The following is a 57,671-nucleotide window of genomic DNA, read 5'->3' as shown; positions in this document are numbered from 1 at the left end:
GGTCCTCTGTGCCGAAGGCCTGCTGCCACTGCAGCCCCATCCGCGGGTGGTAGGTACGCACGTACCGCACGCCGGTCTGCCGAAGCTTGTCGACCAACTCGCCGGGGAGCGCGGCCGCTAGAGCGCGGGTGTCGACCAGCGGCGTGGCCCCGCCCGACTCGGCCGCCCGCGTGCACCCGAAGTACAGGTAGCGCGGAAAGTCCGCGCCGTAGCAGGCCTCGTTGTGCTGCTCGATCACCTCCCCCGGCGGATAGTCGGTGGACGTGTAGACCCGGCCGCCGATCTCGGTGCGCGGGGTAGCGGCGTCGTGATATTCGAGGGGCTCACCGCCCATCGCCCGCACCACGGCGTCCAGACGCTCGGCGCTGCCGGGAGGAAACCCACGGAACCGCACCGCGCCGACGTCGTTCAGCTGGGCCACGACGGTGCCGCGTGCGGCACGGACCGCCTCCGGCAGGTCCGTCGTCCCGGGCGTCGGTCGCTGATCGAGGGGATATCGGAGCTGCGTGGACAGGGTCATCGGTCACCTTTCGAGGGCAACGGGGGCATGCGGGATGGCACCGACGGCGGCGGGGCCGGCGGTCTCTGCAGGACGTGCGGGGGTTAGCCGGCGTGAACGACCACTGGATCGCCGGAGTGCAGCGCGACGACCGCCTCCGCGAGGTCTCCCAAGGGGCGGAACCCCAGGAAGTCGGTGTACGTGAGCCCAACCAGGCCTTCCGCCGTGAGTTCGGCGAGCACCCGCCACAGGTCGGCGGTCCGGCCGCCCTGCGGCAGATAGGGTGAGGACGCCGTCCACGACGAGCCGGGGCGGGCCCGGCGCAGCGCCGACTCGAAGACCGCCCAGCGCAGCGTCTCGGGCGTGCGGTCGTCGGGTTCCCGGCCGTCGGTCGGCGGTGCCGGGCGCAGCACGAACGCGTCCGGCACGACCGTGCCGGGCAACTCGGTCAGCAACTCGGTCAGGTGGCAGCGCAGACCATGGGCGGTCAGCCCGGCTGCCGCCGTGACGTGCAGGGTCAGCGCCCCGCTCGGCTCCACCAGGACGGCGGCGTCGGAGACCGCGGGGTGACGCCGGGCCGCCGCGACGATCCCGTCCCGGTGCACCCAGGAACCGTCCCGCTCGATCCAGCCCGCGTCCCGCTCCGACACGGGCACGTCCGCGAGGTCGAGGAGTTCGTCGACCGACGAGTCCGGGTGCTCGGCGGCGATGGTGAGGAAACGGTGCATGGCAGAGACCAGCGCGGTCGCCGTGCCGGACTCGATCAGCGCGGCGTCGAATCGGACGGCGTACCGGACGTCGGCGCCGACGACCTGCACCACGAGTTCGAACGGGTCACCCAGGTCGTGCTCGATGGCGCGCACCGACCAGTCCGTTGGCACGATGGCGCCGGAGGTGTCACCCGCCGCACCCACCGGCGAAAAGTTGAACGACGGCATCACCGACACATTGCGGCCCCAGCTAAACTGTTGGCGCACCCGCGTGTCGGTGAATGTGTCGTAATCGTGGTGGCCGAATCGATAACTGTCCAGAAGGCCGCCCTGCGCTCGTTGCAGGAAGTCTCGGAGTCGCTCACCGCCTTTCTGCTCCACCACTAGCGGAAGGGTCTGATAAAGACAGCCGACCACATTCACTTTTTCCGGCGAGAACCGGTTCGACGAGTATACGTTCACCGGCACCCTGGCCATTCCGAGGAAACGCCCGACGATGGCGGCGTAGGCACCGAGGAACACCGCCGAAACCGGCACCCCGGACCTTTTGGCGACGCGTTCGCAGGCGGCCGCGCCGGGCGTCGCGAGCAGGGCCTCCGTCGGCAGCGGTCCGGCCACCGACGCCGGCTCGACGGGCAGTGTGGTGGCTGGCATCGCCGCTGCCACCGTGGTCCACCGCCGCAGCGACGCCGCGCTCTGCCGCAGGCCGGCCGCCGACTGCTGCAGGGCCGCGTCGCTCAGCGGGCCGCCCAGCCGCGGCAGGGGCGCCGGGACGCCTCGACGGACCGCGGCGAGGTGTCGCCCGAATGATGCGGCGAGGACCTGCCGGGACGCCCCGTCGGTGCTGATGTGGTGGACGACCAGTGCCAGCCAGCGGACTTGCTCGCCGTCGGTGACGAGCACAGCGCTGACCGGCGGGGCGGCGGCGAGGTCGAACTCCTGGCGCAGGACCTGCCCGACGAACGCCTCCACCGCCGACCGCTCGTCGGCCGCGCCGGACACGTCACAGAGGGCGACCGGGGGCCGGAAGTCGGGCTCGACCACCTGCACCGGGCCGGTCACGACGTCCGCCGGGTACCGCGCACGGAGGGCCTGGTGTTCCTGGACCAGGCGGTGCAGCGCCTCGACACAATCGCTGACGCCGACGCCCGCCGGAACGGCCCAATAGGTCAATACGTTATTGCGCCACCGCCCACCCGGCAACGTCGAATGGTAGAGATACCAATGCATCTTCTGCGCCCAGGTGAGCGGAGCCTTGTCCATGACATATTCCCCCCGTGAACGACTGCCGCGCAAACACTAACAGCCAACGATGCGTCGCACAGCCCGCCAAACTCATCTGGCGACTAAGCGCCAGTCGAAGATCGAAGGATTAAGCTTTTCCCGCACCGGTCACCAGGCGAGGCGGAAATCTGGATCCGCCGCCACTCGACCGGTGTCGATCTGCGCTCGTTGCAGGCCACCGGAATAGTCCCAATTGACCGCCTGCCATCGGCTGAACTGGTCGAGCACCCAGATGCCGGACTGTCGGCTGCCGTTGCCGGACCGCCCGTTGCCGCCGAACGGCAGGTGCGCCTCGGCGCCCGAGGTGGAGTTGTTGACCGACAGCATCCCGGCCCGCACACCACGGCGGACGCCGAAGACCGTCGCCGGGTCATGGGTGTAGACCGAGCTGGACAGCCCGTAGCCGGGTCGGTTCGCCAGCTCGATCGCCTCGTCCAGCCCGCGGTACGTCGTCACGCCGATGATCGGGCCGAAGGTCTCCCGCAGGAACAGCTCGTCGTCCGGCCGCAGACCGGTGACGACGACCGGGTGATAGTAGTGACCCTTCTCCGGATCGCCGACGAAGCCACGTCGCGGGTTCTCCGCGCAGATACGACCCGTCGCGGTCGAGCCGGACGTCCGGTGGTGCGGCTGGATCCAGGATAGATAGTCCTCGAAACGGCTGGCGAATACCTCGGAGATCAACGGGCCGAAGAGGACGTCCGCCCGCGGGTCGCCGATGATCGCGGCGTCGACCGCCCGCCCCAGCCGCGCCACGAACGCGTCGTGGACCGACTCGTGGACGATGGCCGTGCCCAGCGAGGTGCACCGCTGTCCCGCTGTGCCAAATCCGGAGAACAGCGCGCCCTGCACGGCCAGATCGAGGTCCGCATCGGCCGCCACGATCATCGGGTTCTTGCCGCCCAGTTCGAGGCACGGCGTCTGCAGGTGCCGCCCGCAAAGCTCGCCGATCCGGACGCCGACCTCCGACGAGCCGGTGAAGCCGACCTTGTCCACCAGCGCCGACTCGAGCCCGCGCGACAGCGCCTCGAAGGTGGTCGCCCCGTCGGCGTGCACGATCTCCAGCACACCGGCCGGCACGCCCGCCGCACGCGCCAGGCTGAGCAACGCGTCGGCGCAGGCGGCGGAGTACTCGGCCGGCTTCCACACCACCGTGTTGCCGCAGAGCAACGCCGGCACGAGATACCAGGACGGCACCGCCACCGGGAAGTTGCCGGCGGTCACCGTCACGACGACGCCGACCGGCTCCCGAAAGGTGAACAACTGCTTGTTCGGCATCTCGCTGGGCACCGTCTGCCCGTACAAACGTCGCCCCTCCCCCGCGAAGAAGGTGCAGGTGTCGATGACTTCTTGCACCTCGCCCCGGGACTCAGCCAGCGGCTTGCCGACCTCACGCGTGACGAGCGCGGCGAGGCGCTCGGCGTTCGACTCGACCAGGCGGCCGAATGCGGCGATGACCTGCCCGCGCACCGGAGCTGGTGTGGCGGCCCAGGCGCCCTGCGCGAGTTTGGCTGCCCGGAAGGCGCCGAGCAGTCCGTCCACGTCGGTCAGGACCACCTCGGCGACGGTGTCGGAAAGGTCAGCGGGGTTGACCGACCGGAACACCCGGCCGTCGGCCGGGACGGTGCCGGCCGAGATGTCAGGCGTGCTGGAGTGGATCGTTGGCATGGCAGTGCCTTCCTCGGCTCTCGACTGCTCGGTCGGTCGGATCCTGACTTCCGCCGGACCCGTCGTTGCCCCGCCGCGACCCAGTTGTCCGGCCCCGCCGGTGGCAGCCGCGACGGTCGCGCCGATCTGGTCCGTGGCGGTTGCTGGCCAGCGCCGCAAGCATCGACCCTGGCCGGGGCCGATCACGCCGCCAGGGCCGTAAGACGGCTCATCACTGGCAGGAAACAAGCAACCCGTCGGGTCGGGCGCGGCGAGGATCTCCGCGCAGCGCAGCCACGGGAGATCCTCGCTCTCGTCCGGATGTCATCACGCCACGGATGTCCGTCGGCCGCGGCCCCGGATGCCAGGGCCCCGGCCGGTCCGGCTAATTGTCGTCGCCGAACGCGGTCACCGCGGCCCAGTACACCGCGGCCACGCTGATGCAGCTGTTGCGCATGGCGCTCGAGCTAGGATACGCGAAGGTGCAATTGTTGCCTAGGTGCTGGTACAGCGTGTTGTCACAGTTGAGCTTGTTGTTGCCGGGCGCCTCATAGCACATGTCGTGCCGCGCGCACGGGCCCCGGAAGTCAGCGGCGAGGTAGGAATCCGGCGAACTCGTGCAGTAGTCGTGCAGGCTGCCGAGCGACGGGTTGTAGACGTAGTTCGCCGGGACGGTCACCTTGGTGACCGCGGCGGACGGCCCGGTCCGGGTCGAGGCCGCGGGCACGCGAACCGGGTTGTAGCCGGACGCGAGGACGGTCAGTGGATAGGCGGCGGCGTCGGCGACCGGCACCGACCGCACCAGGCTCCCGCCCTCGATCCGATAGGTAGCGGCCAGCAGCTCGCCGTTCGCCCCGAGAGCGTAGGGGGCGTCGTACGCACCGACGACCTCGCCCTCGGCGTTCCTGACCACCACCTCGCCTGCGGACGACCGATCCGGTCCGGCCGAACGGGCCAGATGGAGGCTTGCGCCCGCCGGGAGGGCGACCGTGGTCGGGAAGGAGTGCGGCGACTTGGGCCCCTTCACCACGGCCGGCGCCAAGTCAGCGGCAGGCGACGCCGACACCGTGACGACCGCCGGCCGCTCGATGGCCGCCTCCGCGCCGGACGGACTCAGGGCCAGCGCACTCAAACCCGTACAGACCGCAAGCAGCCCCGCTTTAATTCTCATCCGATTCCCCGTTTCTTGCACTGTGGAGTGTGGTCACCAATTCGATTTGCGTGCATCAATCGAGTTGATTCACGGGGACGCTAGCACGGCCCAGCCGCGAGGGCCATGTCGATATATTCATGATCGGAACAGTGCGGCAAGCACCGATCAGCGCAGCTCACGCCAGGAGTACGGCACCGCAGGCCGCCACTGTCGAGCGATGGCCACTTCTGGTCACTGCGTCTCACGGACTACGATTTCCCACCCGGAGAGCGCATCGAATGGCGCGTACTCGCCACAGACCTTGCGACCAGAATCGCCGCTCGGTACCTTGGCGCGAGTCCACACCGAGTCGAGCGCGTTCCGCAGCGCGCCCGCGGACCGGCCGGTGGACAGCGAAAGTGAATCGATACGGGAGTCCCGCGAACATGAGTACGGGCTTGGTCGCACCGGCCGGTGCGCCGTCGGACACCGCGCCGGCGGCGTCCGGAGCCGCGCAGCCCCGCCGCTGCTGTGCACCTCCGGAGGGGGAGGCACCGCAGCACCGCACGTCACGGCGTAGGCACACGGGCACGTCTTTCTTTCCGGCACGCGCTCTGATGGCCCGGCCGTCTGCCGCCACCACGCGTCGCAACGCCGATCATCTGTCGCGAACCCACCGTCCACTCGGACACCCCATCCACTGGGATGACTCCGCACCGATTCCACGTCATGAGGGCCCACGCGATCGGCACGATCGCCGGGGCGGGTAACCGGGACGGCTGTCGTTCGGCGGCCGGAATTCGTTCGGAAGAGGAGCGAACATCAGCACCCAACTCGCCAACGAGCGTCCATCCCTGGCCCGGGCGGCGCATTCTCGGCAATCACCGCCGTCACCCATTCGGTTGCCGCAATAAAATCGTCTATGCCCGACCGGCAATGGTCCCTTTCCGTAACCGTCCGCCAACACGACGACGAGGTGGTGACCGACAGCGCCGAGGGTCGCAACACGGCCCGGCTACCACCACCTGTACCCGTACGGCAGGATTCGGCTAGTGAAGTTCAACTTCGACGTCGGCGTCCAGGAGCGGCACGAGGTGTCGTTCTCGTTCAGCAAGTTCTGGGGTGGCCTGTCGATCCTGGTAGACGGCCATCCTGTCCGCCAGGAACTGCGAGTTCTGTCGGTCGAGCTTGTCAAGCGGTACGAGTCTCGATGACTGTCGCCCTGGCCTGTCGGCGTAGGTTGCGCCAGACCGCCCAGAACGACGACGGGCCGGTGCTCAGCTCCCGTCCGCTGGCCATTAGCCGGTGCAGCAACAGGTAGAGCCCACCGGGATGGTGCAGCTCCCGACCGGGAGGACCGATCTCCCATGTCACGGTTTGCACCCACCGTCCGGCGCCGCGACGTCGCTTGGTCAGCTGGACCTCCACGGCGCGTCCGTCTAGCAGCCGGTGGTGCGCCGGCAGTTCCTTGACCGTCTCGATGTTGCGGCCCGTCACCGCGACCAGGAGGACCAGCATCGCCGGCACGTCCCGGCGGGTCACGAACAGCGGCTCGGCAAGCTCCTGCCGTGAACGGTGGGCATTGAAGCCCTGCCCCCTTTCTGGCGCAGCAACTCCCTCGGCGGCGATTTTGGCCAGCCGCAGGGCGTCGGCCCGCTCCATATCGTCAGCCGCGCCGGCTCGAGCGACATCCGGCCCAGCAACGTCTCGGTGGCCTGGAGCCGGTCACGCAGCTGCATGACGTCACGGCGGGCGGTGTCGACGATCAGTGCCAGCTCACGGTCGCTGTATCCGGCCGTGCCCCCGCCGGGCGTGCCCACGCCGCGCAGCCGTAACGCGCCGATCGCCGCCGCATCGATCACGCCGGCTGCCGGCTCCAGCCGCAGCAGCCGCCACACGTGATCCGCTCTGCGAGCGCCATAGACCGGCCCCACCCGGCCGATCTCCGCAGCGGTGTAGGCGTTGACGTGCGCAACCGTCAACGCCGACGGGTCACCCGGGCAGTCAGAGAGCGCCTCCAAGAACCGCAGGAACGCACGAAGGTTGTTCCACGCCGCCAGCGACGACGTCGATGTGCGCAACCCGCCGGCCGGTCCCACCCGCTGCACCAGCACTTCCGCCAACACCGGATGCCAGCCCGGCAGCGGGCACTGCGCGAAGTCGAACGTCCGCCGCCGACCGTCTTCACCCTCGAACTCGACGACCGGGTTGCCGGCGCTGCTCACCTGGCGCACCGAGCTCGGCGCGTATGCGCCGGAGGGCAGCGGTGCGCGCACGCCCGGCCGGGTGCTGCCCCGGCCGGTCCGGGTCACGCCCGCACCGCCAACACACCAGATGCCGCAGGCGCCGGATCCTCCCAGCCGTCAGGCACCAGCGCCATCCTCGTTTGCATCTCAAGCTCGGCCAGCGCGTGCAGGTAGATCTGCGTCGTCAGCACCGACCGGTGCCCGAGCCGGCGACGCACCCAGTCCAGCGGGTCACCGAAAATGCGGGTGTAGTGCTCCCGCTGCGGCGCCACCATCTCAGTTGGTGCAGCGATGTGCCCGCGCTGCAGCTGCTCCAACGTCACCACCGCGAACGTGTGTCGCAGCATATGCGCGTGACACCGCACCGACAGCCCCATCGCCGCGCACCGCCGGTTCGCCTCGGCGAACATCGCCTTCCACGCCGACACCGATAGCGGCAGACCGCTCTCACCCAGCCAAAACCACGCTGGAGTCAACCCGCCCGGGCCATCGACGAGCAACCGCTGCCGCTCAGCGAACCCCAACTGCGCCACTTTCACCCTCTCCGCCGAGCCGGCGCGCCGCGCCACCTCACGATCCGGATCCTCGACCACCCACGGAGCCGCCGCCACGCCGCGTACCGGCCCGCCGCCCGCGCCTGCTCCACCACCTCGGCGCGGTCCCACTCGACATACGCGGCCAGGTCGAGTGCGATCGACGCCGGCACGTAGACCCACCGCGCGGACCGGCCCTTCGCGACCGCCTCGCTCAGCCAGAACCGCTGATAGCCGCCCTCACCCCGACCGAGCGGAACGTCGAACACCGTCAACGCCGCCTGCTCGGACAACCGCAGCCCCGTACGGACCATCAAGTCGCAGAACCCGCTATTGCGGCCAGCCCACCGACCACGGAACCCCGCCCTGGGCAGCCCATCGGCGGTGAAGCCTCGCACCCCGACATCGCGCCACCGCCGATACGACTCCGGCGGCAGCCACTGCACCCGCTCCCGCACCACGTCATGCGAGTACGTCGCCGGCCGCTGCTCATCCAACGTCCGAGCACCAGCCCGCCCAGCGCCGAAACCAGCCGGCCGGCGCGACACCTGCGGCACCGGATTACTCACCACGTGACCGCGGCGCACCGCCCAGCGATAGAAGCGGTTCACCGCAGCGACCTCCCGGTCCCACGTCGCACCGGCCACCCGAGGCCCATCTGGATCCCGACGCCGCCACACGAGGTAGGCGACATGATCAGATTCGGTGGCGTCCCGCCACGACCGCTTCCCTCGCGCCGACCACAGAAACGACAGGAACGCCGCAAGATCCCGCGCATACCCTGCCTGCGTCGTCACCGCCGCCGCCCGCATCGCAGGATCGAGGAAGAACCCGTTCAACGCCACGTCGTACTCCAGCGACGGCGACACCAGAAACGGCGTTCTCAACGAACGAGACCGGCTCCGCCGACCCACTCGCAGTCTGGCATCTGCTGCAACGGATCGAGGCCTGAGCGCGGGTACGCCTGGCACAGTCGGCCGGGCGCACCCACCCGCTCACTTCAGGCCAGAGGATGAGGCTCGCCCGTGAGAGCCGCCAAGGCGACGGCAACCTCGTGGAGGCTCGCGCGAACGTACGTGGTGGTGGTGCCGGCGTCACTGCCACCATCGGAATGCCCCGCGTACTCGCGGGCCACAGCGTAGCCGAAATTCCGCTCAACCCACGTCAGCGTCGTGTGTCGCAGCCAGTGCGTACTGACCGCTGCACGTACACCCACTGAAGATGCTCGCCGATCCGCACCCACAGGTGGTCGTAGCGGCGGTATGTGATGGGCTGCCCGTTGCGGTATCGCAGCAACTGACCTTCCCCCGTCGCGTGCCGGTCCTCGGCATGCGACTGCAAGTGCCTCATGAGGGTCGGCGACACCGGCTGCCACCGAACCGTGTCACCCTTTTCCCGCAGGAGGATCAGGCACTGTTCCGGGTCCAGGTCGATCGGACGAAGCGCCAGCGCGCCACCCCGACGACATGCCGTCTCGGTGTGCAGCCGGAGCAGCAGGCTGTCCAATGCAGGATCATCACCCGTACTCGCGGCAACGGCATTGATCTCTGCCAACCGTGTGTCGGCCACTGCTCGCCTCGTGCTGGGCAGGCGCCGCGGCTTAGCTACCTTGAGAGCGGGGTTATCCGCCGCAGCGATGTGTCCGTCAGCGACCGCTCGCCGGTAGAGGCACCGCAACGAGGCGATCAGGTGCTCTGCCGCGCTTCGACCGCCTCGTGCATTTCGCCGAGCGACCACGTGCGTCTTGACGTACTCCGCAAGCTGCTCGATCTCCGATGGGGTGGGTTCATTGAGTCGCCTCTGCCCCACTGTTCCAAGACCCGCTTCCAATACGATCCGTAGGCACGCCGCGTTCCATCGCTGACCGCCGCCGACACGATTGGTACGTAATCTGCGAACGTCGGCGCCTGCGGGCGCTTCGTCGCCGCCTCAATGAGGTCACCGGGGGATATTCCCATCCTCGCGAGCAACAACCGAGCGGCGTCCAACTCAGCCTGGCTCGCCGTGTCACTCATGCTGCTCACCGCCGAGAGCAGCAGCGTGTATCTGAGCGACCACCGCGTCCAAGGTTGCGGGTGGATGCACGATAAGCACGCCGGCAATGGGGTCCGCCGCCAGCAGCAACCAGTCGCCAGGCTGGAGGCCGCACCATTTCCGGGCGGCTGCCGGCAGATGTAGATGACCTTGACCTGTCAGGGTAAAGACGCCCTGCGGGTCCCGACGGACGACAATGAGGCCGGCGCTCTCGCGGATTTGAAGGCGCGTACCGCAGCCCCATCCGAAAGCGCGGACGATCATTCGATCAGCGATCCGGCCACTGACATCAATAGCAGCCAGGCCGTAGACCGACGCGCTTTTCCGGGCTGCTGGAAGGTCAGGCAGGGGCAATGGTGGGCGCCGCAGCGTGCCTAGCCGCCGGTCCGTCCCCTTGCTCTGCGCGGGAGGCGTCAACGGTGGAATAAGAGGAGCAACGGTCATATCAGCCACGGCGGTCACCGCCGCCGAGCGTCGCATCCGTCGAGACTGTCGCGGAGATACCTTCCGCGTGGTCAAGCGGGCTTGACCACCAGTACGTCAAATACAGCAGGGATGCTTCAAATTTGTGTCCGAGGATCGACACGAACCGATGCCCAACGCGGGATGTGCCTTATCGGCGCTATCCCGCTCGGCTGAAGATCAGCCTACCTTGACGGGTCCCGAGCCAGGAGTTCGGGACCCCGTCTTTGCTCGCAAGCCCTCGGCCGGGCGCGCCTCCACGACCCGACGTGGTGCGCGCCCATAGCCCTTAATTGAAGGCCGTCAGCATGTTTGAGTCTCCCACGCCGGCCGCTGTGGCTCGTCGTTGTACACGATGACGTCGACGTGATCGGTCGGGCGAACCGTAGCGAAGTAGAGCTGTTGGGAGGGGATGTAACGCTCGCGCCAGCGTCGTTCGACGTCGGCCCGAGGTGATGCCAGGCTCTCTCGGATCACTGCACGATCCACGGTCTTGTCGAGCGTGGTCGACACGAAGATGCGTAGGTCCCATCGATCGATCAGTTCTGGACGCATCAGGAAGACGCCGTCGAAGACCAGCACGGCGTCGGCGGGGGTAGTCGTGACCGACGGACACAGCGCAGTATCCGTAGTGCGGTCGTAGACCGCGTGCTGGCATCGTCGATCTCCGCCCGGGCCAAGCGGATCGAGCAGAACCCGGTTCAGCGCCTCGTAGTCGTGGGTGTCGAAGTAGCAGCCTTCGGCCGAGTACTCGCCGCGCGGATAGCGCTGTGCCCGGGGGAAGAGGAAATCGTCGATCGTCGCGCGGATGACGTCGCGGCCCTGTGCGCGCAAGACGACGGCCAGCTCGTCGGCGAGAGTGGTCTTGCCTGCGGCGGGCGGTCCGTCGATAGCTACACGCGCGGGGTGTGCGAGCGTGACGGACCCGACCGCCTCAGCCAGGCGGCCGAGCAACTCGTGGCGGGTGCCTTGGTCCATATCCTGCCTCGTCCTGCTCTCGCGGAGGTCGCCGTGTCGAGTTGACCTTATGCCCGCCAGCCTTTCTCGCACGTCACTCCCCGAATCGTGCGCGGGCGGACGCTCGCACGGCTGACCGGGCGGCTCTGACGAGCACCCAACAGGTGCAAGCACCGTGGAAGTCATGCCCCTCTGGACTTGCCTACCCTGGTTTCGTCGCCTACTTGACACTACCGGTGTTGGCGTTTCCGCAGCTAGTGGTAGATCATCGTTGGGTCACGCGAGCATCGCACTCGTTGACGACACAGCTAACCATCTGGCCTCAACGCGACGACGATCTGCGTCGCTGGATCAGGTCGGTCGCCGGAGGTGGAGCTAGGCGCCGTAAGAGGCATCACGGAGATGTTGAACGTCGCGCTCGGCAGCAGGCTCAACATTGATGGTTGAACACGCGCCATTTTGCGGCGCGCTTCTGCAATGAATGGAGCGGCGTGTACGTTAAAACTTTCCGTGTGAAAAACTTCCGGCGGTTGCGAGACGTCAGGATCGATCTGGACCCCGAGACGACGGTGTTCGTTGGCGCAAACAACAGTGGGAAGACCTCGGCCGCACAGGTGTTCCGACTGTTCCTCGGTGCCGAGAAAGAGCGGTTCCGGCTCTACGACTTCACCGCAGACTGCTGGGCCGAGTTTGACGCGTTCGACGCCGCTTCGGATGATCCCGACGAGCGGCTTCCGCGCATCGTTTTGGACATCTGGCTCGACCTGAACGGTGATGATGACAACCTTCACCGTGTCGTCGACTTTCTGCCCAATCTGAGTTGGAGTTCCGGCCTGGTAGGGATCCGCCTCTCGTACATGCCCAAGAACGGCAAGGCCCTAATCGAGAACTTCGAGGAGTACCGCAGCAGGGCACTGGCGGTCGAACGCCTAGAAGGTTCCGACTACGAACCGTGGCCGCGGTCGCTGACCGACTATCTAAGCCGTGAGCTGCGGCACGAGTACGAGATCACCTACGCGATCCTGGACGCCACCCACTGCGACGAGCGGCTGGAGCCGATTGCGGAATACGCCCCGTACACTGCACGCGGCAGCGCGAGCCGCCTCGGCGCCAAGCTCGAATCGTTGATCAAGGTTGACTTCCTTGACGCTCAGCGTCACCTGGTTGACGGCGAGAGTCGCGGTCGGGCCGAAGATCTGTCTCGGAAGTTGAGTGGCTTCTACTCTCGCAATCTCGAACAGCGGGAGAATGATCTCGCGGCGGTCGCTGCGATTGCGGACTCGGAACGACACCTCAATGAGCACTTCGCGAAGGTTTTTGAGCCTACCTTGGACAAGCTTGCCGACCTCGGCTATCCAGGCTTCGTCCATCCGCGATTGGTGGTGAAGGCTTCCTTCAATGCCCAGAGCGTCCTCAACAGCGGTGCCCGGGTTCACTACGCTCTACCTGCGGCCGGCGGCCCGATGGGCACATCTGAGCGAACGCTGCCCGACCAGTACAACGGGCTCGGCTTCAAAAATCTGATCTACATGGTCGTCGAGGTCCTGGACTTTCACCATCGATGGATCGATGCCGAAGGTGAGCGACCCCCGATCCACCTAGTGTTCATCGAGGAGCCCGAGGCACATCTACACGCTCAACTGCAGCAGGTCTTCATCCGCAAGATCCGTGAAATTCTTCCACAGGTTGAGTCGGCCTTCGCCACTCAGATGATCGTCACGACACACTCCGCTCACGTCATCTACGAAAAATCGTTTGAGCCGATCCGCTATTTTAAGCGGACCGGCGTAGACGGCAATGTCCATCACACCGATGTGAAGGATCTGATGACTTTCCGGGAGACGACGGAGGATGACACCAGGCACTTCCTTCGGCAATACCTGAAGCTGACCCACTGTGACCTTTTCTTCGCCGACGCTGCGATTCTGGTCGAGGGCAACGTCGAAAGGCTTCTACTGCCACTGATCATCCAAAAATCGGTGCCTGAGCTCCAGTCAAGCCACCTCACGATCCTTGAGGTGGGCGGGGCCTATGCCCACAAGTTCCAAGAACTGATTACGTTTCTGGAACTTCCCACGCTGGTCATCACCGACCTGGACAGCGTGCGAGGGCCGAGCCCCGACGCGGCCGCGACCGACTCCGACGAGGTGCCTGCAGCTAGGTCGGCGTGTATGACGACGCAGGCGGGCGCAGTTACGAGCAACGAAACCTTGGCCTCATGGATCCCCCGTATCCGATTGATCGACCAGCTTCTCGATGCGGACGAGGCTGCGAAATCCTCACCGGCCGCCGCCGGTACTCCGGGATGTATCCGAGTTGCGTACCAGACCCGCCGACCGATCACCTGGGGCGATCGGCAGACAGCCTTAGCTGGTCGCACCTTCGAGGAGGCATTCGCCTTGGAGAACCTCGGGTGGTGCCAGCATGAGGCACAGGCCGATCTCCGGCTCCGCGTCTCGGAAGCGGCGGCCATGACGTTAGAGGGCCTGCACGAGGAGATCTACAAGCGCGTCAAGTCCTTTGATAAAACCGACTTCGCTCTCGCGCTCATCACCAAGGACCACAACCAGTGGATCGCGCCGCAGTACATTGTAGACGGTCTCACCTGGTTACGAGATCGGGTCACGGTCAATCCGCCCGAAACCGCACCCTTGACTGCGATCGAAGCCGAGGTTGGTAAATGACCGGCCGGATCGATGCCCGAGACACGGATGCCGACCGACTGATCCGCGACGTCCTCGACCGCAAGGGAAAGGCCGGGTTCATCATCACCGCCGGCGCGGGTTCCGGGAAGACTACCTCGCTCGTCAAGGCTCTGGCGCACGTGACAGCAACCCGCCGTACCCAGCTCCGAGCGCGTACCCAGCGCATAGCCTGCATCACCTACACGGAGGTCGCCGCAGCCGAGATCCACGGCGATGTCCACGACGACCCTCTGGTCTATGTGTCGACGATTCACAGCTTCCTGTGGGACGCCGTCGCACCGTTCCAGTCGGACATCGGTGCCTGGATCAAGCGCCAACTCGCCGGCAAGCTCGACGAGCTCGGCGGCAAGATCGACAAGGCGAAGGCGCCCACAAAGCGTGACGCGTTGACCCAGGACCGAGCTCGCTACCAACGTCAACTAGACGGGCTCCACTCGGTCCGCAAGTTCACCTACAGCGTCGGACCCGATTACGGCAGGGGGCAGGTCGGACACGCGGATGTCCTCAAGATGGTGCCGCGGATGCTCCTGGAGCAACCGCTACTGGCAAAGGTCATTGCGACCCGCTTCCCGATCGTCTTCGTCGACGAAAGCCAAGATACGGAGGAGGACGTTGTCGCGAGTCTGATCCACATGTACAGAACCGTCAAGAGCGACTTCTGCCTTGGATTCTTCGGCGACCCGATGCAGCAGATCTACCCCACGGGCATCGGCCAGGTTCCAGCCGAGCCGGACTGGGCGCTAATCAACAAACCCGAAAACTTTCGCTCCTCGCGCCGGGTGCTCGAGGTCGTCAACCGGGTACGAGCCGCCGCCGACGGTAACAAGCAGACACCCGGCCGACCCGACGAACTCACCCCAGAGGGACACGCCTACTTCATTGTTCTGCCTGCCGATGCCGACCGTGTCGCCAGCATGGATGCCGTTCGCCGCTGGCTCGCGCACCGCACGTCGAGCGACGCCTGGTCCGCCGACGGACCTGACGGCGTAAAGATTCTCGTCGCCATGCATAAGCTCGCGGCCCGGCGACTCGGCTTCGCCAACCTGCACGCAGCTTTCCACCCGAAGAACCCACCCGCACTGGCCACCGCGTTCATCGAAGGCACAGCCTGGCCCATCACGCCGTTCGCCAACGTCATCCTGCCCTTGTGCGACGCCTCGAACGACAACGCCGCGCTCCGTATCCTGCGCAAGCACAGCGGTCTGATCCGTGACGACCTCGCTGGAGCGGGCGTCGTGCGGGAGCGACTAACTTCCGCACGCCAAGCCTTGACTGAACTACGTGGCCTCGTCGCCGCCGCCGGCCCCGGCTCGGTCGGCAAGACGTTACGGTTCGCACACCACGCCAGACTTATCGACCCGGTTCCACAACTCGCCCGATACCTCGACCCCGACGGACCCCACAGTGACCAGGTCCTGTCCGAGAAAGCCCGAGAAGTCCTCGATGCGTTCATGACGTGCGACGTGCACGAGCTCCAAGGCTACCTACGCTATGTCAGCCGTCAGTCGCCTTACTCGACGCAGCACGCGACGAAGGGTGCCGAGTTCCCGCGGGTCATCGTTCTGCTGGACGACTCAGAAGGAGTCCTGCCGGCATACTCCTACGACAAACTCCTCGGACTCGCTGAACTGTCGCAGACTGACCGCGAGAACAAGGCGAACGGCAAAGACACGACCGTCGAACGAAGCCGGCGCTTGCTGTACGTCTGCGTCTCACGCGCCCGGGAGGAGCTCGCCGTCATCGTCTACGCGGACAATGTCGAAGCGGCGATCCTATCCCTTAAGGTGTCCGGCCTAGCAGATGAACCACTGACGCTGACCGATCTCACCAACGACCTCAACGGAGATCCCAGCATCACGTAGAGCCGAGCTGCCGGTCGAGTTCTTCAAGCCCGTCAATGACCTTCAGTCTGCTGGTGCCGGCCGGCATAGTCCGCGTTTCGCCGAGGGTGAGCTCGGCCAGTGCCTATCGCGCGGTACCGATCTCGACTGCTGTGGCATCCAGTTGGCGCCATGACGCCTGGCCATGACCATGGTAACGATGGCCGTGTAGGCCAGCAACACTTCAGCTGCCTCCAGCACAGCATCGTATGCCTGAAAGGATGGATCGCCGCTCATCTCGGCCTCAACCCAACGCCATCGGTACGCGACGGGATGTGGATACCTGGTACGCACGGCGTGGCCATGGTCGTCGAGAAGAGCGGCCGCTTCCGCCCGCATACGAAGGAGACGGCCCGAGCGGAGCAGTCGAGCCCTGGCTGCCCGGGGCTCCTCCGATAGCGCCGACTCGACCAAGCTGACCGCCTCGGTTTGCCACTTGTTCAGCCGGTCTGCCGCCTCGTTGAGGTCAACCAGCGCCGACGACAGCGTCTCATCCGGTTGAGGCACCGGCAGCTCGCGCAGAGCGCTCGAACGCAGGTGCAAACCGACGCCGTCGGTAACAACTGTCTTCGCCAACGGCGAGCACAGATACTGCTTCACCAACACGATCTCGTGCGGCCGCAGTGAGGAGTTGGGACGCAACACGATCACCTGTGCGCTGATACTGCAGGCTTCCCGGGCTTTCCCGGCATTCGGTTCACAGTGGACATCATTCAGACCGTTGGCCGGCTTGGCTCAGTAGCATGCTGTGCTGAGCGCCCGCCACTCCGGTGCTCGATCGGCACCCCCGAGGCGGTGACGAGATCGAGAAGCGATGCGAGAATTTGGCCATGGGTACTCCGATCACGCTATCACTGAACGGCATCACCATTGACTGGGGCCAGAACCGGCATTGGAATAACCACCACTGGCTCTTCCCCCCAGGGAGTCTCACCGACGTCGAATACCTGTACGCCTACGATGTCGTCGAGACGAAACCCGGGTTCCAGACAACCCTGGACGAGGCTTACTTCCGACTTTGCCATCTCGGCTACTCCCATCAGGAGACCAGGACGAAGTTCGACATTGCCGTGGCGCGCTGGAACCGAACTGCGGACTTGCGTCTCTCCTTCGAGGACTTTCAACGCGCTCTTACTAGCGTGGACTTTGCATCGCTCACGTCGGCGGATCTTGCACCATACGTTTGGGACTTCCGGGCATTCATGGCGAATTTGCTCGCTGCATGGGATTCGGACGAGGCGATGCTTGAAGACTTCGTTGCGGGCCTTGACTTCGCGCTCACCCTTCGAGTGCTCGCCGATCGTGTTGATAATCGCCCACTTCCACTAAGGTGGCACCACCAAGATTTTGTCGACAGCGGATGGGCGTCTCTCGACGACCTAACTGACATCGATCGACAGACTCTCATCATTAACCACACGATGATGGTTGGACGCCTGCAGGATTCCGCCGGCAAGACGTCCGTGAAGGACTTCGATAACTGGCTCGTAGAGCACGGGCTCCGCCGATCGACGCCCTACTCGCGGATGAATCAGGACGGCACGGTGACCCACCAGATGACGACCCTGCCCAGTGCCGTCCGTAACATGATCCATCACCCAGAGAACCCACACAATGCTCTGTCCGACGACAACCTTCGGGAGAGTATCGAGGTTCTTTTAAGAATCGCGAAGTTTCTCCCGAGCCCGATTCCCGGCCTAACCTAAGCTGATGGCAGCCCTCCGCCCGTAATCCCCTCGATCAGCATACGAAATTTTCCGGTGTCCGCGAGTTGGCCCCTACCCGGCGCAGTGGGCAGTCGTGCGGATGTGCGAACGTGCAAATGTGCGACTGAGCATTTCTGGCCCTCGGTGGCCTGCTGCATCTACTCGGTTCAGGGCGGGCAGCGAGCGCCGGGCGGCGCTCCAAGACGTTTACCCAGAAAGGTTGCTATTCAAGACAGCCTGAAGGGCGGCCCGTGCGCTGGCTTCCTGCTCGAGCGCGTAGCCCCGGTGCAGGCAGCGTTGCGCGAACGCTCCGACCTCATCCGGGCGTTGTGCGAGCTGCTGGAGGCGGCTGCGGCTATGGCTGTTGAAAGGTCGACCTTCGTCGTGCAGCACGGTTCCGACGTCCACGATGTGAATGGTGGTGTCCGACGGCAGGTTGTCGTGGATGCGGGCGGTGATGCGGACGCCGCCGAGGTCGGCATCTGCGCAAATGACAACCCGGGAGGTCTGCTGCACCGCCTGGACGATCATTGACACGACGGCGTCGGGCGGCTGCCCGTGGCACCAGACGACCGGCAGATCGGCCCGGGCGTCACAGACCGCTTCGGCCGCCTGCCGGTTCTCCACGACCAGCAGGACATCACCCGGCCCAGTGACGGTCACTCGGGGCAGCATGCGGGGGCTCAGCCGGATGTCATGCGGCCCGGGCATGGCCGACAGGTCAAGGACGGAGCCGTCGGTCGTGTGCAGCAGGATCGGGCCGCCGAGCCCGATGTACGGGTTGCGGGCCACGCCAAGTGCGATAAGTGTCTCGTGGTCGAAGCCCATCGCGGCGAGCAGGTGGTGTACGTCGTCGCGGGCTTTCGTGTCGTTGGCGTGGCTCTGCACGAATGCGCGGAGGGAATCATGGGTTCGGCCCTCGGCCAGGTCGGTAGCGGCGCGCAGCGCCCACAGCAGCCGATTGGGGTGCTCGGTGTTGCGTAGTGCCCGGCTGGCGTCCGGCCAGTCGTCGGCGATTTCCGACGCGATCTGCTCCGCCCTGGTGCGAAGGGTGGTGGTGTCGTCGCGACGGCGGCTTCGGCGATCTTGCTCGGCTGCCGTGAGGTCGGGGTGCGGGTACACCCGGCGTGGCGGCTGGGCCAGGGCGTTGCCGTTGAGGGTGTAGCCGATCGTGACGCAGCCGGCTTCGGCGAGTTCCAGCATGATGCGCAGCGCGTCGGTGCCTAACCTGCTGCTGACACCGGCCCAGCTGTGCTCGCTGCGAATGACCCAGCTCCAGTCACTGTCGCTGAGCAGGCCGTCCGGTCGGCGGGGAGCCTCGCTCGGTTCTGCGGTGCGGAGCCGTGCAGAGCGCGGTCTCGGTCGGCCTCGGCTGTCGCGGGGGTAGCGGCCGCTGGGAGGCAGTGGTGCGTAGGCGACCAGGCCCGGATAGTCGCGGATCCAGCTCAGGGTGATCTCGGGATCCGGTTCCCCAGGGATGGTGCCGTCGGAGTCGGTCATGTCTGCGGCTCCGGCCGGAACGAGGTCATCCAGTCGGAGAGCAGTTGCACCCGGGCGGTGTCGGCTTCGCTGCCGATGACGATCGGCGCCTGGTTGTACGGCATGACGTCGGACGGGCGTCGCAGCTTGATGTAGAGGCTGGACGCGCCGATGGCGTACCTCTCCATGTCGTCCTGTAGGGCGCCGACGACGCTGATCGCCCGGTCGCGGCCGATGTTTTCGAACAGGGCGACGGCGTCGCGGCGGTGTGCGGCGCCGAGGTTGCGGCCGAGTTCGTCAAGGACCAGCAGCAGCGGCCGGTCCTGGGCGCCGGCGAGTGCCGCGGCGCAGACGAGCTTCACTGCTTTGTCGTCCATCTGGGCGGTGTTGCCGCGCAGCCGGTACGACGACGGCGGCTTGCCCTCGCCGCGCCGCCAACGTGGGGTGATCGTCCACTGCCACGGCTTCTCCGGGTCGGCGGGGGCCTCCGGTTCCGGGAAGTCGAGGTTGCCGCCGTAGCCGCCATAGGTCTGGTCGAGCCGGTCGAACTCGTCGGATACCTGCCGCAGCTTCGCCTTAATCGCTTTGGCGGTGGTCGACCGCAGCGCCTCCGACGTTCGCCGAGCCTCGTCGAGCGCGGCCTTCGCTCCAGTCAGGGTGATCGTCTTCGCCTGCCGCTCCCGCTGGATCTGGGAGGCGTTCTCCCGGTCGACACGCTCATGATCGGTCAGAAAGTTCCCAACGATCCGCAACACATCGGGGATCAGCCGCACATATGCTCCGGTGCGCCGGTCGGCGCGTTGCTCGTCGACGACGCGCAGTTCCTCCGGCCGGTTCTGCTCCGGGTCACCGGACGGAAAGCACGCGGCGCGCACCTCGTTGGCCAGCCGCGCGCACACCTCGTCCCACTCCGCCGGCGGCCGCATCGCCTCGCTCTCATCGAGCGTGAGCAGGTGCTGCTCGGCGGTACCCACCGTTCCGGTCCACTGAGCGTTCAGGCGGGGAAGATCGAGATCTGTACGCTGCTGGAGCAGTGCACTCCACTGTCTGCGGTTCTCTTCGAGTTCCTTCTTCAGGGTGGCCAGAGTGCGGCTCGCCGTGTCGATCTGCTGGGCCCGGGCGGCTTTCTCACCGAGAGCGGCCTCGTAGCCGATCTTCGCCTGCCGCAACGGTCCGTCGAGTTTGCTCAGCTCCACTTCGATGGCGGAGTTGCGATCACGGAGCTTCGTCACCTTGCCTTGAACCGCACCAGCCTCGGCCTCGGCTTTAGCGCCACGCACGTGCGCGTCAGCGCGGCTCTTGGTCCGATCGGCCTCACGGATCCCCTCGTCAGCCTCGTCGTCCTCGCCGGCGGCCTTCTCCAGTTGATCCTGAGCGGCTCGGATTCGGCCAGCGCGACCGGTCAGGGCCTCCTGGAGACCGGCGATCCCGTGCACACCAGCCACAGGATCGATATGACCGTCAGCACCGGCGCGCTCTGCCAACGCCGCGAGGAATCGACCCACCGGCAGGTCGGGATCCGCGGCGGCCGGCAGGCCTGGCCCGAGCAGGTGGTCGGCCGGGTCTGCTTCGACCAGCAAGCTTCCAGGTAACGCGGCCAGTAGTTGGACGGCTTCCTGAGCTTGGTGGTGAGCGACGGCGACCGCGTGCCGATAGGGCAGCAGCCGAGCTTCCCATACAGGCCGCTGCTGTTCGGTCAAGGAGATCGTGTCGACCAGCGGCGCAGCGGTGATGTCGTTCGCCCGTAGCAACCGGACCTGGGCGACCGCGACATCTTCGCCCTTCTCCGCCGCCGACAGCGCCGCCTTGGCAACCCGCAGCGCGTGCTCGGTGCGGCCTTTGATCCGCTCCGCTGCCTGGACCATTCTCCCGGCTTCGGCGATCTCCTCCTCGGCCTGTTCAACGGTGCGCCCGTCAGCGACGGCCGCGACGGCTTGAAGGGTCCGCAGCTGTCCACTGAGGGTTTCGATCGAGCCGACGTTCTGATTCTGCTCGACCTTCAGCGCGCTCTCGACGGCCTTCTGGTCCTCGTACGTCTTGATCCGGGTCCGGCAGCTTTCGTTGAACGCCTTGTCGTCGGACAGCCGATGGACCTTCTCACCGGCTGTCTCGATCTGCGCGTCCAGTTCCTTGCGCCGACGTTCCTTCGCCTCGATGTCCACGGCGATCCGCTCGGACTCGTGGAAGCCGTCGACCAGGTACCGCGCGCAACGGCTTCGCCAGCTGTCACGCGCCTCGGCCAGCAACGTCCGGGCACGCTCCCGTGAGGCGATGCCGTCCTCCACGACCTTCATCCGGTCGTCCCACAGCTCGTACTCCTCCTCGGCCCGCGCGGCCCGCCCGGCATGTTCGTACTCCTCGGCCCGGGACTTCTGTTCCTGTTCGATCTCGGCGGTCAGGCCGGTCAGCGCACCGATGGCCTCGAAGATCCGTTCCGGGGTCAGCTCGTTGAGCGGCTGGGCGAGCAGGTTCGCGGTCGGGCTGGCCCGTACCGACGTCGACAGGAAGGACACGCACCTGACCGTCGAGCCGTACAGGGTACGGGCGAGCCGGTTGGCGCGGATGTCGGTGCGGCCGTTGCTGCGCGGCAGCGCATCCCACAGGCCGTCGGCGCCACCGGCCCGCTCGTCCTCCGTGTCACCGAACGGCACGTGCAGCCGATGGACCCACCGCAACTCCACATGCGGGCTCTGCCGGTTGATCCGCAGCCACACCGTCAACGCCGACGCATCCAGCTCCTCCATGGTCGCGGCCTGCGGCGGCACGAACACGCCGATCAGGTAGCCGCGGTCGGCGTTGGCGTGCATCGCCTCCTGACCGGCGAGCTCGGCGGTGAACAGCAACTCGGCAGCAGCCTGCGCCCCCGACTGCAACCGCCATTGCTCGTCGGCGTGCAGCAGGCTCAGCCCGGCAATGAACGACGACTTGCCGGCACCGTTGGAATCCGAGGGCCCCTGCCCTGCCACGGTGATCAGCCCACGAGCGGTGATCGGCACCGGGTGAGTCGACAGCCGCGAGATGTTGACCATCTGGATGCCAGCGAGGACGCGCGCTCCGACGATGTCCTCGACTCCGTCCGACGGCACGGCTACAGACGTCAACGCTGCCCTCCCACGCGGTTGTGCCGGCGTTCCCGGATCGCTGCGGCCAGCGGATGGTCTGGTGCCGCAGCGAGAATCAACTGGTCCTGCAACTGCTCGCGGGCGGCCGGAGTCAGCCGCGACATCTGCGGGCCCGGGACGTATCCGCTGTCGTGGTCGCCGCCGCGAACCGTCCGGAGCAGCCCGCACGCGGTCAACCGGCCCAGGGCCGCTCTGACCTCGCCGACCGGCACCTTGCTGTCACGGCTGACGTCCTGCAACGTGGTTGGGCACGGGCTCTCCCAAGAGTCCGCGGCGATCTGCTCCTCGCTGCGCGGAATCGCCACCGAGTGGACCAGCACCAGGACCAAAACCGCCCGGTCGGCGAGCGACAGCGGCTGCCACCCCGTCTCAGTGAGCTCAGTCCGTACGGCGTCGTCGAACCCGGACGTGAAGTGCAACTGGTCGACCGTCACCAGTGTCCGGCCGGTTCGACGAAGTAGCTCTTCCAGCCGTTCACGGCTCGTCGCATCGCTCAGCGCGGGCAGGAACTGCCGGTGAACCGGGCCACTGCTGTGCTCCAGCAGCGCGTACGCGGCTTCGACCAGCTCCCGCTGCCGATCGGGCAACGTCCCGAGCACCTCTTCGAAGATCGAATTCGGGCGGTTCACGACCCCTCCGACCTGTCCTCAGCGGTGTCGGGGATCAACCGCCACAGCTCCCGAAGCGTGCTCAGCTCCAGCGAGCCAAAGGATGCGATCCGAGGACCGATCCGTACTGTGTCCGCGCCCTCCAGCAGGACCCAACCGGATACCGCAAGGCGCCGGAGTCCTGCGGACAGCAGTTGCTGACGACTCACCTTGTTGCGGGCCGGCACCAGCCGTTGCAACACCTGACCGACATGACCGGTGAAAGCCGGCAGCCCGGGCCACGGATCCGTCGCGGGATCGGGCCAGCAACACCGCAAAGTCGCGGCCAGCACTCGCAGAGTTCCCTTGCTGTCCATCATCGAAGAGCCCGGCACCCCGTACTCGATCAGAACAGCCTGTCCCGCGCTGTCGGGCAGGTTCGGGATCAGCCACACCGCCCTGGCGTCAGCCTCCACCAGACGACGCAGCCCGGCCGGTGTCGGTCCACCAGCGGAGACCTGCTGCGGACCGCCGGACCGGATCCGCGCCCACCACAGGGCCGCATCCCGCTCGTTCACGCCGCCTCCTGCTGGTCCCGGCGGAACCAGCCGTCGGAGACCCATGTCCGCGTGGACGTCACATCGACACGCCACCCGTCACCCCAGGTCACCGTGTACGGCAGCTCCGGGCGTAGATGAATCGCGGTCACCTCCGACAACACACGCCGACTGGTCGGCCAGTCACCCGCGTCGGCGAGAAGCTGCGCCACCGTGACCACATCCCGCCCCGCAAGCAACTCCTCCGCGCGCTGAGCCAACAGCGTCGCCTCCGGGTCGACGTCGACCTCCGTCGGCGGAGGCTCCTCGTCGACACGCGGTCGCGGCGGCGGCACCCGGCCACTGTCGGACTGCAGCCCTTCCTCCACCGCGTCCAGCAGATCGTCGGCGGTGAAGAACGGCTCCGGCGCGTCGAACAGCAAACCGTCCAGCGCCTGCGCCAGCCCCTCGGTACTGCTGTCCCGCGCGAACGTGCGCCACCGCTCGGTCGGCAACAACCCCAACGCACGCGTCTTACCAGCGTGCGCCAGCAGCCGCCCGGCCGCGGTGTTCAACGCGTCGCGATAGGCCGCCAACGCCATCCGGAGCTGCGTGCACTCCGGCAACAACTGCGGATGCCGGTCCGCGGCCGCATTGTGATACACCCGCGCCTTGTCGACCAGGTCGCTGTTACCCAGCAGCGGCTGCGCCTGCGTCCGCAAGCACTCGACTGTCGCCGACTTCGCCAACTGCATGATCGGATTCGCCAGCAGCCGGAAAACCGTCGTCATCTCCAGCAACTGCTCGCGCACCACCTCCGGGGTCGTGTCATCGTCGTCCAGCGCCAGCCGGGCCATCGACAACATTCGGTGCAGCTCCGCCTGGCCCCCGGTCTGCGACAACCGGCGCAGAAAAAGCAACATCACGTACGGCGCGAACGTCGCCTGGTAGAACATCTCGTGCGGCCGCTCGTTGACCCGGGTCACCGCACGGTACGACCGCAGCACCTCGAACCGGCGCCGGACCACATCCGCCGGCAGCGCCGGACATGCAAGCACGGCCTGTTCGATCGTCATCCCGGCTGGCCCCGCGTCAGCGAACGCCTGCAAGATCGACTCGTCGACCCCGACCGAGTCCGCGTCGTCCACCATCGCGTTGGCGTTCCGCGCCAACACCGCGAAGACCTGCCGGTAGATCCCGAGAACAGCCGATTCGGCAGCGTAGTCATCGAACGTCATGGCCGCTGCATCGCTCATAGGAGGTCGACAATATCGCGGTAGGCCAGCAAGCAGGAGAACCTGCGTACGCCGAAGCTACCGGATGCTCCCCCGGCCTTCGACTGCGAGATCATCGGACAGCTCATAGGCCGCGAAGGTATTTGAGGACTTCCAGGACGAGTGTCATGGTCGCGCCGAAGGCCGCGCCGCCCGCGATCACCGCCGTGGAGGGGTCAGCTCCGCTGTGGTGGAACAGCACGGCTGCGACGACCCCGACACAGCCGGAAATCACTACGGCGACCGCGACAGACCGGTGTTCGCGGGAGAGGTTGCGTCTGGTCATCGGGCACCGCCAAACAGCCGGCGGACTACCACATCGCGGGTCTCGGCGACCCGGGCGGCCAGGTCTCGCGCCGTCACGACCTCATCGTCAAGTGCGCGTAGCGCTGCGACCAGCGACTGCTGCCGAGCCTGAGGCGGCAACGGGATCTTCATCGCCGCGACGTCCGCTGCGGTCACGTATGCGGTCACGGTAGCCCGTGCGAACGCCTTCATCCCATCCGTGCCCGCTGCGGAGCGCAGATATGCGTACAGGTAGTAGGGGTTGAGGACGTCGGGGTCTGAGACTCGCAGACGCAGCAAGTTTGTGCTCAGGAGCCAATTCGACTCGGTCGGCCGCACGATGGCGGGTGCCGTAAGTGCCCCGGTCCGCACGCAGAGCACATCGTCGGTGCGTAGCCAGTAGTCCTCCAGTGCCTTAGCGGTCGCTCGCGGGGCTCGCGGCGGTTTGTCCGCCACGATTCTCCCGTCACGCAGGTGCCGCGGCAGAACGATGGGGACTCCCTGCTCGTCGGATCGCTCTTCAGCTCGCAGCCGCGAGTATGAATAGCCCGCCTTGACGTCGCAGACGTCGCCAAGACGGACGATCTGCGCGCCGAGCGGCTGGGAAGCAACGACCGCTGCATCCTCGGCCGCCCTGCGGCAGTGGAAGGCCCGCGAGTAAGTCGCGCCCAGGCCGGCGCGGGCGGCTTCGGCGTCGGGGGCACGGAGCCCTATCGGGCCTGGTAGGTACTCCGCCGGGTTGAGCGAGTAGGACTTCGGCCGGATGACGGCCTTGGTGACGGCGGCACTCAGACTCTCGATGCCCGGGTGTGGCCGACCGGCCGCACGGTCGGCAAGGAACGATCGCCATGCTCTCAGGATGTCGGCCTGGCCTCCCTCATCGAGCAGCGTGCGGCCACCGCTTGACACACCGAGGTTCACCGCGTCGACGAACAGGATCGGCTGGTCCGACCCGGGTGCCCGCCGGACGATCCAGACACTGGTGGCAACGGACGTACCGGCATACAGGCCGGGTGGGAGGGCAATGACCGCTTCCACCATGGAATCGTCGACCAGTCGGCGGCGGATTTCCCGCTCGCGGGCATTGGCCGAGACGGCGGCTATCCGTGGCATGATGATTGCAGCCCGGCCATCGTCGCTCAACTGCTCGATGCAGTGCAGGAGCCAGCGAAAGGCGGATCGGGCTGGCGGTGGTGGGAATGGCTGCCAGTCGGTGTTGGGGCGCCGGTCGAGCCACGAATCGCTCCCGAACGGCGGATTGGCAAGGACGTGCGTGACCGTTGCGCGCCGAGCTTGTGCCGCCGGACGCAGGTCGGCTGGTTCGCCTAGGGCCAGCAGGGTGAGTCCAGAGAGGCTCAGAGCCGCAGCATCGGGGCCGAGCCCGTGCAGCCGTAGGGTCCCCGGCCGTGCCGCCACGTCGGCCGCAGCGATGAGCAGCTCGCCAGCTCGCAGGTACGGGTCGTAAACGGACTCGGCAGAATCGTCGATCACCGCCTTGGCAAGGAGGGCCGCAACCGTGCGCGGGGTGAGGAAGCCGCCCGGGGGCAGGGCGGCCTCGTACGCGTCGACGAGGGTGTGCACGTTCGCTGCGCCGAGTTCCGAGCTGCCGGACATGAGTCCCCGGACCTCAGGGACGCCTTCCGGGGTCAGCCGCCGCAGTGCGGCGAAGACCTCGGGCGAGACGCCGTGACGCCGCGCCGCCTTCCCGGCGGTTGTCGCGATGCGGTCGATGAGCCATCGCGCCCCTTCGGCCCCTGCATTCGGCGCGATCAGATCGTTCAGTCCGGCCCAACCCTGCGGGTCCCGCTCGCGCAGAAAGATCAACGTGAGGCGCAGAATGAGGTTGTCGATCTCGACGGTCGTGGGATCGCCGGGCAGGTTCATGCCAGGCATGTGGCTGGGCGTCGCCGCGGCGAGGCTCCGCCGGATCCGGTCGGCGTAGCTGTACTCGGTCCCGTCGTCGGCCGCGCGAATCGAGCCGTGTACCTGGCGGGACTCGAGCCACTCCAGCACTTCGGGAAGCGCGAAGCGGTTCTCCCCGACGGGACGTGGGAAGTCGCGGCGCTTGGCCCATGAGGTCACCGCCGCGCGGCTGACCCCGGCCAGCCTGGCAATCTCCGAACGTGTGACTTGCTGCATCTCTCTCCCCGGCCATCGCAAGTGGACTCGATCGAAGGTAGAGGACACCGGGGACACCGGCAACCGTGAGCACCCGCAGATGCTCACCTGCCTTTTCGTTGACAGACAGCCACGACCAGGGTTTTTCTAGGGCCCGGACCGCAGAGAGCGGGCGCTAAGAGAAACTTCGTTAACTCTCCAGGTGTTAACCCGCCAAGGGACGGGGTTGCTGAAACGATAGGTGACCCTTCGCCGCATTCAGCCCTCTTCGTCGCAGTGGGGCCGGCCGGCCCCGCCCATGCGGAGCGGCTGGAGACCGTTCCCGGCCGCTCGACATCCGGCTGTCGGAGGTACGGCCTCGGCTTGGAACCACCGGCGGCGAGCCAGGTCGCCGGGCTCAGGTTGGCGGCTGGCGGGTCGCGTCACGCGGGGACGGTTCCGTGGGGTTGGATTCAGGGCGTCGCCGTGTGTCTGGGAGCGCCGCCGTGAATCCGTATGATCAGCTTGCTGGCCTTGACCTTCCGACCCTTCAGGTGCTGGAGGCGGCTCTAGCGTTGGGTGGCCTGGTCACCGAGGTGGAGGTGTCGGCGTTGGTCGGTGCCGACGCGACGCCGTACCTGCAGCGTGCCGCCGATGCAGGGCTTATCTCGCGGCTGCGGGGCCGGCTCACGGTAAACGGCGTACTGCGGGAGGTCTTCGCCCGTCCGCTGGGTGTCGGCCCGGCCGCTGGTCAGCTCGCCGCCGTGTTGAGCGTCGATGATCTGAAGGTCGTGGCACGCAACCTGGGACTGCCCACGAAGGGTCGCAAGGCGGACTTGCTGGAGGCGGTGGCGGAGTTCTTCCTCGACATGGACAACGTGCACGCTCTGGTCAAGCGGATGCCAGCCGCGACGCGGACGGTGTTGGAGGAGGCTGACCGCGACGGTGGACGGATCCGTCGCCATGGCGGAAGCGGCATCGCACATCGGAGTCGGTACACGAGCCGCTATCGGCAGGTGCATCCGCTGGACTGGGCCGAGGAGCACGGGCTGCTCTACCGGGTGACCTGGGAGGACTATCAGCTGGCGGGTCAGGTTGCGCTCGCTGTGCGAGGAGCGAACTACCGGGCGCCGTTCCAGCCGCAGGAACCACCGGTCACCTGGCGTACGCCGAATCCCCCGGCAGTGCGCCGCGACGCCCAGGCCCAGGGCATCGCCGTGGTCGGGCTGCTGTCGGCGCTGCTGGACGGGGCTGGACGTGAGCCGCTAGTCACGGTCAAGGCCGGCGGCGTGGGCGTGCGCGAGCTGACCCGGACGGCGAAGACGCTGGGAGTGACGGTTCCGACCGTGCGGCTGCTGCTAGCGGTCGCCCAGGAGGCCAGGCTGGCCGACCTCGACGATCGCGTGGTCCCGACGGCCGCGTACGACCGCTGGCTCAAGCTCGGTCTGGACCGGCGGCTCGCGGTGATGCTGAAGGCGTGGCGCGAGCTGGACTATCTGCCGTCGTCGCAGACTGGGCCGTGGGTTCCGGAGCACCGCCAAAGCTGGTCTGCGCAAGCCCGGATCGCCGCACTGCGGGCGTTGGGTGACCGGGCGGCGACGAACCTCGAGCAGGCGGCGCAGTGGATGTGGTGGCGGCAGCCGCTGACCTTCGGCGGCACCACGAGCGTACGCGGCGTGCTGGACGAGGCCGCAACCCTGGGGATCCTCGGCGCGGGCGCTGTCAGCCCTGCCGGGCATGCGCTGCTGGCCGACACGGACATCGCCGAGGCAGTCGGCGACCTGGGTGAGGTCGCCCGCACCGCCCGGCTGCAGGCCGACCTGACCGCGGTCGTGGCGGGAACACCGAGCCCGGATCTAGCTGAACTCCTCGGTGCGACCGCCGTCGTCGAGTCCCGCGGCACGGCCACGACCTGGCGCTTCAGCCCCGCGGCGGTACGCGGCGCGTACGACGCAGGCTGGACCGAGCAGCGCTTGTCCAAGGCCCTGACGAAGATCGCCGAAGGCGGGCTGCCGCAACCACTGGTCTACCTGCTGGCCGACGTCGCCCGCCAACACGGGTCGGTACGGGTCGCGCCCTTGGCAAGCACCCTGGTCAGCGATGACACCGCGCTGCTAGCGCAGATCTGCGCCGACAAGCGGCTGGACAAGCTCAACCTGCGTCTGCTCGCCCCGACCGTGCTGGCCAGCCAAGCCACCACGGCTGACACGATGGCCGCCCTGCGCAAAGCCGGCTACGCGCCACGCCAGCAGAACGCCGACGGCCGCGACGTCATCGAGAAGGCCCGCCGCCACCGCGCCTGACGGGCTGGAGAGCACCATGCTGATCGTACGAGCGACCAAGAAACTCCTCGATCACACCCACCCGCCTCGGGCTGTCGAAGGAGACCACGACACGACCCTGCTGGGCCCGTGGTACGCCACCGCGCTGTTCTGGCGGCCCCGGCTGGCGCTGCTGGTCAACGAGCGAACCCTGCTACCGGTCCTGCTGCCCCTGGCACCAGCGCGCAGCCTTCCCGCCCGCGTCCCCGACGAGATCGCGACGGTCCTCGACGCCCACCAGGCGCCCAGGGCCTTCATCGCTAACGAGCTACGGCACATGCAGGACTGCCGATTCGCCACGACGGCCAACCGCAGCGTCGTCGGGATCATGAACGAATTCACCAAGCTCGCCGAGATCTACACCGACGATTCCGCTCACCCCAACCTCGTCACACTCTCGCTGCGGCTGGCCACCACGCCCTGCAGCCCCCTGTACGCCACGAACGTCAGCCCCGACCGCGAACTGGCAGCACTGGTGGGCGCTGCCGGATCAGGGAAGGGGGTCGACGGCGTGCAACATAGCGAGTAGACCGTCGATCGCCCCCCACTCGTTCGGGATGGGGTCCGGCGAGAAATGCATCATCTTGTTACGGATGCCGGCGACATCCTTGACCTGCTGAACGAACTGGGCGTGGTCGAGCGGCCAGTCGAGGAGCAGGAAGTGCTTCTCGTCCTTGAAGACGTGGACGTAGGCTCCGAAGGTCAAGCTGTCAGCGTCCTTGTGTCTCTTGTTCGTGGCGGTCTCGATGATGTCCGGGGCGATCCTGGACTTCACCCTACGGTGCAGTCGGCGCTCACATTCCTCGATCATCGTGAAGGGCCTGGCGATCTCACCAAACCGGTTGGTCAGGTCGGCAGCTGTCACGATCCCCGCGATCTGAGCCCGGCCACCAAAGACGCGATCGCCCACCGGCTGGAACGTGGGCAACTCTTGACCTCAGCACAGTGGGCCGACCTCAACATCTAATGGCCGCACGGGGCGACCGCCGCGCGGAGGTCGCTGCGAGGTTCCAGCCAGTGGCGCGCCGTCATTGTCCGGAGCGGCTACTCGCCGGCCAACCGGCGAGCTGCTGGCTGGTCTCCGCCCCGAGTGCCGCCGCCGCTCGGGGCGCCGACGGCGACGTGGCCGCTATCGCGGCGGTAATGGCGATGCGGTGGAGCCTGCTGGTGCCGCACACTCGCTCGCATGGTCACGTCAGTGAGCAGCGTCGCCGAGTTGAGCGGCGCGGTGCGTGCGGGTGCCCGGGTGAAGTTCCTGTTCTTCTGGGGCCACCAGCCGCAGCGCGACGGCAGCATCGGGCCGGATGCTTGAGCCAGTGGTGGCCGGCGCCGTTCACCCTCAACGACCAGCGCTTCGCCACCACCGAGCATCACATGATGTGGCGCAAAGCCACCCTGTTCGGCGATCACGCGACGGCCACCAAAATTCTCACGGTGGCGCACCCGCACGCGGCAAAGACCCTCGGCCGGCAGGTCACCGACTTCGACCAGCAGACATGGGAGCAGCACCGCTACGACATCGTGACGGCCGGCAACACGGCGAAGTTCGACCAGCATCCGACGCTGCGTACCTACCTGCTCGGCACCGGCAAGCGAGTGCTCGTGAAGGCCAGCCCACTCGACCGAGTGTGGGGCATCGGCCTGGCCGCCGACCACCCACACGCCACCGACCCCGCACGCTGGCGCGGGCTGAACCTGCTCGGCTTCGCCCTCATGCACACCCGCACGATCCTTCGGGAAAAGGAACCGACCGATGGGTAAGCCGCCGGACCTGGTTGCCGCCGAGTACGCGCTGGGCAGCGTCGATGTCGAGCGGATGCCCTGGTACGCGGCGGACTGGCTCGCCGACGGACACGACGGGCCGGCCCTGCGTGAACTGGCCGGACTCGACGGCACCGACACCCGACTGATCGGCGAACTCCTGCCCGACGCCCTCAGCGAGGTGGGCGTGCGTGTTCCGTCCGCAGCGCAAGCGGCGGACACCTGGCTGGCCACGCTGGCGCAACGGCTGATCAACGGCGAGGTCGACGAACGAACCGTCAGCGAGCACGCCTCGGCCTTCGTGTCACGGCACCTGGATCTCGACGAGATCTGGCACAGCCCATTCACCGACCTGCACGTGCTGGTCGACGAGTGGGATCAGGACTGGGGGCGCGGCAATCAGGAACTGGCGACGACGGTTCGTCAGCTATGCCGTGATCACATTTCCCGCGTGCCGGCTTCGCCGGGGATTGACCTCACGAGCCTCGCCCACGGCAGCGCAGAGCAGCAAACGGGCGGGCTTCGCCGGCTGCTCAACGCGTGGGACTTCATCGGCGTCCACGACCCGCGGGCCAACGTCGACGAATACGACTGCCTGATCGCACCGCTGCTGGCGAGACTGACCAAAGGTGCCGGCGCGGGCGATCTCAGCGAGTACCTGTCGGCTGAGATCCGTGGCCACTTCGGGATGACCGTCAGCGACACGGAGACCCGGGCCTTCGCGCGACGTCTGCTGACCTGGTGGGGCACCGAGCAGGGGGCCCGGTAAACGCTCCTGATAGCACCCATGGTGGACCCTCTGCGCGAGCCGGACTAATCGAAGGGTTGCAGCTCGGGTTTGAGCCCGACCTGCGCGAGCACCTCGTCCGCCCGGGCCGTCGAAACCCCGATAATCCTGGCGGCCAGCCGGATCGTTCCGCGTAGGGTCCGCCCGGGGTGCAGGCCGCTCGCATCCAACGAGACACCCACGGTCCGCCCCGGGGTCGGCAGATCACGGTATGGAACTCCGTCGATCTTGGCCAGACCGCGCGTGGGTGAGACCAGACCCAACAGCATCTTGAGAATCGTGGACTTGCCCGCACCGTTGGGGCCGAGGAGCCCAGTGATGGTTCCGGGGACGCAGTCAAAGCTCACGTCCTTGACCGCGGACCGTCGGCCGAAGTCCTTGCAGATGTCGGTGACCGAAATCAACGGGTGGCCTCGCTGGCGGTGCGGAATTCCGGTGGCACCCGGTGATCGGCGATGATTGCCGCGATCACGACCACCACCTGGATGGCGAGCAGCACAAAGATCACTCGCACGGAGCCTACTTGCAGGTGTGTCTCGCGAGTCATCGTCAAGATGAAGTCGACGGCGGTGATGGCGATCGCGATCGCCAGGCAGCCGACGGCCAGCCGAGTGGGCAACGACCGGACCTTGCCCTTGGGGAACTTCTCGGCGTAGGTCGCGGCCGGCCCGAACTGCTGCTCCGGCTCCTGGCCCGATTCCTGGGAAAGCTCTCGCACCTCCCGCAGGACCTCGACGATCTTGGACTCCGGGACCCGCCGAAGCCGAAGGTTGAACGCAAGGCTGCCGTAGTAGCTCACTTCTTCTCCATCTCGGAAGTCGGGTGGGACAGCGCCGACGCGACGGTGGTGTTGAGCCGCCGCCACTCACTCGCCAGGCGTTCGAACTCCCGCCGCCCTCTGTCGGTCAACCAGAACACTTTGCGCGCCGGACCCGGCGAGTCGATCTCCCACCGATGGTCGACAAGGCCCAACTCCTGCTGCCGGGCCAGGAAGGGGTAGAGCGTGCCGCCCTTGACGGAACCGAATCCCAGCGACCCCAGGGTTCGGAGGATCACGTACCCGTGTGCCTCACCCCTGGCGAGGATGCTCAGCGACACCAAGGGCAGGACCGCCCGCAACCAGCCGGATGACCATTCAGTCTCATCCATGGCCGTAGCTTAGCAACTATCTAAGTAGAGTCGCGACCTAAGTAGCCACTCTTATTTTCATGTCAGCATCTGCCGCCTGCTCATTCCTCCCCGCGACCGGGCCGGCAGCCATGTCGCGGAGAAGTTCCTCGGCCAGCGGGACACCGGCGAGCCGCCGACTCGACAGCGCCAGACCCGCACCTGCCCAGGCCAGCACGACGACCAAGGCGAGGATCGGCAGAGAACCCGCGGCACCGAGGCCACCGAACGGCGGCGTGAGGAGGAGAAGAAACGCGACCGAATGCAGCAGGTAGAGCGTGAGGCTGCGCTGCCCGAGAGTGGCGAGGATGCGAACCTCGAACGAGGCACGCAGGCCAGTCCACTTCCCGGCGATCGCCCACCAGCAGGCCAGGGCCCTCAGCAAACCACCGATCTGCGCCGCCACCAGGTGCCATGGATGGGCGGCCACGTCCTGAAGGTCTCCCCAATGTTCCGCCAGAACGGCGGCGTACGGCAGGCAGAGCGCAAAGGATCCGACGAGCAACACGACGACCAGCGGGAAGAACCTGCTCGTCGGACGATCGCCCCGGGATCTGTCGCGCAGGGCGAGCGCGGCCGAACGGTAGCCGACCAGCATCGGGAACAAGAGTCCACTGCTCAGGAAGGGCATGGACAAGACGTACAGCAACCACTCGATCCAACGCGACCCCAGGGCCACCGAGGCAGAGTCGGCCAGCACGGACGCGGTAGCCTCGTCGCCCGCTGTCATCAGAAGCGTTGATGGCAGGACCAACGTCTGGAGCAGGAACAGGACGCCACTGGCCCAGAGGTCCTACATCACCGCTCCGGTGGTCTCGTGATGGGCCAACGCTTCCTCTGAACCACTCGACGCGGCGAGTCAACCGAACCCGGGGCAGTCCCGACCGTCGTCATCTTCGCTGGAACCTCACCCGTCCGGATGAAAGGAGTCAGCTGAGTGCGCCCGGCAGGCGGTACGGCAGGCCACCCTGAGCGGCTGATGCATAGGCGGCTGTGATCGCATGTGCGACAACGAGTGCGGGTCGCGCCAGCTCTGCTTCCATAGCAGGCGAGGCCACCTGGCGGAGTACATCATCGGCGAGGGCGGGTAGCCAGTCGTCGTGGGCGTGGCGACTCCGTGGCGTCTCGGCCAGTCGCCAGGTTCGCCGCCCGGTGGGGCTGTCCTCGACGAGGGTGTCGTCGTTCAGGACGACCGTGCCGTGTGTGCCGGTGAGGCTGTAGGTGTTCCTCCGGTGCGGGGCTCGCCATGAGAGCAGGATGTGGGCTTCGATCTTTCCGCTCATGTCGAGCACCAACTCGACGTGATCTTCTACCCCCACGGTGCTGTATCCCATCGTGCAGCCGACCATGTGGACATGCATCCCGGTCAGCCATTCGGCAAGGTATACGCAGTGCGGGCCGTGATCGACAAGGACACCTCCCCCGGAGACTGCGGGGTTGCGGCGCCACGACGGGTTCCAGTCCGGAGATCCGCTTGCCGACGTGGGGCGTTCGATTCTCATGTCGAGGCGCTGCAGGGGTCCGATTCGTTCGGGAGCGCCGAGTTCGCGGAGACGCTGTAGCAGCGGCGAGTGCACGTAGTTGTGTCCGGGGTAGATGATCCTGTTACGTTGCCGGGCAAGCGCGATCAACTTCGCTCCGTTGCCGGGGTCGAGGAAAGTGGGCTTCTCACAGAACACGTGGGCGTCGCGCATGAGCGCCTGCTCGGTGTAGGCCTCGTGGCTGGTCGGCGGCGTGCAAATTAGCGCCAGTTCGATATCCACGTCGATGTCGTCGAGAGTGGCTGCCACGGCGGCGTGCGGGAATCGGGCTCGCGCGGCGTCGCGCCGGGTTGGCGTGGGGTCGAGGATGGCTACGATCCGGGTCTGAGGGATGGTGTCGTAGCACCGGGCGTGGGCTTCGCCTGCCCGCCCGTATCCGATGACACCAACGTTGATCATGTCGGGGCCTTGTAGCGCTGTAGCACTGACACGAGGGTGTCCACGGCTGCGGTGAGTTCGGTCTCGTCGGCGGTTAGCGGCGGGTAGAGCCGTAGGGTGTGCCCTCCGGTCATGACCAATACTCCGGCGGCTACGAGCTGTTGGAACACCTCGCGCAGCTGCTCCTTGCCGGTGACGTTCAAGCCGATTCCGATGGCCATGCCGACGCCGTGGACGCTGCTGACCAAGGCCAGCCCGGCGAGGTCCTGGCGCAGCCGGGTGAGCGTCCGAGCCCCCACCTCGCCCGCTCTGTCTGCCAGCTGCTGCCTGTGTACGGTCTGGGCCACGACGGCGACGGCACGGCACGCGAGCGGAAAGCCGCCGTAGCTGGAGGAGCTGGCGCTGGGGGCTCCGAATGGGCCGCGCTGCATGAGGTTCGTCGGGGCGCAGATGGCGGAGACGGGGTAACCGTTGCCGAGGCCCTTGCCGAGTACGACGACGTCGGGGAGTACGTCTGGTTGGTCGCTGGCGAGGATGGTGCCCGTGCGGCCCATGCCGGTCATGGACTCGTCGGCGATGAGCAGTGCGCCATGTTCGTCGGCGAGGCGGCGCAGGGCACGGAGGTAGCCCGTCGGCGGTACCACGTTGCCTGCGCGGCCTTGGACGGGTTCGACCAGGATCGCTGCGATTGATCCGGTGGATTGCTCACGCAGGATGTCGCGGGCGAGGTCGACGCAGGCGAACTCGCAGGCTGGCGAGGTCAGGCGCAGGGGGCAGCGTGAGCAGTTCGCGTATGGGGCGCTGATGCTGCCGGGTGCGGTGGGTCCGAGGCCCGTGCGTGCCCCGCTGGTGTGCGCGAGGCTGCCCAGTGTGCGGCCGTGGAAGGACTGCCAGAAGGAGAGGATCTCGAAGCGGCCGGTCGCGGACTTTGCCAGCCGGATGGCCGATTCGACGGCCTCGCTGCCGCTGCTGTAGAGCTGGACGCGGTCAAGGTGAGCCGGCAGCAGGTGCCGCAGCAGGCGCGTCATCTCCAGGCGGGCGTCGCTGGCGTGCGCTCCGATCATCCAGCTGCCTATCTGTCGGGTCAGGGCTTCGACATACGCCGGATGCGAGTGGCCGAGGAGGTTGACGCCGGCGGCGCCCATGAGGTCGGCGATCCTGCGCCCGCTGGTGTCTGTGAGGTGCATGCCTGCCGCTTCGGTGACGGCGAGACCTGCCCACCGGACCGCCTCGGAGATGCCCGGTCCGAGGACGGTCATCTCCTCATCCCAATGCGCCTGGCCGTTCACGACGTCGTCTCCCTGGCGTTGGTGGACGCCACCCGGAACCCGCCCGCGGGGTGGCGATCGGTGGCGAGCATGCGGTTGCGGGTGAACGAGTTCGCGCACTCGGTGGCGTAGTAGAAGGCTCCGCCGCGGATGACGTATCGCTCCCCCGGTCGGGTGCTGGCCATCTCGCGTCCGTCGTCGTGGCGATAGGGATAGCCGAATGTCGGTTGGTGTCCGCTGTGCCCCCAGAGGCTGCGGGTCCATTCCCAGACGTTGCCGATCAGATCCTGGCAGCCGGCCTCGTTGTCGCCGTCCGGGGAGAACCGGCCGGGGGCGACGACCGCGCCGATGCCGGTGGCGCGGATGTTGGCCCGACGTGGATCGGGTACGTCTCCCCAGGGGTGTCGCCCGCCTCGGTCGTTGCCTGCGGATGCCTCCCACTGCGCTTCGCTGGGCAGGACGATGCGCTGGTCCGGAGCCAGCGCCCTGGTGTGATGCAGGTGGCGGGTCAGCCAGGCGCAGTAGCGCGAGGCGTCGAGCCAGGACACCATGACCACGGGAAGGTCGTCCCGCCACAGCGAGTCATCGGCCTGCCAGTGGTCGGGGCAGGGGCCGCCCTCGGCTGCGAGGAAGGCAAGATATTGGCGGTTGGTCACTACGGTGCGGGCCAGCCGGTACGGCTGGAGGCGAACTGTGTGTCGCGGGCGGCAGTCGTCCTGTCCGTCCGGTGCGTCGACGCCGAGGATCACCTCGCCGCCGGTGTGCGGCAGCAGGTCGGGTACCGCCGGTTCCTTCAGCGCTGCCTCGTGGACCTCGCGTGGGATGACGCCGTCGGCCAGCAACTGACGCAGCGACGGCTGCCGGTCCTGCCGTGACATCGTGTCCGCATAGCCGCGGACGGCCTCGGCGTGGTCGCTGGCCGCCAGCCGCAGGAGGCTGGCGCGCGCGAACGGGGTAGATGCGGCCAGCGCGGCGAGTTCGGTGACCGCGTCGAGGCGGGAACCCGGGTCGGGCGATGTGAGATCCTCGCGGACGTAATCGGGCAGTTGCTCGCTGGCGTACCGGGACGTGATCGCAGCCTGGCTCGCGCCGACGGCGAGGTGAGGGCTCCCGCCTGCGGCGACGACGCGTTGCCGGGCGAGGTCCAGCAGGTGCGGCACTGCCTGCTGGGTTCCCGAGGCTGCGAGGTCGCCGAGGACCGCAGCGAGGCCATCGTGGCAGGTGCTCTCGGGCCTCGTATCCGCGGCGGATGGCGATGCGAGCACGAAGGCGCCCGCAAACGCGGGGGCGAAGGCGCCCACCGTGTCGCGAGTGGAGACGAGGTCTGCGCAGACGATGACCGGCTTTCCCGCTTCTGGAAGAACGACCGCCGACAGCTCATCGATCCGAAGCATGCTGTTGGGGCGTCCCGGAACGGAGCCGGGCAGCGCCAACGCGGTGATATCGCCGTCGCGACGGGTGAACGTGACAGCGTGGCCCGCCAGGCAGACCAGCAGCACATCCTGCCCGCCGAGAGCCTTCCTGGCATCGTCGATGGCGCGGCGGGCGGCGGCAGGGTTGCCGAGTCGCCGGTCGGCAATCACGATGATCTTGCTGTCGAAGTGGTGATCGAGCTGCCAGCGCAGCTCGGCCTGCATCTCGCCGTGCGCCGCCCAGCCGATCGCTGGCAGGTGCCGGTAGGTGGTCGGCGCGAGAAATAGTGCGCCGATACTTACAGGTATTCGCGGAGCCATGGCACCGTCTCGCGGTACACGATTTCGCGTTCCTGCGGTTCTTCGAGGCAGTGATCGCCGTCGGGTACCCCGACCACCTTGTGCGGTCCTGAGACCAGGTCGGCTGCGCGCACGCTCTGCCCGAATGGCACCTCGTGGTCGGCCTCCCCGTGAACGAAGAGCACCGGCGTGGACAAGCCACGCAGCGGTGCGCTGATGTCCTGCACGTCCTGCAGCTCGTCGAGGAAAGCCACGCCGATCTGCTCGCCGTCGAGATCCACATAACCGTCGCGCCGCGCCGCGCTGAGGTTCTCCTCACTCACGTAGGATTCGAACGCGCCGTCGAGCAGCCAGATGGCCGGCCACAGCAGCACGACCGCCCGGTATGCCGGGTCGAAGCCAGCTAGGCCGACGGTGGCGCCGAAGCTCTCCCCTATCAGCGCCCAGGCAGTCGGCTGATACCTGCCATCGACGAAGCTGCGGACCGCTCGCAGGTCCTCGACCTGCCGGGCGATGGTCATGTCCCGGTAGCTGCCGGTGCTTTCGCCGCAACCACGAAAGTCGAAGCGCACGGAAGCGATCCCGGCAGCGCCGAGATGCGCGGCAAGGTCGACGTAGAGGTCGGTCGGCCCGTCCTTCTGCCCACCCGGTCCGCCGTGCAGCATCATGACCATGCGTTGCGGCGACCCGGTGGTCGGTGTCGCGACGACGGCAGCGAGCTCGTCATTGCCCACACCGATCCGGTGACGTGTCTGCTGGATCATGAAAACCTGCTCCTCATCTCTCGGTGGCGCGCAATCAGTCGCCGCCGACCGTCTGGCTGGTGAACCTGATTCTTGGACGCCGGTACGCGGCCAGCCACAGCCACGGCATGAACAGCGCTCGGGTCGCATAGCGCGAGGTGGCCTCCGCTTCGGACTGCTCGCCAGACAGCGACAGCTGCCGTGCGTCTACAGCGGCCTTACGCGCGTGCCCGTGTGCTCTGAGCAGGCGCCCCCGGAAGAGGTTCAGCCGAGCATCGGTCAGGTCGATGCGGACCAGCTGACGGACGTCGCGGTATTCCTCAGCGATCTGCCGCGCCTGACGAAGCAGCAGACCCGAGTCCGCGAAGGCCCGCCGCATCAGACTCACCTCCGCCAGATCCCTGATCGCGTATGCCTTGCCCCGCTCCCAGGGCAGCTGCTCACAGGCTTCCAGGAACCGGCGCACCGTCTGCTCACACGAATCCAGCTCGCCCAGATGCCAGTAGGCGGCTCCGACCAGCGACTGTATGTCGATCATGTTGTTCGGGTCGCCAGCTGCCCGGGCGATCTCCTCGGCATCTTCCTGAGGGTTCTTGACCACGGCGAGGGCTTCGGCCGCTTGGCCGGCTCGGAACAGTGCGAAGCCGACGCACCGGAGCTGTCGGGCGATCTCTCGTGCCGAGTCGGCGTCCCGGGCGATACCGAGCCCCAGCTGGGCCGTGCGAGCCGCCTCCTCAGCCTCACCGCGCACGGCGTGCGTAGATGAGATCACTGACAAGGCCAGCGAACGCTGCTCATCGTTCCCCAACGCCGTCGCTGCCTCGTACGCGACCCAGCCGAGTTCGATACGGTCGTCGAACAGACCCAACGTGAAGAAGATGTCGAGCGTGACCTCGAACAGCTTCACGCACTGCTCATACGCCTCATGCCGGTGAAGGTCGCGGACGAGCAGCCGTATCGCCTCGATGTGCGCGCCGGCGCCGGCCGCGTCCTCCCAGTCCTGGCTGAAGCGGGCGATGAAGTGCTCCGCCAGCCTTCCCGCGAATGACACAGTCTCGCCGGACGCTGTGTGGTTGAGCACGAATAGCCGCAGCGCAGCCGAGCATGTGTACACCGTCACGCCGTGCTGCTGGCGCGACGAGAGCAGCCCATCGGACCACAGCCGCTCGACGAGGGCGCCCACGTCGGCCGCCGGGACCGCGAGCGCCACTCCCAACTGCTCAGCGTCGGCGCTGCCGCCCAGGTAAGCGCACACACGCAGCAGGCTGCGCCCCATGTCGTTCACGTCCTGCCACACCACACTGAATAACGCATCAGCCAACTGCGTCGACCCGCTCTCAAGCTGACCAAGCCGGTCCGAAAGACTCCGGCCGTCTCGAGAACAGGCCAGCACGAACAGCTCAATCGCCCTCGGATTACCGCCCAGCAACCGATGGATACGCTCGAACGTGGCAGCATCAGCTCCGACGATCTCCGGAACGCTACGGCGCCGGGCCTCCCGAAGCAGCAACTCCTGCATGTACTGCAACTGAAGCTCCTGCAGCAGCACCCGCGGTGCCGGCAGCCGACCGGGAGTGTTGGCGCTAACGATGGCCAGCGAGCCGCTCGGCAAGGTCCTGAGGAAGTCGATCAGATGCTGCGCATCGGCAGCGGTCAGCCGCAGGTTGTCGACAACCAGGACAGCCGGATGGTCAGCCAGGTGGGCGCGTAGCGCCTCGGCCTTGTGCTCGGCGGGAGCCGCTGACAGTGCCGGACTTCCGGTGGCGAGTCCAAGCGTGCGGGCAAGGTCCGCGAGACTCAGCACGCTGTTATGAGCGTCGAACCACACCAGGGCCGTGAACCCGTGGCCCGGCTTCCTCGCCGGCCGGCGCTCGGCAAGCCGATGCGCCACCTCCGTGGCCAGCGCGCTCTTGCCGACACCAATGCTGCCCTCGATGGAAATCAGGTACTCGCCGCGGTCGAGATGCTGCAGAGCCTGAGCCACCTCATTGCCGCGGTCGACGAGCTGGGTACGAGACGGCAGCAGCACCTTCGGCTTTCCTGACCGGTTCCTGCCAGCCTCACGGAGACGCACGATCAAAGGCGGCAACCCCAGGACAGCGGCGACCACCGCCAGCAGCCCGGAGACCAGGCCGAGCCACTCGCTCACGCCGGAGGTGAAGCCACCCACAGAACAGACCTCACTCGCACGCCACCATCACGGTCGGTCATCTACCGACCACAAAATGACGATCATCCCCCGCCAGTCTTACGGACGTCCACGTCGGACGCAATGCCTCGACTGCATCGGCAAAGTGCCAGTGAATTCGGCGCTGCCCACGCCTCGACCTTGCCCTGCATCCAGGGCTCTTCGACCTCCTGGAGCGTCTTGACCAGGGACTTCTTGATGTCTACACCGCCTGACTTCGGCCGCTGGCGAAGTCTCAGGTGCAACCCAGCCCCGCTCGCTCGTCCAGGCGATGCTCGTCTGCGCATGCCGGCCGGCCATCGAGTGCGACTCGAGCAGCACCATCCGAACGGCGACGCATCACGACCTCGGCGCGAACTCCGACGCCACGGCGGGAGCCGTTGCAGTAGCTGCGCGCGCGGTGTCTCCGGACACCGGCCCGGCGGACTGTCCGGGAACAAGCATTTGTGGGATCCGCCCGTTGTGGTGAGCGTGCAGGTACTCCATGGCCTGCTCGACGGTGGGGTCGTGGGCGAACTGCTCCTGGAAGTACTTAAGCCGATCCCGACAGTTGTCGATGATCTGCGCCCAGGACCGCAGCCAGACCCGCACGGATGCCGCGCCCTGCTGGTACTGCCCTATGCAGCCAGGTGGGCGGTCGCTTGATTGGGCCTTGGCCTTGGCGACCTCGGTCATGTCGGTGGTGACCAGCCAGAAGTCCCATTCGACGCGCACGTCGGCGAACTGCGGGTCGGTGACGACGGCGAGGGCGTAGTCCTCGATCTGGTTGATTTCCTTGTGCCCGACGGTGACGTGCGGCGCCTTCAGCTCGACTACGAGGTGCTGATGGCGGTCGTGCTCTCTGCGTGCGCGGGAGAGCATCAGGTCCACGATGCCGACCCGTCCGTCGGGGCGGCGCACCGGTACCTGGTTGCGGATCTCTCGGCCAATAGCGTGCAGATGCCGGTCGAGGACGGCGTCGAGGGACCTGTCGCTGACGAGGAGGTTGAAGCGCTCGCCGAAGACCCACACCTCGTTCTCGAGGATCTTGTGGAGTTGGCTGCGCTCTTTGAGGACGCGTCGAACCTCCGGGTCGAAGACCATGTGCTGCAGCGCGGTGAGGAACGTCAGGCGGTCTGACACGCTGGTAGATGCCTTGATGACCGTGGCCAGGCTGGTGCGATCCAACAAGGTCTTGAGGTTGTTCTTGTCGTCGGTGGAGAGCTTGAACACCTCGTCGAGCAGGTCGTGCATGTTGTCGGGCTGGTGGCGCACGGCCTCGCGCAGCAGAGCCAGGGTGGTGCGTTGCGCGCGTACCGTGCGCGGAATCTGGCGATGAACGGTGGTCGCCACGAGGTCGAAGGTCTCGCGCTCCAACGCGTCGTTTCTGTGGCAGCGTCACCGGCGTAGGGGTAGACGCCATCCTCCTTCCACTGCTGCACCACCTCGCGGCGTTGTTGCACAGCCCGCAGTTTGAAGTGCTCGCGCAGCTTGTCTCGGACTGCGGTGATCAAGGCGCCAACGTGGGAGTCCAGCCGACCTTCGCCGAGTAGGAAGTCGCCCTGGTGCTCAGGCATGGCTTCCCACAGCACGTAAGCGGTGAAGGTAAAGCCGGGAGCGCGGATGCCGACGTCGGTGATGTCGATAGTGATCCCGTCGGCGTCACACAGGTGCAGCTCGCGGTCCGTCTTCATCGACCACTCCACCACCCGCAGCCGGGCGGCTTGCGCTGGCTCGCCGTTGACGGTGAAGGATAGTTCGTACTCGTCCCGGCGCTGGATGGACTTCTCCGGGTCGATCCTCTGCCCGTCGTAGATCACTTCTACGCCCTGGTAGACCGCGAGATATGTCGCCAACTCGGTCGTCAACTGCGCGACCGCCTTATGGGTCTTTAGCTGATCAAGACGCTTGGACTGCCGCCCCCATGCCTCGAAGGTCGTGCCGGTTGGATCGTCGGTCGGCTGCGGCGTGGAGATCTCGAAGTCGTTGCGTGCCGCGGCGCTGGCGCGAATCATTACACGCCGTCGACCGTCGATGCCGTCCGCGACCGTGGCCCACCGGATGTGATCACCAAGGGCGTAGCCCCGCAGGCGACCCTGGCCGGCGCTGCCGTGCAGGAACCGGTTTAGCTGCGGTGTCCGGCGGGTCATCTTCTTCCAGGACCCACCGATGCGTTCGAACGCCGAGTCGCAGCCTTCCGGGGTGATGCCACTGCCATTGTCGATGACGGTGATCTTCTCCACCCCGCCAAGGTCAGAAACGTCTAGCAGCACCTCAACCCGGGTGGCGTCGGCGTCCAGAGCGTTCCACACCAACTCCTTGACCGCCCCGACTGGGTCGTTCTCGCGCGCGAGCCGCTCAACGTGATCCTCGGCCGCTTCAAGATGCACACGACGCATGCGTTTCACACTGTCACATCAACATCACGCCTGGCGACCATCGACCCGGCAGGGCGGCCCAAGTTCATGGCGTGGCGTCGCACCCACGGCTCCTACGACGCCTGGATGGTGGTAGATGCACGTTGCGAGGGGCGCGGCATTCATGGACGACCAGCCCAGTAGGTAGCGCCCCCGCTTGCCCGCCACGGCGCACTGATATGTCGGCAGGAGTTCGACGGGCCACCAGCCGCCGGAGATGAAGTGCATCCATCCGCCCAGCAGCCCCAGCCTCGCTGATGCCAGCCGCGTTCGCACTGGGCAGGCGCCCGGTGCGAAGCCGGGTACGCCAGAGCCTAGCTGACAAGAGTCGCAGGAACGAAACTTCCATCGAGATATGGCAATAACGTTCTTATCGGTGCATATAGGACTCGCCCCGGATCAGTCCACTATCCGACAGGCACAAGAATGTGTGCCCCTTTCGTGTCCACTAAGGTCTCCGCATGGCTTCCTCGATCGCCAATGCGGCTTTCTCGCCAGCAGCTGAAATCCGTCTGGCCCCTGAGCCGGGACAAGTGGTCGAGGTGCGCGGCTCGACTTGGGCGGTTGCCCGTGTACACCAGCAGGGCCTGCCGCGGAGTCCGGCGGACGAAGCCGTGGCCTCGCTGAACCACGCGGTGACCCTTCAGGCGCTCGACGAGGACCGGCTGGGTGAAGAGCTGACGGTCGTCTGGGAGCTGGAGGTCGGCCACACCGTCACGCCCGCTCAGGGGCTACCGACGCAGATCAACCCGGACGCCTTCGATGACCCGAACACCCTCGCCGGGTTCGTCGACGCGATGCGCTGGGGCGCGGTGACTTCGGCGGACGACCGTAGCGTGCAGGCGCCGTTCCACAGCGGTGTGGCGGTGGAGGCTTACCAACTGGAGCCGCTGCGCCGGGCGCTGTCCTCGCCCCGGACGAACCTGCTGCTGGCCGACGATGTCGGCCTGGGCAAGACCATTGAGGCCGGCTTGGTGGTGCAGGAGCTGCTGCTACGGCACCGGGCGCGTACCGCGGTCGTGGTGTGCCCGCCAAGCTTGTCTCTGAAGTGGCAAGACGAGATGCGGGACAAGTTCGGTCTGGATTTCACGATCATCAACAGCGAGATGATGCGGGAGGTACGGCGCCGCTACGGCCTGCACGCGAACCCGTTCCAGCTCTATCCCCGGGTGATCGTGAGCATGGCGTGGCTGCCGCAGGTGCGAGCACAGCGGATGCTGCGTGACGTGTACGCGCAGACGGCGAGCACGAAGAGCGCCCGGCGGTACGCGTTTGACATCCTGATCGTGGACGAGGCGCACCACGTGGCGCCGGCCAGCCCGTCGACGATCGGTGGTGGGCGCGGCTACGCCGTTGACACGCAGCGCACGCTCGCGGTCCGGGATCTGGCGGACAAGTGTGAGCACCGTCTATTTCTCAGCGCCACTCCACACAACGGGCATCCGGAGTCGTTCACGGCGCTGTTGGAGATGATCGATTCGCGTCGGTTCAGCCGTGGTGCGCTGCTGGACGAGCGGGCGTTGCGGGAGGTGACGGTTCGGCGGTTGAAGTCGGACCTGCCGGAGAAGGGTTTCCGCCCTCGGGAGCTACGGGTCATCCCGTTCACACCGCGCGCCGACGAGCAGGAGATGTTCGCTCTGCTGGATCGGATTCTCACCGAGAGCGCGAAGGCGAACGGGACCGGTGAGTCCGGTGACATCACCGCGATGCTGTTCAAGAAGCGGTTCTTGTCGAGCCCGTGGGCGTTCGGCATGACCTTGCAGTCGTACCTCGCCGCGCGTTCGGTGGGCCAGGCGCCGACGGACTGGGACTACGACGACATTCTCGGCGAGGGGCAGGCCGACGAGGAGGAAGGCCTGTGGGAGCAGGACGAGGCGACGGTCCTGCGGCACAGCAAGGCGACCGACCCGCTGGTCGCCGCCGCGCCCGGCGAGTTGCAGCGGCTGGCCGAGTGGGGGTTGAGTTTCGAGAGCCGACCCGATTCTCGCCTCGATGAGCTGATCACGGCCCTGGACGCGATCTGTCGACCCGGCGGGTTCTGGTCCAACGAGCGCGTCGTGGTGTTCACCGAGTACGCCCACACCCTGGAGTGGGTGCACCGGGTGCTGGTGCAGCAGGGCTACGGCGACGTGCTGGAGGTCATCCAGGGACAGACGCCGACCGACGAGCGGGAGCTGATCCGCGAGCACTTCACCACCGAGCCGTCGGCAAAGAACCCCGTGCGGGTGCTGCTGGCCACCGACGCAGCCGGTGAAGGCATCGACCTCCAGGACCACTGCCACAGGCTGATCAACCTGGACATCCCGTTCAACCCGTCACGGTTGGAACAGCGCATCGGCCGGATCGACCGCTACGGGCAGCAGCAGACTCCGCTGGTGTTCCAGTTCTCGCCGGACCGTTCGGCGACGTTGTACGCCGCAGACATGGAGTTCATGGGCCGGATCGCCCGCAAGGTCGTGACGGTCGCGCGTGACCTCGGGTCGGTCAACCAGGTCATCGCCGACGAGATTCAGGACCATTTCACTCGCTCCTCAGCGGGACGCCGCAATAAGGGCGCGCTCGACGGCAACGCCGTGATCAACAAGGCGTTGGCCGGCGGGTTGGACCTGAACAGCAGGTTGACCCAGTTGGAGAAGGGCTACGCCGACAGTCGGGCGGAGCTGCACCTGGAGCCGGAGAATCTGCGGCGGGTGGTCGACACCGCGCTGCGGATCAGCCACCAGCCGCCCCTCGTGGTGGCCGGCGACGACCGGACCGACGCCGCCGTGTTCACCGTGCCGCCGCTCGGCCCAGCCTGGCAGTCGACGTTGAAGGGCCTGGACACCCGCTCCGAGCCGGGCGTGTTGCGGCCGATCACGTTCGACGACAAGGCCGCGGCAGGGCGGAAGGACCTGGTCTACGTCCATCTGGGTCATCCGCTGGTGAAGAAGGCTCAGCGGTTGCTGCGGCGGTCGCTGTGGAGCGCGGACGCGCCGTTGCACCGGGTCACGGCGGTCGTGGTGGATGGGTTGGAGGAGTCCTTCGTCGCGGCCGTCACCCGGATGGTGCTGGTGGGCCGGGGCGGGCTACGCCTGCACGAGGAGATCTTCCTCGCCGGCGTGCGCCTGCGGGGCCGCCGGACCATGGCGGAGGAACGCGCCGAGCAGCTGCTCGACCAGGCGCTCGATGCAGGCAGGCTGAGGCTGGCCGCTGCGGACGTCCGCGCCGACCTGGCCGAGGAGTGGAACGAGCCGGAGTCCCCGCTGCGGGTCCGGCTGCTCGACTCGATGACGCGCCGCGCCGAGTCCCGCCACCAACGGGTCAGCGACCAGCTCGCCAAACGCGAGCAGGCCGACATCACCCGGGCACGGGAGATCTTCGCCGCGTTCCGCCGCAACCTGAACGAGTCGCTGGACCAGCTCACCAGCGCCGAGTTGCAGGACCAACTGGCTCTCTTCCCCGATGATCAGCAGCGGCAGCGCCGCCGCGACATCGACACCATGCGCCGTCGCCTAGACGAACTCGGCGACGAGGAGCAGCGGGAGATCGCGGCGATCAGCGAGCGGTACCGCGACGTCAAGCCACACACCACCGCAGCGGCGCTGGTGTTCGCGCTCACTCCGGCCGACGCCCAGCGAGGAGGTTTACGCTGATGCGGACCACCCATACCCTCCGTTCGAAGACGGCCACCGAGCTGCATCGGGCGTGGCTGGAATTGGTCGAAACAGACGGCCCCTTCCTGGCTATCCCGCCGCTGAAGCGGGTGTGGCCGCAGGGAATGCCTGCCCTGGCCCCCGAACGCCTCGACGTCCTCCGCGAGGCCAGGCTGGCCTTTGACCACGCCTGGGAGGCCCTCGACATCGACCCGGACGACGAGTCCGTTCAGGCCAAGTACGCCGAGGTCCGCGACGTCTGGGTGCAGACCGTCCTGCGGGACGTCGTCAGTTGGCGTACCTCGCTGACCTGGGGTCCAGACTGCGCGCCCGGGGTGACGGCGCACTCACCAGACAGGCGGGTCACCGTCACCCCGCAGGCCGCGCTGTCCGGGCCCGATGGCATCGGCGCGCTGGTCGGCGTGGTCGACAAGTGCGACAGCCTGCACTCCACAGGCACCGACGGCTGGGCCGCCACCGCCATCGACCGGATGGAAGCGATGCTGCGCGGCGCCGGCATCTCGATCGGCATCGTCACCGACGGCCGCTGGTGGGCGCTAGTCTGCGCCCGGCCGGACGCGATGGTCGCCTCCGGCATCGTCGACGCCCAGACCTGGGTCGAGGAGCCGCTGACCCGCAACGCCTTCCTCACCCTCATCGCCCGGCAGTACGTCATCGGCGGCGACCCGAACGAGCGGCTCCCGCAACTGTTCGAGGAGTCCGTCGCCGCCGCCGAGGAGATCACCGAAGCCCTCGGCGCCCAGGTCCGCCGCGCCGTCGAGCTGCTGGTCCAGGCGTTCGCCGAGACCGCCGCCGACCATCGCCTCCGCGGCCTGCCCGACCCGCTGCCGGCCGACCCGCACGACACCTACTCCGCCGCCGTCACGGTCATGATGCGCATCGTGTTCCTGCTCTTCGCCGAGGAACGCGGCCTGCTGCCGCAGAGCGAGCTCTTCCTGCAGGGGTACGGCATCAGCGGCGAACTCGACGCCCTGGAACAGCGCCGGCCGCGCGACGGCGAGGAATCGCTGGACAGCACCTACCTGACCTGGCACCGGCTGCTAGCCACCAGCCAGGCCCTCTACCGGGGCGCGTCGTTCGAGAACATGCGAATGCCCGCCTACGGCGGATCGCTGTTCGACCCGGAGCGGTACCCGTTCCTGACCGCGTCGAGCGACAACGGCACCCTCGCCCTGCCCGCCTCCGACCGAGTCATGCTGCACGTCTTGCGCTCGGTGCAGGTCGCCCAGCTCAAGGGCAGCGACGCCCGCCGGATCTCGTTCCGTGACGTCGACGTGGAACAGATCGGCTACATCTACGAAGGGCTGCTCGGCTACTCCTGCACCCAGGTCACCGGCGACACCCTGGTCGGCCTCGTCGGCGCGACCGGTGCCGAGCCGGAGATCCCGCTGACCGTGCTGGAGCAGCTCGCTGACGCAAATACGAATCCCGCGAAACTGGCCGCCGCGATCATCGCCTGGCTCAAGGAGAACCAGCCCGCTGCCACTCCGCCAAGCGCAAACGCCTTCGCGAAGCGGCTCGCAACCAAGCCCGGCGACGACGCCGACCGCATGCTGCGCGCGGTAACCGATGACGATGACCTACGCGCACGCCTGCTCCCCTGGGCCACCATCACCCGGCCCGACCTACGCGACCGCCCCACCATCGTCCTGGACGGCGGTCTGGTGGTCACCGAGACGCCGTCGCGGCGCAACGCCGGCGCCCACTACACCCCGAAGGACCTTGCCGAGGACGTCGTCAAGCACGCCCTCGAACCGCTCTGCTACTCCCCCGGCCCGCACCAGGTCGCCGAGAGCAGCGGTGCGTGGAAACTGCGCGGCTCGGACGAGATCCTCAACCTCAAGGTGGCCGACATCGCCGCTGGCTCCGGCGCATTCCTGGTCGCCGCCGCCCGCTACCTCGCCGCCCGCCTCGTCGAGGCATGGATCGACGAGGACCCCGCCAACGCCGGGCAGCACGACCTTGGCCAACACGCGATCCGTGAAGTCGTCGCCCGCTGCCTGTACGGTGCCGACATCAACGCGATGGCCGTCGAGATGTGCAAGCTATCGCTCTGGCTAGTCTCCCTCGACCGCAACCTGCCGTTCTCCTTCGTCGACGACAAGATCCTGCACGGCAACTCGTTGCTCGGCCTCACCGACCTACGCCAGCTCCGCGCCCTGCACACCGACCCGCCGGAGCACCAGCAGCCACTCCTGTTTGCTAGCGACCTGGACGGCATCATCCGGCGAGCGGTCGAGATCCGCCGTGAGCTGGCCAGCGAGGTGCGCGAACACGACCCGCAGCGCAGCGCCACCGCAAAGCGCCGCCAGCTCGACCGGATGCACGAACTTACCGCCCAGCTTCGCACGGTCGCCGACGGGGTGGTCGCGGCTGGGCTGCGACTCGGTGGCAAGCCTGGCAAGGCGCTAGACGAGGCACACGAGAACCTAGCCGACGCGGTGGCCGCCGCTATGCCATCAGATGGCACCAACCGCAACTCAAATTTCCTGCGCATCATCGTGGGCGCGGGACTGACCCCAACCGTTTCGACCGACTACGAACGCTGGCAACCTCTGCATTGGGTGCTCGAAGTTGCTGATGTCTTTACGGACCACGGCGGATTTGATGCAGTTATTGGGAACCCAGCCTTCTTGCACAGCAAGAAGATTACAACGGCATACGGCAAGAACTATCGGGATTACCTTCAGAACTCGTTAGCCAACGGCGTTAAGGGGGATGCCGACCTGGCGGCATACTTCCTGCTCAGGCAGGCCGCACTCACCAAGAAGGAGGGCTCGCTCGGCATTGTAGTAACAAAGTCAATCAATCAATCTCACACAAAACGCGTCGGACTCGATCAAGTGCTCGAATCAGGAGCGCAGCTTGTCTCCGTGTCCACCCCGTTCGACTGGGGGCCAAAGGGGACTGCGGTCTCAGTGGTGAAGCTGTGGCTCCGTTTCGGTTCACAAGCTAGCAACACTCGCCCCAACCCAATGCAGCCAAAGGGACCAGTGCCTGCCCAGGCGTACGTAGGCACGTATCCCAACGGCGACGGATTTAGAGTGCCAGCTTCCATCGCTATTGAGTGGATTCGTCGCGATCCGGAATTGCGGCATAAGATCCATCCGTACATCCGCGCCGCAGACCTGGCTCAAGGCCACCCGGCGCAGCCAAGCGAGTATCTGATCGACCTCGACGGTCTCTCCGAATCAGAAGCGCGGAGATTTGCCAAGCTTTGGACTCATCTTGAGCTGAATCAGCGGCCCTGGCGAGAGAAGCCGAGCACAAAGTCGAGCGCCCGCGAGCGATGGTGGGACTTCGAGAGGTCAGCGAATGCAATGTACGCCGAGCTATCGAAAGTGGAGCGTGCCATCGCGTTCCCTCGCACCAGCAACCTACTGATGCCTCGATGGGTGCCTAGTGGGGGCAGAATCGACATGGGTGTCATAGTATTTCCGATTGACCGCTGGGACGTCTTTGCGCAACTAGCATCGAGCGCCCACTATCACTGGACGATTGACTATGCTGCAACAACTCGCGACGATCCCAGCTATGCGCCGAGACGAGTATCCAACACCTTCCCTTGGGCGTCGAGCAATAGACCATTGCCCAAAACGGAAGCGTTCGAAAATTGTCTTGAGCAGCACTGTTCACGGCTTGGCGGCCTTCGCCCAGTGGTAAACGCCTTCAATGACCCAACCAATTCGCTACCCGACACCGAGGATCTACGGGACAGATACAGGGAACTAGACCGCGAGGTTTTTGATATGTTTGGTTGGGGCGACATGAAGCCTCGCTACGGGTTTCAGTCTCGCAATAACCTCGCCAGATATACGGTAGACACCGAAACGCGAAATGAGATTCTCAACCGGCTGCTAGAAGAAAACCTTGGTCGCGCGAACAAAGGCAGTGCGGCCAGCAAGCCAAAACGCGCAGAACGTAACAGGTCTCCCCGAGAGGGCGAGTCAACGCTGTTTTAGTGGGCGGATGCGGCGGAACAAGTGCGGAACATTTCGCTGATGGTGAATGGTGATCGAGAACTGCAACAAGTCACCCGGATCTTCCGACGACCGCAAGAAAGGCTCTTAGGTGACTTCACCTACCTTCGAGTTCCGGCTGGAACACGAGCCGGATGGCACCTCGTACACGGTTCGGGAGAACCTGGTCGACGTCCTGGAGCGAGAGTTGCTCGGGCCGTCGGCTGGTCCGGAGGAGCTGTTGGCGGTGAGCCCGCGTCAGCTGTACTTGGTGGGGCATATCGCGCCGGTGAAGTTGACCGAGCCCGATGCTGATCCGGCCGGCTCTGAAGACGGGTATGGCCTGGTAGGCATCCGATCTGATGCGGCGGGTTTTCATGCGCAGCGTGGGATTCCAGCCGAGTCTGCCGACGGCACCGATGTCGAGGGTGAGGAGGATGACGCCGACGACAAGGCTCCGCGGCAGGGGCTGATGATTCCGTCGTCGATGGGGTTGCGGTTCCAGGTGCCGAACGATCTGGCGGAGTTCACGGTGACCGCGTCGTGGGGCACTTACGAGAGTGTGAAGACCGGTGAGGTCGACAAGCGGGGCCAGGCGGTGCGACGGTATCGGCGCACGCCGGTGGGGGTCGTCGAGAAGATCGCGGCGGCCGAGCTGACGTCGGGCCGGACGTACACGCGGGTGCTGTCCGGGCAGATCTGTTTGCGGATCGATGCCTACGACGACGCGCGTTTCGGTCGGCGGTTGATCGAGATCGCGCTGGTCAATGACCGGGAGACGCCGCCGACGATCCCGGTGCACGAGTGGCTGTTCCAGACGAAGCTGCACGTCGACGCGGGCGGCGGGGCGGTGTTCCTGCCGGTGCGCGACGTCATGGAGCAGGAGTGGCCGGAGCACGACGACGAAATGCGCCGGCTGCACCTGCAGTACCGCAACCGGCTGGAGTTCGCGGTTGGGCGGACCTGCTCGGTGGACTGGCGGGCGGAGCCGGGGGCACGGCTAGCGACGGCGGTGTGGACGACGTGGCTGCCGGTCGCGGAGACTCCGCAGACGCAGGCGCGGTCGGTGACGGACGCAATGCTGTCCATGGATGCGCTGGCCAAGGCCAGCCCTGAACAGGTTCGTGATGGGCTCGCCCCGCTGGTGGACGGATACCGGACCTGGCTCGACGGTGAGGCCGCGAAGGCGGCGCAGCTCCCCGAGCATCTCCGGGACCTGGCCGAGGAGGTCGTGGACGAGGCACGCGCGGCAGAGCAGCGGCTGGCGGACGGGCTGGCGCACGTGGTGGCTAATCCGGAGGCGTTCGTGTGCTTCCGGTTCATGAACGAGGTCATGCGGGACCAGCGGGTCCACTCCCGGATCGGGGCGTTGCGTAGCTCCGACCCGAGCCTGTCGTTCGACGACGCCCGCGGTCAAATCGAGGCCGACGAGCGGGAGAAGCCGTCGTCGTGGCGGCCATTCCAGCTGGCGTTCATCATCATGCAGCTGCCAGCGCTGACCGACCCCACCGCGGCGGCGCGCAGCGGCGAGCTGTCGCGGGTGGAGTTGTTGTTCTTCCCGACCGGTGGTGGCAAGACCGAGGCGTACCTGGGTCTGGCGGCGTACACGTTCGCGATTCGGCGCCGGCAGCAGGTGGTGGCGTCCTCCGATGGGCCGTTGGACGGGCGTGACGGGGTGGCCGTGTTGATGCGGTACACGTTGCGGCTACTCACCGCGCAGCAGTTCCAGCGGGCCACCACGCTGGTGTGTGCGGCGGAGCTGGTTCGCCGCCGGGACGAGGCAACCTGGGGTAGCAAGCCGTTCCGGATCGGGTTGTGGGTCGGCACCGATGTGAGCCCGAAGCGGTGGGACGAGGCGGACGAGCAGCTGCGCAAGGCCAACGCGTACGGCGGGCACCGCTTGACCGTGTTGCAGGTGCAGCGGTGCCCGTGGTGCGGCAGCCCGATCGGCGCCGCAAACGTGAAGCCGGTCAAGACGAATCGGCGGGTGCTGGTCTTCTGCGGCGACGACATGGGCCAATGCCCGTTCGCCAAGGGCGGTCAGGTGAATGAGGGCCTGCCGATGCTGACGGTGGACGAGGAGATCTACCGGATGCCGCCGGCGTTCGTGATTGCGACGGTCGACAAGTTCGCCCGGCTGGCGCGCGAGGGTGAGGCTGCGTCACTGTTCGGCTATGTCGGCCGGCACTGCGGTCGGCACGATTACGTGCACCCGGACTACGCCGGTTGCAATGTCACCACCGGCCATCAGGCCGAGCCCGGCATGCCCGCCGCGACCGTACGCCCGGTCGGACGACTCCGGCCGCCGGATCTGATCATTCAGGACGAGCTGCACCTGATCACCGGGGCGCTGGGCACCGCCGTGGGGCTGTTCGAGGTGGCCGTCGAGACCCTCGCCTCGTGGGAGACTGCCGACGGCAAGCCGGTCCGGCCGATGATCGTGGCGTCGACGGCCACCGTTCGCCGCGCGGACGATCAGGTGCGAGGGCTGTACGGGCGCGGCGTCCAAATCTTCCCGCCGCAGGTGTTGGACGTAGCGGACACGTACTTCTCGCAGGAGCTGCCGATCGGGCCGACCACCCCGGGCCGGCGCTACCTAGGGGTGAGTGCGCAGGGAGTGCGGCTGTCGAGCGCGGAGATCCGGGTCGCCGAGGTGCTGCTGCTCGCGGGGCAGTTGCTGTTCGACCGCAGTGGGTCTGCCGCCGATCCGTACATGACGTTGGTGGGCTACTTCAACGCGACCCGTGAACTGGCCGGTATGGCCCGCTACATGGCCGACGACGTGCAGAACCGGGTCCGGCAGCCCCGCCCCGGATCGGGTTTCCCACGGCGGCTCGGCTCGTACGGGCGCCTGGTCACCGGCGAGCTGACCTCCCGCATCGCTTCAGTCGACATCGGACGCACCCTGGACAACCTGGCCCTGGAGTTCGACCCCGACTACGCCACGACCACGGCGATGCGGAAGCGGCTCGAACAGCAGGAAGCCGGCGGGCGGATGGAGCGGCCGAAGGCCGACCCGCTCGACGTGGTGCTGGCCACCTCGATGCTGCAGGTCGGGGTCGACGTGCAGCGGCTCGGGCTGATGCTGGTGGTGGGGCAGCCGAAGAACACCGCCGAGTACATCCAGGCGTCCTCACGGGTGGGCCGCGACGTCGGCCGCCCGGGTGAGGACTGCGGCCGGCCCGGTCTGGTCGTGGCGCTCGGAAACTGGGCACGGCCCCGCGACCTCGCCCACTACGAACAGTTCCGGCACTACCACGAGACGTTTTACGCGCAGGTGGAGGCGCTGTCGGTCACCCCGTTCTCGCCGACGGCTCTGGACCGGGGCATCGACGGGGTGCTGGTCAGCGCGGCTCGGGTGCTGCAGGCGCACCGCGACGACGGGCTGTCGCCGGAGCGGGCCGCGTGGCGGGTCCGTGACGAACAGGACGCTCTCACCGCCCTGGTCGATCGGCTCTATGCCCGAATCAGGCCGGCGGCCCAGCTGGACGACCTGATGGCGCAGGCGCACCAGCGGCTGATCAACCGCCTGGACCAGTGGAACGCTCGGGGAAAGTACGCCGGGAAACTTAGCAAGACCCTGGTGTATGAGCGCACCGGCGACAACGACAGCTACCTGCCGTTGCTGATCAGCCCGGAGAACGCAAAGGCACACCAGGGTCAGCCGGACCGCGCGCCGTTCATCGTCGCACACTCGATGCGGGAGGTCCAGCCGGAGATCAACCTGCTGGTCAGCCCCATAGCCGAGCGGCTGTTCGTCGTCGAGCCCGATGACGCGCCGTCGTGGGAGCTGCCCGAAGGAGAAGAAGACGAGTGACGGACGACGAGGGGCAGATGATCTTCGAGTCTGCGCAGCTGTTGGACCCGCTGGCCGACAGCGAGCAGGCGAACGTCAAGAACCGGGCCAAGGTTGGCTCGGCCCGCCCGTCGTCGCTGCTCTACACCTACGGCGTCGGCTCGATCATGGACCTGCCGCAGTTCTCGATCATGCCGGCCGGCCTCGACGATTGGGAGCCCATCTGGCGGCGGCGTCCCACCGTGCAGACGATCGAAGAGCCACGGCTGCTCAAGGTGGTCCAGCTTCACCTTGGGTCGCGCGTGCAGCAGCTGCGGCCGTTCCCGTGGCAGCCGAAGGCCCGCGCAATGTCGCAGGAGGGCTCCGACCTCGGCATCCCCGCGCGGGTGTTCCCGCAGTGGCTGCGCTGCACCGGCTGCGACTACCTCGGGCCGCTGTCGCGGTTCAGCTACACCAACACCCACCCGTTCCGGCCCGACCTGGCGACCTTCGAACACGCAAGTTGTCCCGGCCGTACGTTTGCGGGTGCGGCGAAGGGAAAGGTCAAGGCTCCCACGAAGGGAAAGGCCAGGCGCAGCCCGGCGGTGCCCGCCCGTTACCTGCTCGCCTGCGCCAACGGCCACCTCGACGAGTTCCCGTACGCGCTGTGGGTGCACCGCGGCAGAACCTGCCCCGCCGCCCCGCACCCGGACCTGAAACTGCGCGACAGCAACATCGGACAGGGAGCCGGCGCGGTCATCACCTGCGAACGCTGCCAACAGCGGCGCGGCATGGGCGAGGCTCAGGGCGAGGCCGGCAAACGGAAGCTACCGACCTGCCGGGGCCGGCATCCGCACCTGAACGCCTTCGATCCCAAATGCGGGCTGGACACCTCACTGATGATGATGGGCGCGTCCAACCTCTGGTTCGCGTCCACCCAGTCGATCATCGTCATGCCCCGCAGCGAGGAGCAGAAGCAGACCGCGCTCGCCACGAAACTCCGTACGCACCTGACGCCGGAGGAACTGGCCGACTACGCAGCCCTGCCGAAGGTGCTTCGTTCGCTGCTCGTCGCGCACAAGTGCGACCTCGCCGGAGTCACCGACGAACAGCTGACCGCAGCGGCGGCCGAGGCACTTGCCCCACCACCGTCCGAGGAGGAGCGCCGGGAGAGGCTACGCGATTGGGACCCGGTCGAGCTGCTTGTGCCGGAGTGGGACTACCTGCAGAAGCCGAGCCTGTTCGCGCAGCAGCAGGACTCCAGCGGGCTGATGGTCACCGAGATGCCCACGGCCGCCGACCTCCCGAAGCAAGTGCACCGGGTCATCGCCGTGAACCGGATGAAGAAGGTCAACGCGGTGATCGGCTTCACCCGGATCGACGAAATGGACCGGGTCAACGACCTCGCAAGCCGGCTCGTCAAGCTCACCCGGGACGGCCGCCCCACCTGGGTACCGGCCACCGAGGACCGCGGCGAGGGCATCTTCCTGCAATTCGACGAGGCCGCCATCGCCGCCTGGGAAGCACAGATCTTGCCCACCAGCCTGTGGCGGGCGCACCGCGAAGCCCACCGGCACAACTTCTCCCGGCGCTTCTCCGCTACCGCCGCCCAGATCGACCCCGACAGCCGGTTTCCCGCCCCGCGCTACTGGCTGATACACAGCCTGGCGCACATCCTCATCCGCGAGATGGCGATGTCCTGCGGTTACGGCGCTGCCAGTCTCAGTGAACGCCTTTACGCCTGGCCTGCCACCCCCGACCGGCCCGCCGCCGCTGGGCTACTTATCTGCACCACGGCCTCCGACAGCGAGGGCACCCTCGGTGGACTGGTCGCGCTCAGTCAGCCGGAACGGCTGCACGGGCTCCTGCTCGACGCGCTGCGCAGAGCAGCCCGCTGCTCCTCCGACCCCGTCTGCGGGCAACGCACACCACGACACGGCGAGGACTTCCTGCACGGCGCGGCCTGCCACTGCTGCAGCTTCGCCTCGGAAACCTCCTGCGAACGGGCCAACCGATTCCTCGACCGCAGATTCCTGCTCACTCTGCCGACCATCGACGACGAACGGGTCCCCGGCTTCTTCGGCACCATCGATGTCTACTGACCCCTACACGGCGCTCGGCGCCTTCCTGACCGCCTACGAGGCACAACGACTCGCCACCGTCCTACAAGCCAGCGGCACCTCTGGCCAGGCACTGAAAGAAGTACACGCCGCCCGCCGCGGCGAGGCGAAGCGCCTACTCCTCGCGTCCGAACTCGGTCCGGAGCACCGGGACAACTCAGTCGCCGTACTCCGGGCCATCGCCGGCGCACGATCCGTCCGGACCGCCATCTCCCCCGTCTGGACCATGCCCGGCGTCGAAGCCACGACCGGCCGTCTCACCAGCGAAGCTCAGCGCATCATCGACGACGCACGCATGTCGATCGTCTGCTCCAGCTTCAACTTCACGCCGCACTCGGGCATGTGGACTGCCCTCAAGAACGCCGCACGGCGCCCCGGCCTGAGCGTCACGGTGTACCTCGACGCCCACGCCGGCTCCCCGGCAGCCGTCGCGGCCCATCTGCCGAAGGCGACCGTACTCCGGACGCTAACCCCGCCCGGAGGCCACCATCCGCTGGTGAGTCACGCCAAGTTCATCGTCGTTGACCGCGTAATCACGCTACTGACCAGCGCGAACTTCTCCTATAGCGCAGAGAACACCAACATCGAGTTGGGACTACTGGTGGGGACTGCCCCGGGTTCGGTTGACTCGCGGGTTTGAGTGGTTCAGGCCGCGTGTACGGGCTGGTTGATTGTCTCAAACTCGATCGGGGTGAGCCGTCCGAGGCGTTGTTGCCGTCGCCGGCGG

The 57,671-nt window shown here is 67.0% G+C and carries 42 protein-coding genes and 1 pseudogene (1 of these 43 running past the window's edge); 13 read left to right on the top strand and 30 right to left on the bottom strand.

What is annotated here, in order from left to right; translation table 11 throughout:
• From DLJ59_RS07135 to DLJ59_RS07120, 4 genes are all read right to left on the bottom strand, one after another.
• Positions 1-520: the 5' portion of a TauD/TfdA family dioxygenase gene (locus tag DLJ59_RS07135; protein WP_124771709.1), read on the bottom strand. It extends 452 nt beyond the left edge of the window; the window shows 520 of its 972 coding nt (coding positions 1-520); its start codon is at positions 518-520; its stop codon lies beyond the left edge, outside the window.
• Positions 521-603: 83 nt separating this feature from the next.
• A complete protein-coding gene (locus tag DLJ59_RS07130; RefSeq protein ID WP_124771708.1) occupies positions 604-2,472 on the bottom strand; it encodes a condensation domain-containing protein in 1,869 nt (622 codons plus the stop codon).
• Positions 2,473-2,601: 129 nt separating this feature from the next.
• Complete coding sequence (locus DLJ59_RS07125; RefSeq protein WP_124771707.1) at positions 2,602-4,161, bottom strand: aldehyde dehydrogenase family protein; 1,560 nt, start codon at positions 4,159-4,161, stop codon at positions 2,602-2,604.
• A gap of 364 nt (positions 4,162-4,525) precedes the next feature.
• A complete protein-coding gene (locus DLJ59_RS07120; protein ID WP_124771706.1) occupies positions 4,526-5,332 on the bottom strand; it encodes a phospholipase A2 in 807 nt (268 codons plus the stop codon).
• A gap of 992 nt (positions 5,333-6,324) precedes the next feature.
• Between DLJ59_RS07120 and DLJ59_RS36265 the strand changes: the two genes are divergently transcribed.
• Positions 6,325-6,486, top strand: a complete 162-nt coding sequence (locus DLJ59_RS36265) for a hypothetical protein (RefSeq protein WP_158630798.1) — start codon at positions 6,325-6,327, stop codon at positions 6,484-6,486.
• Here the strand turns inward: DLJ59_RS36265 and DLJ59_RS07115 are convergent.
• The 7 genes from DLJ59_RS07115 to DLJ59_RS07090 form a co-directional block, all read right to left on the bottom strand.
• Positions 6,464-6,814 (bottom strand): hypothetical protein, encoded by a 351-nt coding sequence (locus tag DLJ59_RS07115; protein ID WP_124771705.1) that lies wholly within the window; start codon positions 6,812-6,814, stop codon positions 6,464-6,466. The two genes, DLJ59_RS36265 and DLJ59_RS07115, sit on opposite strands and share 23 nt — an antisense overlap.
• Positions 6,811-7,548 (bottom strand): hypothetical protein, encoded by a 738-nt coding sequence (locus DLJ59_RS07110; protein WP_124771704.1) that lies wholly within the window; start codon positions 7,546-7,548, stop codon positions 6,811-6,813. The genes DLJ59_RS07115 and DLJ59_RS07110 overlap by 4 nt, the downstream gene beginning before the upstream one ends.
• Positions 7,549-7,580: 32 nt before the next feature.
• Positions 7,581-8,057 (bottom strand): site-specific integrase, encoded by a 477-nt coding sequence (locus DLJ59_RS36865; RefSeq protein WP_208648580.1) that lies wholly within the window; start codon positions 8,055-8,057, stop codon positions 7,581-7,583.
• The gene (locus DLJ59_RS36860; RefSeq protein WP_208648579.1) at positions 8,054-8,938 is read right to left on the bottom strand and encodes a site-specific integrase; all 885 of its coding nucleotides are present in this window, start codon (positions 8,936-8,938) and stop codon (positions 8,054-8,056) included. Before DLJ59_RS36860 ends, DLJ59_RS36865 begins: the two co-directional genes overlap by 4 nt.
• 277 nt (positions 8,939-9,215) lie before the next feature.
• Entirely contained in the window at positions 9,216-9,620 is a 405-nt protein-coding gene (locus tag DLJ59_RS37255; protein ID WP_244235876.1) for a site-specific integrase, read from the bottom strand.
• Between the two features lie 438 nt (positions 9,621-10,058).
• Positions 10,059-10,565, bottom strand: coding sequence for a hypothetical protein (locus tag DLJ59_RS37250; protein ID WP_244235875.1), 507 nt, complete (start codon positions 10,563-10,565; stop codon positions 10,059-10,061).
• Between the two features lie 285 nt (positions 10,566-10,850).
• On the bottom strand, positions 10,851-11,525 hold the full coding sequence (locus DLJ59_RS07090; protein ID WP_124771703.1) for a cytidylate kinase family protein: 675 nt from the start codon (positions 11,523-11,525) through the stop codon (positions 10,851-10,853).
• Positions 11,526-11,947: 422 nt separating this feature from the next.
• On the opposite strand from DLJ59_RS07090, the gene DLJ59_RS07085 reads away from it, so the two are divergent.
• Together DLJ59_RS07085 and DLJ59_RS07080 are read left to right on the top strand one after the other, a co-directional pair.
• Positions 11,948-14,188, top strand: a complete 2,241-nt coding sequence (locus tag DLJ59_RS07085) for an ATP-dependent endonuclease (protein ID WP_208648578.1) — start codon at positions 11,948-11,950, stop codon at positions 14,186-14,188.
• Positions 14,185-16,071, top strand: a complete 1,887-nt coding sequence (locus DLJ59_RS07080) for a UvrD-helicase domain-containing protein (protein ID WP_124771702.1) — start codon at positions 14,185-14,187, stop codon at positions 16,069-16,071. The genes DLJ59_RS07085 and DLJ59_RS07080 overlap by 4 nt, the downstream gene beginning before the upstream one ends.
• A gap of 42 nt (positions 16,072-16,113) precedes the next feature.
• Here DLJ59_RS07080 and DLJ59_RS07075 read toward each other — a convergent pair whose 3' ends face one another.
• Complete coding sequence (locus DLJ59_RS07075) at positions 16,114-16,740, bottom strand: hypothetical protein (RefSeq protein ID WP_124771701.1); 627 nt, start codon at positions 16,738-16,740, stop codon at positions 16,114-16,116.
• A 179-nt stretch (positions 16,741-16,919) separates the two neighbouring features.
• On the opposite strand from DLJ59_RS07075, the gene DLJ59_RS07070 reads away from it, so the two are divergent.
• Positions 16,920-17,795: a HEPN/Toprim-associated domain-containing protein gene (locus DLJ59_RS07070; RefSeq protein ID WP_124771700.1), complete on the top strand. Its 876-nt coding sequence runs from the start codon at positions 16,920-16,922 to the stop codon at positions 17,793-17,795.
• Between the two features lie 207 nt (positions 17,796-18,002).
• Here the strand turns inward: DLJ59_RS07070 and DLJ59_RS07065 are convergent, their stop codons facing one another.
• The 7 genes from DLJ59_RS07065 to DLJ59_RS07035 all read right to left on the bottom strand — a co-directional run bounded on the left by DLJ59_RS07065 (position 18,003) and on the right by DLJ59_RS07035 (position 27,217).
• Complete coding sequence (locus tag DLJ59_RS07065) at positions 18,003-19,295, bottom strand: Wadjet anti-phage system protein JetD domain-containing protein (protein ID WP_124771699.1); 1,293 nt, start codon at positions 19,293-19,295, stop codon at positions 18,003-18,005.
• Positions 19,292-22,375, bottom strand: a complete 3,084-nt coding sequence (locus tag DLJ59_RS07060) for a coiled-coil domain-containing protein (protein WP_244235874.1) — start codon at positions 22,373-22,375, stop codon at positions 19,292-19,294. The genes DLJ59_RS07065 and DLJ59_RS07060 overlap by 4 nt, the downstream gene beginning before the upstream one ends.
• Entirely contained in the window at positions 22,372-23,025 is a 654-nt protein-coding gene (locus DLJ59_RS07055) for a hypothetical protein (RefSeq protein ID WP_124771698.1), read from the bottom strand. The genes DLJ59_RS07060 and DLJ59_RS07055 overlap by 4 nt, the downstream gene beginning before the upstream one ends.
• Positions 23,022-23,459: a hypothetical protein gene (locus DLJ59_RS07050; protein WP_244235873.1), complete on the bottom strand. Its 438-nt coding sequence runs from the start codon at positions 23,457-23,459 to the stop codon at positions 23,022-23,024. Before DLJ59_RS07050 ends, DLJ59_RS07055 begins: the two co-directional genes overlap by 4 nt.
• A gap of 98 nt (positions 23,460-23,557) precedes the next feature.
• Positions 23,558-24,757: a hypothetical protein gene (locus DLJ59_RS07045; protein WP_244235872.1), complete on the bottom strand. Its 1,200-nt coding sequence runs from the start codon at positions 24,755-24,757 to the stop codon at positions 23,558-23,560.
• A gap of 121 nt (positions 24,758-24,878) precedes the next feature.
• Positions 24,879-25,079, bottom strand: a complete 201-nt coding sequence (locus DLJ59_RS07040; RefSeq protein WP_026273626.1) for a hypothetical protein — start codon at positions 25,077-25,079, stop codon at positions 24,879-24,881.
• Complete coding sequence (locus tag DLJ59_RS07035) at positions 25,076-27,217, bottom strand: N-6 DNA methylase (protein WP_124771695.1); 2,142 nt, start codon at positions 27,215-27,217, stop codon at positions 25,076-25,078. Before DLJ59_RS07035 ends, DLJ59_RS07040 begins: the two co-directional genes overlap by 4 nt.
• A gap of 464 nt (positions 27,218-27,681) precedes the next feature.
• Here DLJ59_RS07035 and DLJ59_RS07030 point away from each other — a divergent pair, with 464 nt between their 5' ends.
• On the top strand, positions 27,682-29,478 hold the full coding sequence (locus DLJ59_RS07030; RefSeq protein WP_244235871.1) for a helicase-associated domain-containing protein: 1,797 nt from the start codon (positions 27,682-27,684) through the stop codon (positions 29,476-29,478).
• Positions 29,479-29,494: 16 nt separating this feature from the next.
• Entirely contained in the window at positions 29,495-30,025 is a 531-nt protein-coding gene (locus DLJ59_RS07025) for a DUF6933 domain-containing protein (protein ID WP_124771694.1), read from the top strand.
• Here DLJ59_RS07025 and DLJ59_RS07020 read toward each other — a convergent pair.
• Positions 29,987-30,406 (bottom strand): hypothetical protein, encoded by a 420-nt coding sequence (locus tag DLJ59_RS07020; RefSeq protein ID WP_244235870.1) that lies wholly within the window; start codon positions 30,404-30,406, stop codon positions 29,987-29,989. The two genes, DLJ59_RS07025 and DLJ59_RS07020, sit on opposite strands and share 39 nt — an antisense overlap.
• Before the next feature lie 276 nt (positions 30,407-30,682).
• Between DLJ59_RS07020 and DLJ59_RS07015 the strand changes: the two are divergent.
• Both DLJ59_RS07015 and DLJ59_RS07010 read left to right on the top strand, forming a co-directional pair.
• Positions 30,683-31,257, top strand: a pseudogene (locus DLJ59_RS07015) (NADAR family protein).
• On the top strand, positions 31,250-32,026 hold the full coding sequence (locus tag DLJ59_RS07010) for a hypothetical protein (RefSeq protein WP_124771693.1): 777 nt from the start codon (positions 31,250-31,252) through the stop codon (positions 32,024-32,026). The pseudogene DLJ59_RS07015 and the gene DLJ59_RS07010 overlap by 8 nt, the downstream one beginning before the upstream one ends.
• A gap of 44 nt (positions 32,027-32,070) precedes the next feature.
• Here DLJ59_RS07010 and DLJ59_RS36260 read toward each other — a convergent pair whose 3' ends face one another.
• From DLJ59_RS36260 to DLJ59_RS06960, 10 genes are all read right to left on the bottom strand, one after another.
• Entirely contained in the window at positions 32,071-32,448 is a 378-nt protein-coding gene (locus tag DLJ59_RS36260) for an ATP-binding cassette domain-containing protein (RefSeq protein ID WP_158630797.1), read from the bottom strand.
• Positions 32,445-32,843, bottom strand: coding sequence for a hypothetical protein (locus tag DLJ59_RS36255; RefSeq protein WP_158630796.1), 399 nt, complete (start codon positions 32,841-32,843; stop codon positions 32,445-32,447). The genes DLJ59_RS36260 and DLJ59_RS36255 overlap by 4 nt, the downstream gene beginning before the upstream one ends.
• Positions 32,840-33,193 carry a PadR family transcriptional regulator gene (locus tag DLJ59_RS07000; protein ID WP_124771691.1) on the bottom strand — a complete coding sequence of 118 codons (354 nt, stop codon included), beginning with the start codon at positions 33,191-33,193 and terminating at the stop codon, positions 32,840-32,842. The genes DLJ59_RS36255 and DLJ59_RS07000 overlap by 4 nt, the downstream gene beginning before the upstream one ends.
• Before the next feature lie 37 nt (positions 33,194-33,230).
• Positions 33,231-33,941 (bottom strand): DUF418 domain-containing protein, encoded by a 711-nt coding sequence (locus DLJ59_RS06995; protein WP_124771690.1) that lies wholly within the window; start codon positions 33,939-33,941, stop codon positions 33,231-33,233.
• A 199-nt stretch (positions 33,942-34,140) separates the two neighbouring features.
• Entirely contained in the window at positions 34,141-35,151 is a 1,011-nt protein-coding gene (locus tag DLJ59_RS06990) for a Gfo/Idh/MocA family protein (protein ID WP_124771689.1), read from the bottom strand.
• Positions 35,148-36,389, bottom strand: coding sequence for an aspartate aminotransferase family protein (locus DLJ59_RS06985; RefSeq protein ID WP_124771688.1), 1,242 nt, complete (start codon positions 36,387-36,389; stop codon positions 35,148-35,150). Before DLJ59_RS06985 ends, DLJ59_RS06990 begins: the two co-directional genes overlap by 4 nt.
• 26 nt (positions 36,390-36,415) lie before the next feature.
• A complete protein-coding gene (locus DLJ59_RS06980) occupies positions 36,416-38,131 on the bottom strand; it encodes a formylglycine-generating enzyme family protein (RefSeq protein ID WP_124771687.1) in 1,716 nt (571 codons plus the stop codon).
• Positions 38,110-38,874: an alpha/beta hydrolase family protein gene (locus DLJ59_RS06975; RefSeq protein WP_158630795.1), complete on the bottom strand. Its 765-nt coding sequence runs from the start codon at positions 38,872-38,874 to the stop codon at positions 38,110-38,112. The genes DLJ59_RS06980 and DLJ59_RS06975 overlap by 22 nt, the downstream gene beginning before the upstream one ends.
• Positions 38,875-38,908: 34 nt before the next feature.
• Positions 38,909-41,023: an ATP-binding protein gene (locus DLJ59_RS06970; RefSeq protein ID WP_124771685.1), complete on the bottom strand. Its 2,115-nt coding sequence runs from the start codon at positions 41,021-41,023 to the stop codon at positions 38,909-38,911.
• A gap of 1,124 nt (positions 41,024-42,147) precedes the next feature.
• On the bottom strand, positions 42,148-43,419 hold the full coding sequence (locus DLJ59_RS06960; RefSeq protein ID WP_244235877.1) for an ATP-binding protein: 1,272 nt from the start codon (positions 43,417-43,419) through the stop codon (positions 42,148-42,150).
• Positions 43,420-43,898: 479 nt separating this feature from the next.
• Between DLJ59_RS06960 and drmD the strand changes: the two genes are divergently transcribed.
• From drmD to drmC, 5 genes are all read left to right on the top strand, one after another.
• Positions 43,899-47,069 (top strand): DISARM system SNF2-like helicase DrmD, encoded by a 3,171-nt coding sequence (gene drmD, locus DLJ59_RS06955; protein ID WP_124771682.1) that lies wholly within the window; start codon positions 43,899-43,901, stop codon positions 47,067-47,069.
• Entirely contained in the window at positions 47,069-51,052 is a 3,984-nt protein-coding gene (locus DLJ59_RS06950; RefSeq protein WP_124771681.1) for an Eco57I restriction-modification methylase domain-containing protein, read from the top strand. Before drmD ends, DLJ59_RS06950 begins: the two co-directional genes overlap by 1 nt.
• 109 nt (positions 51,053-51,161) lie before the next feature.
• Positions 51,162-54,866: a DISARM system helicase DrmA gene (drmA, locus tag DLJ59_RS06945; protein ID WP_124771680.1), complete on the top strand. Its 3,705-nt coding sequence runs from the start codon at positions 51,162-51,164 to the stop codon at positions 54,864-54,866.
• Positions 54,863-56,926 carry a DUF1998 domain-containing protein gene (drmB, locus tag DLJ59_RS06940; RefSeq protein ID WP_244235869.1) on the top strand — a complete coding sequence of 688 codons (2,064 nt, stop codon included), beginning with the start codon at positions 54,863-54,865 and terminating at the stop codon, positions 56,924-56,926. The genes drmA and drmB overlap by 4 nt, the downstream gene beginning before the upstream one ends.
• Entirely contained in the window at positions 56,916-57,584 is a 669-nt protein-coding gene (drmC, locus tag DLJ59_RS06935) for a DISARM system phospholipase D-like protein DrmC (RefSeq protein ID WP_124771679.1), read from the top strand. The genes drmB and drmC overlap by 11 nt, the downstream gene beginning before the upstream one ends.
• Positions 57,585-57,671: the final 87 nt, after the last annotated feature.

The sequence above is a fragment of the Micromonospora inaquosa genome (assembly GCF_003857055.1).
Lineage (GTDB): Bacteria > Actinomycetota > Actinomycetes > Mycobacteriales > Micromonosporaceae > Micromonospora > Micromonospora inaquosa.
This window is presented reverse-complemented; position numbering and strand designations above follow the sequence as displayed.

Excerpts from the sequence above, each read along its gene's own strand:
- DLJ59_RS07035 (WP_124771695.1), bottom strand. The coding sequence starts at position 27,217 with ATGCAGCAAGTCACACGTTCGGAGATTGCCAGGCTGGCCGGGGTCAGC.
- DLJ59_RS07080 (WP_124771702.1), top strand. The coding sequence starts at position 14,185 with ATGACCGGCCGGATCGATGCCCGAGACACGGATGCCGACCGACTGATC.
- drmD (WP_124771682.1), top strand. The coding sequence starts at position 43,899 with ATGGCTTCCTCGATCGCCAATGCGGCTTTCTCGCCAGCAGCTGAAATC.
- DLJ59_RS07125 (WP_124771707.1), bottom strand. The coding sequence starts at position 4,161 with ATGCCAACGATCCACTCCAGCACGCCTGACATCTCGGCCGGCACCGTC.
- DLJ59_RS06960 (WP_244235877.1), bottom strand. The coding sequence starts at position 43,419 with ATGCGTCGTGTGCATCTTGAAGCGGCCGAGGATCACGTTGAGCGGCTC.
- DLJ59_RS06985 (WP_124771688.1), bottom strand. The coding sequence starts at position 36,389 with ATGACCGTCCTCGGACCGGGCATCTCCGAGGCGGTCCGGTGGGCAGGT.
- DLJ59_RS06975 (WP_158630795.1), bottom strand. The coding sequence starts at position 38,874 with ATGATCCAGCAGACACGTCACCGGATCGGTGTGGGCAATGACGAGCTC.
- DLJ59_RS07130 (WP_124771708.1), bottom strand. The coding sequence starts at position 2,472 with ATGGACAAGGCTCCGCTCACCTGGGCGCAGAAGATGCATTGGTATCTC.
- DLJ59_RS07040 (WP_026273626.1), bottom strand. The coding sequence starts at position 25,079 with ATGACCAGACGCAACCTCTCCCGCGAACACCGGTCTGTCGCGGTCGCC.
- DLJ59_RS06995 (WP_124771690.1), bottom strand. The coding sequence starts at position 33,941 with ATGACAGCGGGCGACGAGGCTACCGCGTCCGTGCTGGCCGACTCTGCC.
- DLJ59_RS07065 (WP_124771699.1), bottom strand. The coding sequence starts at position 19,295 with ATGACCGACTCCGACGGCACCATCCCTGGGGAACCGGATCCCGAGATC.
- DLJ59_RS07025 (WP_124771694.1), top strand. The coding sequence starts at position 29,495 with ATGCTGATCGTACGAGCGACCAAGAAACTCCTCGATCACACCCACCCG.
- DLJ59_RS07045 (WP_244235872.1), bottom strand. The coding sequence starts at position 24,757 with ATGACGTTCGATGACTACGCTGCCGAATCGGCTGTTCTCGGGATCTAC.
- DLJ59_RS07090 (WP_124771703.1), bottom strand. The coding sequence starts at position 11,525 with ATGGACCAAGGCACCCGCCACGAGTTGCTCGGCCGCCTGGCTGAGGCG.
- DLJ59_RS07000 (WP_124771691.1), bottom strand. The coding sequence starts at position 33,193 with ATGGATGAGACTGAATGGTCATCCGGCTGGTTGCGGGCGGTCCTGCCC.
- DLJ59_RS07070 (WP_124771700.1), top strand. The coding sequence starts at position 16,920 with ATGGGTACTCCGATCACGCTATCACTGAACGGCATCACCATTGACTGG.
- DLJ59_RS06950 (WP_124771681.1), top strand. The coding sequence starts at position 47,069 with ATGCGGACCACCCATACCCTCCGTTCGAAGACGGCCACCGAGCTGCAT.
- DLJ59_RS07010 (WP_124771693.1), top strand. The coding sequence starts at position 31,250 with ATGGGTAAGCCGCCGGACCTGGTTGCCGCCGAGTACGCGCTGGGCAGC.
- DLJ59_RS37250 (WP_244235875.1), bottom strand. The coding sequence starts at position 10,565 with ATGCGACGCTCGGCGGCGGTGACCGCCGTGGCTGATATGACCGTTGCT.
- DLJ59_RS06990 (WP_124771689.1), bottom strand. The coding sequence starts at position 35,151 with ATGATCAACGTTGGTGTCATCGGATACGGGCGGGCAGGCGAAGCCCAC.
- drmC (WP_124771679.1), top strand. The coding sequence starts at position 56,916 with ATGTCTACTGACCCCTACACGGCGCTCGGCGCCTTCCTGACCGCCTAC.
- DLJ59_RS06980 (WP_124771687.1), bottom strand. The coding sequence starts at position 38,131 with ATGGCTCCGCGAATACCTGTAAGTATCGGCGCACTATTTCTCGCGCCG.